The sequence below is a fragment of the Citrobacter sp. A316 genome (assembly GCF_002042945.1).
In the GTDB taxonomy this organism is placed as follows: domain Bacteria; phylum Pseudomonadota; class Gammaproteobacteria; order Enterobacterales; family Enterobacteriaceae; genus Citrobacter; species Citrobacter portucalensis.
In genome coordinates this window covers 1-57671 of sequence record NZ_MVFZ01000005.1, presented here as the reverse complement: position 1 = coordinate 57671, position 57671 = coordinate 1, and the positions used below count along the sequence as shown (strand labels likewise).

Here is a 57671-nt window from a genome sequence, read left to right as displayed (position 1 = left end):
GGGTCGTTGGTTCGAGTCCAATTGAACGCACCATCTTGCGTCCGTAGCTCAGTTGGTTAGAGCACCACCTTGACATGGTGGGGGTCGGTGGTTCGAGTCCACTCGGACGCACCAAATCATCTCTTTGATTTGGTGCTATTTCCCTTCGAAATTCTCTTTTTATCTCCAGTTTGTATCCTTGTTTTATCATTTCCCATGATGATTCAATAGCAATGCGTTAAATCATTCTAAATTCCATGCTCAACGCGTATTATTCATCTTCTTCGTATAATGTCTTTCGTCAGAGCCCGGATACCATGCCCTCTTCCATCCTCCTGTTCGCCGCGGGCAGTTTACGCCCGGCATTTACCCCGCTGATAAGCCAGTTCGCGCACCAGAGCGGAATAGACGTCAAGGTTGAATATGGCCCGGCCGGTTTATTGCGTGAGCGTATTGAAGCGGGAGAACCGTGCGCGCTTTTCGCCTCGGCCAACCGGGAACATCCACAAAACCTGTTAGCACGCAATAAAGCCATCTCTACGCACACCTTTTGCTGGAACAAACTGAGCCTGGTCAGCAACCGAACTGGTGTCTGGCTGGATTTACTCCGCGACCCAACGCTGCGACCTGGTACATCAACGCCCGGCTGCGACCCTTCCGGAGACTATACCTGGGCATTTTTCGACAATATGGATGTACTGGAACCAGGACTCGGGCAACAACTCCGGACGCGCGCTATTCCGTTAGTTGGCGGTCGTGATACGGTAAAAATCCCGCAAGGAGAACTGGCGAGCGCCTGGATCCTGCGCCAGGGGCTGGCCGATCTGTTTATCGGTTACGCGCATTACGCACACGCGCTGCGCGCGATGCCCGACATACATTACGTGGCTATTCCTGATGAGCACAATATTCGCTGCGAATATCAACTGGCGGTGCTTGAGGCATCCAAAGAAGTCATGGCGCTGGTTGAATTCATTCTCTCCCGCGGCGGGCAGGCGTTCCTGACCTCCGCAGGATTCTTACCGCTTAACGACGAATAGAAAACAGCGGTGCGATAAACGGCGTCTGGTAGTTCTCCACGCTGAGTCTTCTCAGCGTTAAGCCATAAGCCAGGAATAAATTCTCCTCCGTCACAATGCTGTCCGTTACCCCAGCCCGCCATTTTCCTTCAGGGAGTAGCAGCAAAGTATGGGAAGCAACCTGTAACGCATGAAGCGGATCGTGGGTCGAAAAGAGAATGCTGCATCCCTGTTGATGGGCCAGATCGCTGATGAGCTGGAGCACCACCTGCTGATTGGCGAGATCCAGCGCGGAGCACGGTTCATCAAGTAACAACGTTTGACACTCCGTCACCAGAGCCCGGGCAATCATCACCAACTGTTGCTGGCCGCCAGAAAGTGAGCCAAATGAGCTTGAGGCGAGATGCGCGATATTCAACTGCTCTAACGCCTGCATTGCTCTTTTTTGATCCTGCGGACTGGGTTGCGCAAAAAGCTTCACGTGCTGTGCTCGCCCCATCAGCACCACGTCGCTGACCGTGTACGGAAACGGCGGATGGCTATGCTGCGCCACAATCCCTATCCCACCGTTATTTTCAATACTCCCGCCTAAAGCAGGCAGCGTGCCGGTTAACGTATCGAGCAGTGTACTTTTACCCAGGCCGTTGCGTCCCAGCACAACCCAGATCTCACCTTTCTGGCAACAGAACGTTAGCGGTTCAAATAGCGGTGCGCGATACCCATAAGTAAGCTGATTTACACGCAGTGCGGCAGGTATCATGATTTCTCCCGACGGCTGGTACGAATGAGTAAGAAAGCAAACAACGGCGCGCCGAATAATGCGGTAATGATCCCCAGCGGTATCTCCGCGTGCATCAGGGTGCGGGCAATATCATCCACCACAATCATAAATCCGCCCCCTAACCAGAAGGCGCACGGCAGTAAACGACGATGATCAACCCCCACCAGCAAACGCGCCAGATGCGGAATCACTAATCCAACCCAGGCAATACTGCCGCTGACCGCCACCTGAGCAGCGACCAAAAATGCGCAGCACACCAAAATGCTACGTCGCAGAGGAACCACCGCCACACCCAGTGCTCTGGCATCTTTGTCATTGAGCGATAACAGGTTTATCCGCCAGCGTAGCTGGTACAAAACTGTCGCGGCAATACCGACCGGAACCGCCAACAGCAGTACTTTATGCCAGTTGGCCGTCGCGAAACTGCCCAGCAACCAGAACACGATATTAGGTAACGTCTCTTCGGTATCAGCCTGATACTGGATCAGGCTCACCAGCGCGGCAAAAAAGCCGCTCAAAATGATACCCGACAGGATCAACACCAGCGTATTCTCAAGCCCCTGTAACGCAGCAATGGCATACACCAGGATTAACGCCGTCAGACCAAAGAAAAACGTTGACCCCATCATCAGCCAGGGCGAAAGACCGAGCAGGATGGCCAGCGTTCCACCAAAGGCCGCCCCCGACGTCACACCGATAATATGCGGGTCGACCAGAGGATTATGAAATACCCCTTGCAACGTCGCGCCGCATAACCCCAGCGCACCCCCCGCCAGCAGCGCCATCAGAATACGCGGTAGCCTGACCGTCCAGATCACCTGGCTGGCTATTCCCTCAGCGTCGTTATAGTGCGTCAGGTGGTAAAACACCTCGCTTAGCGACAGCGGATATTGTCCGAGGCATAGCGAACTGACACCCAGCAACAGGACCACAACAATTAAGAGCGGTTGCTGGGGCAAAATACAATTACTTAGCTGCATCAGACTGCCAGTTCACACGATAAAAACGCTGATAGTAATCTTGCGCCTGCGCATCAACGTCCACGTCTTTATAGGCATCCGGATACAGTTTTTTAGCCATCCACAGTTCACCAATCGCCAACGCTTCCGGCATCGGATAGCCCCAGGCTTTGGCGTATTCAGGCATCAACCAGACGCGATGATTTTTCACCGCATCAATCCCCTGCCAGTTCGGATCGTTTAGGATCTGAGTTACCACCTGCGGATAGCGATCCTGGACAAAAATCACCTGCGGGTTCCACGCTAATACCTGCTCCAGCGCAACCTGACGGGCACCTTTCACACTGGCAGCCGCCACGTTTAATCCCCCCGCGTGCTGCATCATCAGTCCTGTGTACTTCCCGGAGCCGTAAGTCATCAGGTCGGGGTTAGCCATATAAATACGGACTTTTTGCGCATCCGGGATGTTTGCCACCGGCGCATTGAATTTTGCCCGCGCGGCAAAAACGTAGTCGATTAACGTTTCAGCCTGCGGTTTGCGCCCCACGACATCCGCAATCAGGCGAATACCCTGCTTCAACCCTTCGTTGTAGACCTGCTCTTCATTGACCATGGTCGCGTTCATTTTATTCTGTTGCCCGTCGGCATCTTTGCGCAATGAGATAGCCACGACCGGAATACCGGCGTTCTGAATCTGCTGGATCATCTCCGCGGGCGCATAGTTGGCAACAAAAACCACCTGTGGATGAATCGCCAACAGGCTTTCGATGTTCACGCTGGTGAGATCGCCCGGAGTCGGCAATGTAGCAATTGTCGGCATAAAGCGCGCAAATTCAGGCCCGAGCTGCTTTTTCCAGCTCGACATCACACCAACAATGTCCTGCTGGGCATTGAGCTGGACCAGAATATTCAACGTCTGGTGTTGCAGCACGACCACTTTGTCCACATGGTCAGGAATCGTGACCTGTCGACCAAGCTGATCGGTGATCGTACGGTCGGCCTGAGCAGAAAACGCAAACAACATGCTGGCGCATACCAGCACAAAAGAGCGGAAAGTTAACATGGGATACCATCTGAATAGAGGAGTAAAAACGATATGCATTAAATTATATAACGTGATGACTGGCAACCCATTATCATCATGCAACGCACCAAACCCCACATTTAAGAGCGGTAAAAATGGCGTGCGATCCTTATCACGCCTGTCTTTACACACAAGTGTTACTCCTGTGGAGGTAACGCATTTAAAATTCGCATCGCCTGCGCTGGAGTGAGCGAATAATCGAAGAACTGGCGATAAAAATCGCGCGTCACGCCGACCATATCCAGACCGTTAAACAGCGCAGGATGCAGTTTTGATGCGGCCCATTGCAGCTGTAGCGCGCTTTCAGTGCCGTAACGGTCCCAGGGGAACACGCCCGCCGGATTGCGCCAGACGTTACCCTGCTTAACCGCGTTAAGTTCTTTGAACAATGCCGCATATGGCGAACTGGCGATATCACCGCACCCCGCACCGAGAATAATGACCTGCGGTTGCCAGTAAAGTACCCTTTCAGGCGACACCTCCTTCATGTTGCCATCCACTTCACCTGCCGCATTCCGTCCCCCCGTCAGCGTAATCCAGGTATCGATCAACGTGTTCCTGCCATCGACTTTAAGCGGATTCAGCGATTGAATATGAAGTACCCGAGGGCGCTGATTTTCCGTCAGCCCCGTCGTTTTAGCCTGCACATCCGCGAGTACACGGTTGAGATACTGATTGTAAGCCGTCGCCCTGACGCGAGCCTGCTCGGTACCCAGTACTTCTGCCGTTGTAGTGACCGATTTTTCCATCGAAGCATAGTCAGTAAATGCCATTTCAAGGGCCGGGATACCCGCCTGGCTGTAGCTTTGAGCATCCCCTTTTCCTTTTGCCACAAACACCACATCGACGTGCCGAGCCAACAAATCCTCAGTATTAAATGATGTTCCTCGTATCTGTAAGGCTTGCCTCAGGGAAGGGTTGATTTTGAACATCCATGGCTGGTTTTCCTCATGGTTGACCGTCGCAACAATGTTACGACCTGCGCCCAGCGTCATCAGCACCGAATGATGGGCAAACCAGCCATCCGCAATACGTTCAACATGTGTGGGAACGGTAACTGTGTGACCAGCATCATCCACAACCTGGCGCGTTGCCAGGGCAGGAAACGCCAGCCACACACAAAGCAGCCATGTGTGGCACGTTTTCATGAGCAACCCCTAAAAATCAACCTGAACAGAAACCTGAGCCTGACGCGGTGCACCAAGTTGAGCGCTGGCAGCCCCTGCGCCCGTGTAACCGGTCAATGCGCCCGGAACAATATTGGTCCAATAGTGACGGTCGGTGAGATTGGTGATATCAAACCGGAAAGTGGTTGGCGTGTTCCACAGTCTGGTGGCATAACGCGCGCCGACGTCCACCGTGGTGTAACTCCCGACCCAGCTGTCATTGGCATTATCGGTAGCCCGACGTCCGACGTAATGCACGTTCGTGTCGACATCCAGTCCCGGAACCCGTTCGATAGTGTAGATTGCGAGAATATTCGAGGTGAAGCGCGGCAAACCAACAACTTGCTTACCATCCGCATTGCTGGCCGCGGTATTATGTAGCGTTGGGTCAAGCCAGGCTCCACCGCCTAACACGCGCAAATTTTGAGTAATATGCCCATCAGCCATCAGCTCCAGCCCACGGTTTTTCTGCGTACCGTCTTGAGCAAAATCGCCGTTGTCGTTGGTATAGGCAAAGGGACGTTTGGCTTCAAACAGCGCAGCGGTAAGCAACAGATCTTTTACAGGCGCATATTTTGCGCCCACTTCGATCTGACGACTGCGGTAGGGATCTAACACCTGCCCGGCATTGCGCGCCCCGGCGGGTGCGGTATCGCCCTGCTGCAAACTGTCCGCCCAGGTGGTATACAGCGTGACGTTCTCCACCGGTTTATACATCAGGCTGCTGGAACCGCTCATGCCATTGTCTTTCTGGCGGCTGCTTTCATGCCCAGCTTTGTTGTAGTTACTGACGGCAAACAGGTTCTCGCTGCCGGAAAGCAGCAAGCTCCACTGCGGGGAAAAATGCAGCGTATCGCTTAGCAAAAATGCATGCTGAGTGGTGGTCGCCGAATGATAGCGATCATTAAAATCTGGATACGGTGGTCGTGGATAGTCGGGATGTTGATTGAGAGAAGAATGCCCCAGAGTGAAAGTGCCACCGTTTCGTGGATTATAGTTTTTCCACACAAATCCACGCATTCCGGTAGCAATGTCCTGCGTCAGCCAGCCGGTGTCAACGCTACCGGTCAGGTTCGCTAAATAGCTGTTGATGGTAAAGCGACTGGCCGCCGAATTGGCGGTTGTAGTGGTGTAATCTCCCTGATTATTCGTCAGAGTATTGGTCACTGCCGTCGATTCTCGGTCTGCAACCTGGTGCAGCGCCCCCAGATCCAGCATCCAGTTACCGTCAAAATCATGCTTGATATGCATATCGACGGTGGTTGTTTCGTCATCATGACCCGCATAAGACTGACCATATTTACTGTCCGTAGGATCAAATGCCGCGGGGAAGTGAACGCCTTTCGCCAGAGCAAAACTCCCCGGCATACCTTTTTCGTAATAATGGTAATAGCTGAAATTACTCTCCAGCACCGTTTGATCTGTCAGTTGAAAGTCCAGCCCCAAGCCAGCGTACTGTCGACGGACATGGCTATCGGTGGTGTAGCTATGGCCCTCATCATTCAGCAAGTTGAGACGATATTTCACCCGGTCTTCCGCATCGATTGGGCCGCTGAAATCCATCGACGTCAGCGTACCCGACCCTGTACCTTGCCCCACGGTGACGCGGTGTAACGGCGTATCGACAGGTCGTTTAGACACCAGATTAAACATCCCTGCTGGATTGGCGGGGCCATACAGCGACCCAGCGATGCCGCTCAACACTTCAATGTTCTGGAACTGTTCGGTCGAATATTCAGTCGTGGAGACAGCGTTCAGGCCATCAATCATATGGTTTTGCACCACACTCCCCTGCATACCCCGGGTTTGTGGGCGGACGCCGTCCCCCTGAACGGACGGTAGGTAGCGATAGGCGTCTTTCACATCTTTGATTTGTTGTTGATCCAGCACTTTTTTCGACAGCGTCTGCACCGACCAGGGAACGTCTATCAGCTCTCGCTCGCCGAGGCTACCTAACGTTGCTTTTTTTTCGCTCGCAGGAGGTTCATGTTCCGATAACGAGGATTGTGACGTGGCGGGCGCCGAAACGATAACGGTATCTTCAGCATGAGCCGTTACGGCGGTGGAAAGACAGGCAAAGGTCAACAACCCAGAGGCCACTGGGGTAATTTTGTTATTTAACATTCGTTAATTCAATTCGTTAGATAGAAAGACTGGAGGCTGCTAACGCAAGCGCCTTCTCTTGAAGAGTACAGTTATTATATTTGTATGATGAATAGGATAGATCTAATCGATATATATGTAAATATATAACGAGGTGTGATTGATAAATTTACTGCAACAAAAAAGCCGACGGTAATGACAACCGTCGGCTTTAGGCAAATGATAACTAACGAATTATTTGGTTGCTGCTTTGATGATATCAAGCGCTTTGGTGAACTGATCCTGCGGAATTGTCAGCGGGTAAAGGAAACGAATAACGTTGCCATACTGACCGCAGGTCAGCAGCAGCAATCCTTGCTCAAGGGCTTTCTTCTGTACGCGTTGCGCGGCGGCGGCGTTGGGTTCTCCTGTCGCTGCATCACAGAATTCAGCGGCGATCATAGAGCCTAATCCACGCACTTCGGCCAGTTCAGGACACCCTGCTTGTGCATCTGTCAGAGTGGCGCGCAGCTGTTCGCCGAGAGCCGCCGCACGCTGGCATAGCTGCTCATCACGAATGATATCCAGCACCGCATGGGCTGCCGCGATCGACAGCGGGTTTCCGGCGTAGGTCCCACCCAGACCACCTGGCGCAGGCGCATCCATTATTTCGGCTTTGCCCACGACGCCTGACAGCGGCATGCCGCCTGCAAGGCTTTTCGCCATCGTCATCAGGTCCGCTTTATCGGCGTAGTGATCCATCGCAAACAGCTGGCCCGTACGGGCAAACCCGCTTTGTACTTCATCGGCGATCATCACGATGCCATGCTCGTCGCAAATACGGCGGATGGCAGCCACAAACTCTGGCGGTGCCACCACGAAGCCCCCTTCGCCCTGGACAGGTTCGAAGATAATCGCCGCAACCTGGGTTGGATCGATATCGGCTTTAAACAGGCGCTCAATCGCTTTTAGAGAATCCGCCGTGGAAATGCCCTGCAATTCAGAAGGATACGGCGCATGGTAAACAGAGCCAGGGAACGGACCGAAACCTTTTTTATAGGGCGCCACCTTGCCGGTTAACGCCATCGTCATGTAAGTCCGCCCATGAAAACCACCGCCAAAGGCGATAACGCCAGGACGACCGGTATGCGCGCGCGCAATTTTCACCGCGTTTTCTACCGCTTCAGCCCCGGTAGTGAAGAATGTGGTTTTACGCTTGCCGTCAATTGGCGCAACGGCGTTGATTTTCTCAGCCAAAGACACATAGCTTTCGTACGGGACAATCTGATAAGCCGTATGGGTAAAAGCCTGAAGCTGCGCTTCGACTGCCTGCACCAGGCGAGGATGGCGGTGTCCGGTGTTCAGCACGGCAATCCCGGCGGCAAAATCGATGTACTGATTGCCTTCGATGTCGGTAATCGTGCTGTTTTCTGCCGACTGGGCATAAAAATCACACATCACACCCACGCCACGCGGGGTGGCATCCAGACGACGTTGTTGCAGGTTTTTATTGTTCATTCTTACACCTTGTCCATTAATACATTTCGGTTGAATTACCCTTTAAATTTAGACGCCGTCTGGTACTTTAATCGAGAGCCAAATCGTTTTATTTTAAGGATCCAAATGCGTTCACTTGCCGGAGATGTGATCAAGCATGCATTTAATCAGCAGACTGACGAGAAACTGCATCGCCGCCTGTATGCCGCCATTTGTAGTTGCATCCTCGAAGGTAGCCTGAAACCAACTACCCGAATGCCTCCGTCGCGTGACCTGGCAGGAGAGCTGACGCTATCGCGTAATACCATCCTGCGGGTTTACGAACAGTTGCAAGCTGAAGGGTATATTTCCGCGCGCACCAGCAGCGGCACATTTGTCACCGACAGCGTGCTGGACAATTTCGACCTGCGTCCTGACAAAGAGCCTGTTGCTGCCGCTCAGGAAGATCACACCCGTTTATCCGCCCGCTGCCTTGAGCTGTTAGGTAATGCCAGCGCCAGTCCCCGTCAGTGGGGCGCGTTTATTCCAGGCGTGCCTGATGTAGAGCATTTCCCGCACCGGGTGCTCAAGAAAATTCAGGACCGGCTGGCAAGACGACTGCGCCCGGAGTTTCTCACTTACGATGCCACAGGCGGCGTGAACGAGCTAAAAGAAGCCCTGGCAGACTATCTGCGCACCGCCCGCGGCGTACGGTGCTCACCGGAGCAAATTCTGATTACTGAAGGTATTCACCAGGCGCTGGATCTGGTGACCCGGACTTTATGCAACCCGGGCGATCATGCCTGGATTGAGGAGCCGGGCTACTGGGGAATCAAAAATATACTGCGCATCAATGCGGTAAATTTTTCGGCTATCCCGGTTGATGAACAAGGCATGGTCCCGCCGGATGCAGGCGAAACACCGCCAAAACTTATTTTTGTGACACCGTCACATCAATACCCACTCGGTTCGGTAATGAGTCTGAGCCGCCGCCGGCAACTTCTCTTTCGCGCACGCGAAACGCGAAGTTGGATAGTGGAAGATGATTACGACAGTGAGTTCCGCTTTTCCGGCCAGCCGATTCCCTCTTTGCAGGGCCTGGAAGAAGAGACACCGGTTATCTACATCGGGACATTCAGTAAGACACTCTATCCCGCACTGCGACTCGGGTATGTCGTGCTACCTAAATCGTTAGCCGCTCCGCTGAAAAAGGTTCATAACGACCTTTATCGTGGTGGGCATTTGCTGATTCAGGCCGCGCTGGCAGAGTTTATTCGCGAGGGTTATTACGCGGCACACATTCGGAAAATGCGCCAGTTATACAGTCGTCGACGCCAGATGTTGGTGGAGCTTATCAGCCGCCAACTTGGTGAACATTATCTTGGTTCTTTCAGCAGCAACGCCGGGCTGCATATGATCTTACAGTTACCCGCGGGGAGCGATGACGCGGTCATTGCCCAACAGGCGAATGCGCAAGGGTTGTTGGTGCGCCCGCTGTCACGCTACTACGTGAAAGAAGAGAAACGCAGCGGTCTGCTGCTGGGGTTTGCCAGCATTGAAGAGCATGAAATGACGGCGGCGTTTACCCGACTCGCGGATATTATCAGGGCAAACGCCGTGTAAGCACTGCCGGATGACGGTGCAAGCATCTTATCCGGCATACTGTTTAATGTGACGCTTTTTTAACCCCAGCCAGATCCTCCTGGCTTACTTCGCCATTCCCTTCCCCCCAACTTTTACGCACGTAATTAATCACGTCGCGCATTTCGTTGTCGCTTAAGATGCCACCGTAGGCAGGCATCTTGAAGGAGACGTTGCCACGCGTTGTCGGCGTTTCTGCGCCGTGGGCAATGACTCTGAACAGCGGCGTCGGGTCATCAACCATCACCAGTGGATTGTTGACCAGTGAAGGCGCGTTATCATCCGTACCTTTCCCTTCCAGACCGTGACAGGTTGAGCAATAGCGGTTATAGGTCACTTTGCCCGCCTCAGGTGAATTCGACCAGGACGCTGTAGTCACTGCAGCACGTTCCGTTTCAGGCTTCGCGCTTTTCAGACTCAACAGGTATTGGGCGATCGCCGTGGCATCTTCGTCGGTCAGATACTGTGTACTCTGCGTGACGACTTCAGCCATCGAACCTGAAACCGCGGCATGCTTGCTTTTACCGGTCAGCAACAGCGATTTTAACTCCTGCTCAGACATACCGGTGCCCCGCAGCGAAGGGGCATACCAGCCGTCGATCATCGCGCCACTCAGGTATTCGGCATCAGCATTGGTATACGCTTTTTCGTTCATCGCCATGCCTCTCGGGGTATGGCACGAGCCGCAATGTCCTGGACCTTCCACCAGATAAGCGCCCCGTTTTACCAGGGCTGCATTGTCATCCGTTTTCGCAGTTTCTACTGTCGCCGCTGGCGCATCGGTATACAGCCAGTTCCAGATATGCAGCGGCCAGCGGGCGGAGAGTAACCACGGAATGGCATTCTCTTTATTGGGTTGCGCAGACGGCGTGACATCATGCATAAAATAGCGATACAGCGCCTGAACATCCTCGTCAGAAAGTTTTGCGTAAGAGGGATAAGGCATGGCCGGATAGAGAGGATGACCATCTTTGGCAATCCCCTGCCGTACGGCCTTTTCAAAATCCTCGTAAGAATAGTTACCAATACCCTGCGTCTTGTCTGGGGTAATGTTGGTCGAATAAATATCCCCCACCGGAGTAGGAAACTTTTTGCCCCCCGCCATCGCCGCACCACCTTCAGCGGTATGACAGGCGACACAGTCTGAAATTCGCGCGATGTATTCACCGTTAGATTCAGCAGCGGAAACCGAAGCGGTAAATAAACAGGCGGCGAGAATGGTTACGTTACGCATAGATCACCCCATATCCTTGAGTTCATTAACCGCACGCCATGCCTGATCGATTGCCGTATGGGCATAAGCACTCCAGTCAGAATCGGAGTTAGCGATGGCAATGCGACCGACTGGCTGACGCGCCCGCTCGATGATCTCTGGCATTTTATCCATATCATCAAACAGCGAGTTGGCGTAGTACGCATAGCCATGCGCCCAGCGGTTAACGGTAATGGCGGAGATATCGCGTTGATTATCAAATCCTGTTGAGCCAAACATCTCCTGCAACTGGGAGCGAATCATCTCCTCATGCGCCGCAAAGGTGGTCCCCAGCAGATAGGCTCGTCCCAGACGGAACTGCTCTCTGGCCGACAGGTTACTGCCCGGATAGGTCGGTACATAGACCATATGAATGACCATCGGATCGTCCGGGGAGGCCGGATGTTGATACCCACCAATACTGACCGGATAGTCGAGCTTGACCCTGCTATAAGGTGCCGCCGGAGAGTAAAACTCATGTACGCCAAGCTGTTTGAAGGCCTGCCAGTTTTTGACCACCACGTTGGTGTACACCAGCGGTGCTTTCACGTTCAGTTTAAGATCCGCCTGCTGCTGTTCCGGCATCTCAGGCATCAGATACGGGATCATCATGTTATAACCCGCCATGATGGTGTTCTTCCCGCGCACTCGGTGCATTTTACCGTCACGCAGATAGGTCACCGCCACGCCATCCTGTTCGTTGGCCGCATTAATCACCGTGCTGTTCAGGCGCAGACGCGTGGTGTTTTCCGACAGATCCAGCTTTTCGTAATGCAGTCTGGCGAGGACAGAGTCTTCCATAGTGTTGCCCGGTAGCGCATCCGGCAGCATATACCTGACTAACAGTCGCGCTAACCCGGCGTTACCGTCCGGGAAGTGGTAAACATACGGCTCCTCGAGGTCAGCCAGCGACTCACCGTCCAACGGCGGTAACCCCATCCCTTCCATGCCGGGTAAGGCGCACGCCCTGGCATCGCTGCAGGAGATGCCTTCAATACCGATGGCAAAGAAGTCGTTGGAACGCTGCTGGAAATAGAGCAGCGCCATTTTGCTCAAACCCACTTTTGTTGCTAAAAATTCACTGTAGCTATGGGTATCCAGCCATTCCATTTTCTCATCGACCGTCATCCCCGGAAGGTAATCGCCAGGGCGCACGTGCAGGTCGATCAGCGCTTTTCTGTCGTTCTCACTTAACGGGAAATCATTGATAAAGTCTTCAATTTTACGCCCATTGAGCCTGTCCGGCGGAATATCATCAGATACCGCGCGGCCCGGATCGCCGCTGACGATTTTTGTTTCGCCAAAATTCTTCTTGTCGAAGAAAACGCCGCGACTGAGCTGCCAGTCGGGGTAGAAGTTTACGTCAAAACTCTCTTTTAACCGCGTGACGCTGACGCCCACGGTTTCCATCAGCTTTTGTACTTCAGGGCTGAAATTATGCGCAGGTGACTGGAATGCTTCGCTGCCACCATAACCGAGTAATTTCTTACCCGAACTGGTAAATTCATTACGTTTGGCGTGTCCACCAAAGTCGTCATGGTTATCGAGGATCAGGATCCGGCTATTTTGCCCGGCAACTTGACGCCAAAAACAACCGGCAGCTAACCCGCTAATCCCGCCGCCCACAATCACCAGATCGTATTCTTCCTCAACGGGCAGAGCGTTTAAATCAAAATGCTTATGCTCGCGGCCTAGCGCATGCGCCATTTCAAACGATCCAGGATGATTGCCCCGCAGCCCCGTCAGTGCAGGAGGATAATAATTTCCATCTATAAATGCGTTTCCCTTTCCTGCCGCCCTGACCCACTCCAGCGGGGTAAGTCCCGCCGCAATAGTCACCGCGACGCCGTTGAGAAAATCACGTCTGGTAATTGCCATTAACTTTTTTCCTTATTGCTACACACTGCCTTTAATACGACACAAATAAGAGAGATACCCCTTCTTATTTATAAAGGGGTACAGCCAACTACTTCACTGGCTTTAACTCTTCATCCAGTTTTTTAGAATCATAATAATCACCCTGCCAGGTGATTTTTCCTGCTTTAACATGAATATAGCTGACGCCTTCAAATTTGATCGGATTATTTGTCGGCGGACTCCCTGCCCATTCACCACTATTTTTGCCTGAAAATTCCCAACGAAAGGCCACGGTATCTTCGTCGTAGACGGGTTTTCCAACCATTTTCCAGCTAAGATCTGGAACCGCCTTAATAAAAGCACCGATAACCTCTTTTTCTGCTTTTTCCCTGCCGTTTATCGGTTCTCCCGCGGCGGCATCATAATAGACCGCATCATCAGCAAGAAATTGAGCGGCTCGCGAAGCATCATGCGCATTCCACGCCGCCATATACGCTTTCACAGTATTCAGCGATGTGGTTTCTGCCAGGCTATAGCCCGAGAGCATCACTAATGAAAGCACCGCAATTTTTACTGTTTTCATCGTAATCCTCTCTATTCAGAAATGTCACACATGATATGTTTCACCCGAGTATATTCCTCGAGTGAATAGGATGAGAGATCCTTGCCATAACCCGATTTTTTGAACCCGCCGTGCGGCATTTCGGCGCACAGAGGAATGTGATTGTTAATCCACACTGTGCCAAAATCGAGGTCAATGCTGAAGCGCTGTGCGCGACCATGGTTACTGGTCCAGACGCTGGCGGCAAGACCATACTCCACATCATTCGCTTTGTGTAGTGCCTCTTCGTCAGTAGAAAACGACTGAATCGTCATTACCGGGCCAAATACTTCATGCTGAATAGCTTCATCATTTTGATGCAATCCGGAGACGATCGTCGGCTCAAAATAGAATCCAGGCCCCGGCCCGGCGCGCCCGCCGGTTTCAATTTTTGCATGTGCCGGTAAACGTGCCATAAAGCCTTTCACCTGCTCCAGCTGGTTTCTGCTATTCAATGCGCCATACAGGGCACTCTGGTCCTCTGGCGGCCCAAATTTGATGCTTTTTGTTTTCTGGATCAGTTTTTCCAGAAACTCTGCGTAGATAGATTGTTCTACCAGGATCCGCGTAGCCGCTGTGCAATCCTGCCCGGCATTGAAAAATCCTGCCGTGGTAATCGTCGCGATCGCCTTGTCCATATCCGCATCGGCGAACACGACTGCGGGCGCTTTCCCGCCCAATTCCAGATGTGCTTTAGTCAGATTCGCCGCTGCTGAAGCCGCAACCTGCAGACCCGCGCGGACCGAGCCGGTAATCGAAACCAGTGAGGCCTTCGGGTTTGAAACCACCAGCGAACCGGTGCTGGCTTTGCCCAACACAACGTTAAACGCCCCTCTTGGGAACAACGGTGCGGCCAGTTCAGCCAACAGCAGCGTACTGACTGGCGTGGTGTCGCTTGGCTTTAACACCACCGTGTTGCCTGCCGCCAGCGCTGGTGCAATCTTCCACACCGCCATCATGAACGGGTAGTTCCACGGCGTGACTTGTCCAACGATACCCAGCGGTTCACGACGGATGGTCGAAGTAAACCCGGCGGAATATTCTCCGGCCGCCTTCCCTTCAAGACAGCGCGCCGCACCGGCAAAAAAGCGGATAGCATCACAAGATGCCGCGATCTCCTCTTTCTCAATAAAATGACGAAGCTGACCGGTTTCCTGACTCTGTGCGACTACCAACCGCTCGACGTTGCGTTCAATCTCATCAGCCAGCAGCAATAACGCCTTTTGCCGCTGTGCCGGCGTCGATTTTCTCCAGATGCTAAACGCCGCCTCCGCTGCTGAGTAAGCTTGCTCCACCTCCGCCTCGTTAGCGTTGGGAGATATTGCGTACGTTTCACCGTCAACCGGACTCACCAGTTCGAAGCTATCTTCGCTGCTGCCTGCTACATATTGCCCGTTAATAAAATGCTTCAGGGTTTTCATGCTTGTCTCCTGCCAAATAATACATAAAGAATCTTATGTAATATATATATTGTAAAAATTTTTCAAATGCGCAACATTGACACTATGATAAGCCTCGCATTTTTAACTTAATTTTCACATTTGCAGGATAAGGCTTTTATTGCCAGCTGACGCGTTATGCCCAGCTCATCATAAGGTTATCGGGACACACATCCGCTTGTGCCGTTACGTTACGCCCAGGCATGTAAAATAACTCGGCCATTCTTACCTTCCTTGCCCGACGGGCATGTGTTAAAAATGGTCGTTGTTTCAGGGAATTGAGTACAGAAAAGATTATGATTACTCACGCGGTCATATTTGCGCCTATCGGGCAGGTCAGTCGTTCAGACCAGATAGTCCAACGCCTTTCAAATGCCATTATCACGGGGTTGCTGGAGCCAAAAGAACAGCTCCCCAACGAAACTGATTTGGCAAAGATGATGGGTGTCTCACATATCACTATCAGGGAAGCGCTAAACACGCTTCGGGCTAATAATCTTATCCATACGGTTCGTGGCCGTAATGGCGGGAGCTTCGTTTGCGAAAATATCGATAGCAAAAATAGCGCCCTGCATCCGTTCAAGGCGATCAGTACGGATTATCTGTCCGATCTGGGTGAAATGCATTGCGCCATTATTAGCCATAGCGCGAGGCTGGCTTCCCGGCGAATGACCGGTGCGGATATCGCCAAATTTCGCGAGTTTGTCGAGGTGCTCAGAAAGGCAAACTCACCTGAGCTAATGACCCAGGCCGATATGCGTTGCCTGCTGGCGATAGCTGCCAGTTCGCATTCCGCGCGGCTGGCCAATCAGGAACTGCAGGTGCAGGCGGAATGGGCATCGCTGGTGGCGATACTTTATCGCGCAGACAGTATTCATGCGGAAATTATCGCGCTTTATTCGGCGCTGGCCGATGCGCTGGCGGCTCACAACGAGGCGGAAGCTGTGCAGCTTGCCACGCGGATCATCGACACGTTTACCTATTATCTTATTGAAAAAAAGCTGAAATATAACGCGAACTAACAATCAGTGAAGGCAGGACAGACAATGAGCTCTTCGACATCCTTAAGCGCATTAATCCGTAAAATTGATGACATTACTGTTTCTACCGTAGATTCTACCGTTGCGCTGGCGAGGAGCATCCATGAGGCGATTTCAGGGGTACAAAAAGCCTCAGCCGAGGTCGTTCTCGACCCCTCAGTAAGATCTACCGTTCAACAGCACATTAAGCGCACGCTCAATAACAACCATTACTGCTCAGGGGCGGGATTCGCCAGCCATATTGAGAGCACCGCAACTACAAAAGAGTACTGGTTGCTGGAGTGGTGGTATAAGAAAGATAATGGTTTGAGCCAGGCGCATCTGGATTTGGATCAGGCCACGCAACAACGACTGGATTTCAGAACCTTTGAGTGGTTTAAACATTCTCCTCCGGCTGGCAAAGCCTATATCCACGGTCCCTACGTCGACTATATTTGCAATATCTCCTATACCCTAACGTCAGCCGTCCCGGTCTATTACAACGATCAGTTTCTCGGCGTTGCCGCGGTCGATCTGCTGGTTAGTCAAATAGAAGCCGAACTGCTTTCCTGTGCCCACCCTGACTATGTGATTCTGACCAATCTGGAAAACAGGATCATTTTCTCCAGTTGGCCACGCTTTCGCGTGGGTGAATTGCTGTCACCTGCAAACAGCACCGTGGTGTATCAAAGCGACTACTTTATCCTTTATCACTATCAAAACTAAGGGCCCGAAGGCCCTGAGTTTTTAGTTATCCTGCCCCATATTGAGCTTATTGGCGTACGCAATGGCGTCGTTTTCCGGCGCCGCTGAACGACCAAACGGACGGGTCAGGAACATATAGATAAGCCCCGAGCCAACAACAATCGCCAGTCCAAACAGGACCGTCCAACGGTCAATGAAGTCGCTGCTGTCTGCCGGTTGCGCCAGTAGCCAGATCCCGCACAATCCGTAAGCTAACGCCAGCACATTCACGATCACGCCCCAACCGCCAATGGTCCACTCCCCCGCCGGTTTCCAGCCTTTCAGGCGCTGACGCAGCGCGGCAAGCACAACCATCTGGAACGAGATGTAAATCCCGATAACAGCAAACGCGGTGATACGCGACAGGTTATCTGGCTGAAAATAAACCCAAATGCAGATGATCACTGGCAGCAGGCAACTGACGACCATGGCATTATCCGGAACACCATTTTTAGAAATTTTGGCCATCCATTCACTTCCCGGCAGCATTCTGTCGCGGGAGAAAGAAAAGATAAGACGGCTTAACGCAGCCTGCAGAGACAAAATGCACGACAACATGGCGATAATCGCGACGACGATAAAGACAGTCGCACCAGTTTCACCCAGAGCTTCATTAAGGATTGCCGGGATCGGATCGGACGTTTTGCCGTTCACGATACTGACCAGATTCGGTGAAGCCAGCAGATAACCCATAACAGAAATAATGGCGGAAATCGCGCCGAATACGATGCTCAAAATCATCGCCACCGGGATCTTTTTGCTCGCATTCTGCACCTCTTCCGCAACGTTACCGCAGGCTTCAAAGCCAAAGAACATAAACAGTCCCATCAGCGCGGCGGACATAAATGCGGTGGAATAGCTGCCGTCATGCGCCAGCACCCCCATCGAGTCAAAAATCACAGAGAACGGCTGCGAACGATGGAAAATCAGCAGATAAATCCCCAGCGCAATCACGCTGACAATTTCACACCAGAAACCAATTTTCGCCACCCGGGCCAGATTTTTAGTCCCGGACATATTAACGGCCATCATCAACAGCAGCAGCAGGACAGAAGTCACCAACATCGTGGCCGGCGTCTGACCATAGTGGAAGAGTGATTCAACAAACGTTGATGTATATTCCGCAATCGACGTAATGGTGACCACCAGCGCCCACAGATAGATCCAGGCGGCGATCCACGCATACTTCTTGCCCCACAACCTTCTGGCCCAGGGGTAAAGCCCGCCGGTTATCGGATACTGGGAAGCGACCTCACCAAACACCAACGCCACCAAAAGTTGCCCGCATGCGACGATTAAAATCCACCATACTGCGGGCGGCCCCGCCAGCGTTACGGCCAGCGCAAACAGCGAATAGACGGCGGTAAGCGGCGACAGGTAGGTAAAACCCAACGCAAAGTTGGAAATAAGACCGATCGAGCGATTGAACTGTTCTTTGCCATCTTTTTGAAAATTATCGTTTTTCTTATCAGGTGTCTGTTCCATATAGCTTTCTCTTTTGTGGAATAGTCGCAGGGTTGAACAATTAATGTATAAAAGATATTAAGTTATATGTATAGTGATTTTGTCGCAGATTTGTTAAAAATGATCGCGCATCACATTGCTACAAAATCGGGTGGTTACGAGATAACAGAAACAAATAATTAACAATTTGATTTGATGTGAGTGGCGGTGAAGACACAGAAATGATGCTTTAAGGCATAGTACAGTTGCGCCGGATCAAGATGTTCGATCCGGCGCATAGCATACGGTTAAAACGCTTTGCTCATACCTCTATTCGTCTTGCTCAGGCCGACAAATTGAACTGTGAAATGAAACTATCGATGTGGTTTACATCATCATTCGTTAATGACCAACCTGGCTTTCGGCAATAATCATCAGCGATAATCCCACGACGTTGTAATATTGTCTTTTCAACCTGGATAATATACTCACAGTGCTGCATCCAGCGCTGAATGTATGGTAATAACGCCTCATGTAATTGCACCGCCTGTTGATGTTCCCCTCGATAAATTCGCACATAAATTTCGCTAAACGAGCAGCCAGGCATTACACCTTTGCCCCCTACCTCCAGCATCTGAAGCATATACAAACCGGCATAACCGTTGAGCACATGAGCCTCTGGCGCGTACTGTAGAAACTCACGGGTGTACTCCACTGGCGGATTGCATTCAATCTTAAACACTGCATGTGGATAGCGTTTAGCCATCTCAGCAAGTTGAGCGGCGGTGACCGGAAATCCGGTTTCTCCCGGCGCGTACTGCACCATTACAGGTATGGTCACAGCCTCCAGCACCGCCGCGATATGCGCCTGTACGCTGGCAAGCGACGGTTGAAGGAAGAATGGCGGAAGCAGCATTAGTGCGTCGGCCCCCATACTCTGATACCGCCGCGCACGGCGAACAGCCAGATCGGTGCTGTGATCGGTGACCGACAGCGCACGAAATACACTTTTATTCGCTAATTCAGCAATAAAAATTTCTGCCAACTGCAGCCTTTCGCTGTCGTCGAGCTTTGGAAACTCACTGGCAATACCAAACAGCGTCAGTCCGTTGACACCCACGTTCGAAAGGTGGGCCAGCAGACGGCGAAAACTCATAAAATCGACTTCACCCTGTGGCGTAAACGGCATCGCTACAATGGGATTAACGCCCTGAATCTTTGTAACCGTTGTCATGACAAATCCTCTCTGTCTGCCAGTACCGCACCTTGCGCCGCCGGTAGCGCCCAACGACGATAAAGTCGCAAGAATCCACGAGGTACCTCTTTATGCACCAGATGACAGCCTTTTTGACGCTCATCCAACACAGTGTCCGCCACATTCAACGTTAATGTGCGCTGCGGAATATCAATACTGATTGAGTCCCCCGTTTCCACCAATGCCAGTACCCCGCCGTCGCTGGCTTCTGGAGAGATATGTCCCACGAACAACCCGCGGTTCGAACCGGAAAAACGCCCATCGGTGATCAACGCACAGGAGTCAGAGAGATTCATTCCTTCAAGGAATTTCATCGGTTTGTACATCTCCGGCATACCCGGTCCGCCCTTTGGTCCCTCATAGCGCAGAACCAATACGCTACCCGGCTGAATATCACCAGAGAGAATTGACTCAACGGCCTCATCTTCGCTGTTAAACACCACCGCAGGCCCGGTAAAGACCATTAAATGATCCGGAACTGCAGCGGGTTTCACTACACAGCCCATCGGTGACAGGTTGCCGTGTAGCACAGCCACCCCCGACTCATTACGTACCGGAATGGCCAGAGTATGGATAACTTCTGGGCGTCGGGTGGAGGGAACATCCATTAGCCATTCCCCTTTTTTCTGTCCATTAACCGTCAGGCAATTGAGATCCAGTAAATTGGCGATCTCTTTTTCAACTGCCGCAACGCCCCCGGCTTCCCAAAAATCGATCATATCGTATTCCGATGCCGGATAGAGCGAAGCAACCAGGGGCACCTGATGACTCAGCGCATCAAATTCAGCCAGCGGCAGGTGACCCAGCTCGGCTTCATAATAAATGGCCTGCAAATGTAGAATGGCGTTGGTGGATCCGCCCGTTGCCAACAGATAGGTCATCGCATTGCGGATGGATTCGCGTGTAATAATTTGTCGTGCATTCACCCCGCGCCTTACCAGATCCACCGCGGTCATTCCTGTCGCAAAGGCGCAATCGCGGCGTTCGCGTGAAATCGCGGGCAGCATACTACTCCCTGGCAGGCTCATGCCCAGTACTTCCGCAATACAGCACATCGTATTAGCAGTACCGTACATGGTGCAGGAGCCGTGCCCCGGTTCGGCAATATCTTCAATATGACGGAACTCGGCCTCATCAATTTCACCGCGACGTTTCCAGCCAATCGCCTCGGTGACGATATTGCCATCCCAGTGTTTACCTTTGTATTCAGCAGGATACATTGGCCCGCCGTTCACCAGAATCGCCGGGAGATCAAGGCGCGCAGCAGCCATCAGCATAGCGGGGACAATTTTGTCGCACGATCCCAGCAACACCATGCCATCGAAGCGGTGGGCCCGCATCATTACTTCGATCGAACTGGCGATGATTTCGCGGGCCGCCAGAATATAGCGCATTCCCAGGTGTCCTTCGGCAATGCCGTCGCAAGGGGCAATGGTGCCAAACACCATCCCCACCCCGCCTGCTTCATCAATACCTTTTAAGACATGCGCGGTCAGTTCATTCAAATTGGCGTGCCCTGCCGTCGCATTGGTATAACTATTCACTACAGCAATCACGGGACGGCGCAATTGCTCGTCCGTATGACCCATCGATTTATACAAGGCGCGCTTTAAAGCACCGTCATCACCACTGAGGATCGGGTTAAAGTGTTCGCCACCGCAACCTGCGCACCCGCTGCCACAACTGCTCATATATGACCTCTTTTCGTTAATACGTTGTTTTCTGCCGGTTTCGTGGCTTGACGATCGCGAGGATTAATCAATCGTGCCGGAATGAGGAAAATAAGCGGTGCGCAAAGCACCAGAAATCCCGCCAGAATATACAGTCCGCTGCTGGTGCTGCCGGTAGTGTCTTTCAGCCAGCCAAGAACGGTTGGGCCAAAGAAACCAGCCAGATTGCCAATAGAGTTCACTAACGCGATACCTGCCGCCGCTGCCGTACCGGAAAGCAATGTACCAGGCAGGCTTATATAGGTGGGAATCAGCGATAACGTGCCGGACATTGCTACGCAAATCCATGCCATCATCCAGAACGTGGAGCCTTCATTTAGCGCGCTGAACGTCAGACCAATGGCCCCGACTATCGCCGGAATTGCAATGTGCCAGCGGCGTTCTTGTTTCAGATCGGAGTGACGGCTATTCCACAACATGCAGGCCGCACCGAAGATATAGGGCACCGCTGCCAGCAGACCGATAGCAAAATCATCCTGTACGCCAGAGCTTTTGATAATCGACGGAAGCCAGAAATTAATACCGTAGTAGCCAATGTTGAAACTGAAGAAAATCAGCGCCAGCAGCCAGACGAAGCGATTACGGAACATGGCGGACAAACTATGCTGCGGCATTCCTGCGTTAGCGGCGACTTTATCAAGCTGATCTTTTTGTAGATCTTGCTCAATTAACGCTTTTTCATCATCAGATAACCACTTCGCCGATTTCACGTCGTTATCGAGATAACGCAGCACCACGAAGGCCAACAGGAATGAAGGGATTGCCTCTACCAGGAATAACCACTGCCAGTTATGCAGATGGCCGACACCTTCAAACATTTTCAGGATCAGTCCTGAGAGCGGACTACCGATAATAGTGGATAACGGCGTCACCAGAATAAACAGCCCGAGTGTGCGTGCCGAACGCCATGAGGGAAACCACAGGGTTAAATAGTAAACAATACCTGGGAAGAAACCGGCCTCTGCTACACCAAGCAAAAAACGCACTACGTAAAACTGTGTTGGCGTGGTAACGAACATCGTCAGTGCCGACAACACGGCCCAACTGGCCATGATGCGCGCAATCCAGAAACGAGGACCAAAACGCTGCATCAACAAGTTGCTCGGTACTTCAAAAATAAAATAACCGATAAAAAAGATACCTGCGCCAATTCCATACACTGTATCGCTAAGATTAAGCGCATCCTGCATGTGGAGTTTGGCGAAGCCCACGTTTACACGATCGAGATATGCGAAAAAATAACACAGGATTAAAAACGGGATCAGCCGTCGGGTCACTTTACGATAAACCGCATTTTTATTTTCAATATCGAGGGTACGCGTATTCATCTTTCAGCCTCTTAAGTTGTTATTGGCGCTGCGCTCTGCGATTAACCTGTTGCCATGCCTGAGCATAGGCCAACGCGTTATGCCGAACCTGTTCGCACTCTGTGCCCGCGCGGTATAAACCGCCGCCACAGCCAAAACCTTTCGCTCCCGCCTCGCACCATCTTTGTAGTTGTTGCGCCTCGGCAGAAACACCACCGACCGGCATGCAAACTACGTGAGGCGGTAATACCACGCACATAGCCCGCAGTATGTCCGGGGAGATCATTTCCGCAGGATAAAATTTCAGACCGCTGGCCCCAGCGTCCAGGGCAGTAAACGCTTCGCTCGGCGTGGCGACGCCCGGTAAACTGATAGCCCCTCGATCTCTGCTGCGGCGGATCACCGAGGGATTCATATTTGGCGAGATAATTACCTGCCCGCCCGCATCGACGACGCTATCAACCTGCTCTGTCGTCAGTACCGTACCCGCTCCGACGATAGCACGCATGCCGACGCGTTCACGTAGCAGCGAAATAGAATCCAACGCGCGCGGTGAATTTAGCGGTACTTCCAGCCAGGTAAAGCCCGCCTCCAGCAATACATCACCAATTTCTGCAGCTTCCCCTGGCCTCAGACCGCGTAAAATCGCGATCATCGGAAGCGGCGTTTTATGCCACATCGTGGCAAAGTCAAAACTATCCATAGCGTTTCTCTGTTAGACGTTGTTGAAGAGACTGCATTCCGGCGATAAAACAGCGATCGCCATCGACGCAGCGCGTCTGAATACCAAATGCGTTGGCAGCCATCTGATAGCGGCGAGTTAATGCCGCACTACCCACCAGCCAGACAGGACTGATGTTGTCAGTAGAAAACTCCAATCCGATCAGTAAACCGGAAAGATAGTCACTAACTGATTCAGCAGATAATTCACCCGATAGACGCAATGTTCGGGTAGAAAAAAGGAGTTGGCTTAGCGCCGCGTGGCGTCGGGATACTTCCACCCCGAGTAAAAATGCGCTGTCATCAGCCGCCGCATCAGGAAGACCACGACCAAGCAGCGAGTGCGAAATCAGCACCTGAAAAAGCTCACCGGTCATATAAGTCGAAAAATCAACGATCTGTCTCTGCTGCATCCGGGCGTGTTTACTGTGTGTGCCGGGTAGAATCGCCTGGAAATTATCGATGTCTTCGAGTAAAGACAGTCCCAGTAGCTGAACCTCTTCACCGCGCATTACATCAGGCATGTCACCACGGGGGAATTTACGCAATCCAGGAAAAATCCATGCTTTGCTGCCCCAGGAAGTCGTGAAACTTTTACTGTGCGCAAGCAAGCTATCGGCACTGGCGGGTAACGAACAATAGTCAACTTCATACCAACCCTGCTGCGAACCCACCATCCCGGCCATTGCAACCATTGGCGTTCCTTCAGCAATCCACTCACCAAGTAACATTTTTAACGTCGCATCAAACTGCCCAGGCTCGACATGGAGAAGGCCGTAGCTGGCATTGCGTTTGTCCAGCACATCATCCCCTGCCATTAGCCATGCGCGGAAATTCGACGTTCCCCAGTCGATTGCGATCCACTCCCTTTTCATCTTGTAACCTCAATCATCAGATCTTGTATGACAAGAATGTAATTAATTTTGCCAGAGCGATCTGTGAGCGCGATCGTGAAGTGAAATAAAACGTTTTTTTCACTATCTGAAAGGACAAGAATTGTTGTTTTGTATTCGTAACGCTTTGTTTTGTGCGTACAATGAGGAATTCTCAAATTTTCAAGGCAGACTATGACGACCTCCCTGGCCACCATCTCTGAAACGATCACCCGCGATCTGGCGATGAAAATCATCCGCGGAACCCTGAGCGATGGGGAGATGCTCCCCGGCGAAAATGAGCTTGCCGTGCAATATTCGGCATCTCGGACCTCGGTACGAAACGCGCTGCATGTCCTGTCAGCAAAAGGTTTGCTGTCCATCCAGGCTAAGCGGCGCAGTACGGTCAATCCGCGCGAACTCTGGAGTTTTTTGGATACGGACGTGCTGGGCTGGATGGAGGAAGTGGGTATTTCACCTGATGTCGCCGAGCAACTGGTGGTCACGCGCCTGATGTTTGAGCCTAACGCCGCCTTTCTGGCCGCCGCCAACGCGACAGCCCGCGATTTGGCTGCCATTGAAGAAGCCTGGACCCTGATGTTACGCGGACAGCAGCAGGATCAGATTGCGCTATTCGAGGAAGGCGATCTCGCCTTTCACACCGCACTACTCAAGTCCTGTCATAACCCATTTTTGATGTCGATTGGCAACGCACTTTCAGCTGCGATGATGCTGTCGTTTAAACAGACGCAGGAGTCATCAGTGCGGGAAACAGAACACGCCGTTGAGCAGCATCGCCTGTTACTGGAAGCAATACGCCTACGCCAGGGCGTTACGGCGCGTGAATGCATGCGCGATATTATACTTAGCGCGGCAAACCGCCATTTGTGGGTCACGCTGCCGGAAAAATATACGCAACTAATTTAAGGACGATGCTAAGTAGCAAGAATCGCTGCTGTTAAGCAACATTTTTGCAATATAATAACGTGATGTTAAACGCTGAACCTGAGTAGGTGTATGATGGAAATTGATCTCGATAATCTGGTCTTTGATGGACTGGAAGAAGCGCAAGAGCGTAACGCTGAACGTCTGGAAGATGCAGACAAGAAAGCGCAGGAAGTTATTGCTGATAATGACTGCGGCGACGCCTGCAAAATCTGATTTCCAAACCGGCGCAATGCCGGTTTTTTATTGCCTGTTTAACCCCCCCGCTTCAGCCCGTATACCGTAAGGCCTCAATCAGTTGGGCAAAGGCGGCGGTATGCTGTTTGCGACTGGGATAGTACATATAATAGCCAGGAAACGGTTCACACCAGTCCTCCAGCACTTTTTCCAGCGCGCCGTCTGCTACAGCCTGTTCGACGGTGTCTTCCGGCACAAATGCCAACCCCATTCCGGCCATCGCTGCGCTAATTCGCGGGGGGAGGTTGTTAAAAATAAGCTGCCCTTCAACCCGCACGCGCAAATCCTGTCCGTCTTTAGCAAACTCCCAGGCGTATAATCCGCCCAACGTTGGCATACGCATGTTAATACAGCTGTGATTTTGCAGGTCGTGTGGGGTATGCGGTTTACCATGGCGAGCAAAATAAGCCGGTGAACCTACCACTACCATGCGCCAGTCTGGGCCAATTCTGACGGCGACCATGTCTTTTGCCACCTGCTCGCCGAGCCGAATACCCGCGTCATAGCGGCCAGTCACAATATCCGTCAGGCTATTGTCGATGGTCATTTCCACATTCACATCAGGGTAAGCCTGCAAAAACGGCTCCAGCGCGGGCCAGACGGTAGATTGCAATGCGTGTTCGCCCAGCGTCAGGCGGATGTTACCGGCCACGCGCTGACGGACATCGGTTAATGCCAGCAGCTCAGTTTCAATGTCATCAAAACGCGGGCTGATACTGTTGATAAGCCGTTCTCCGGCTTCGGTCGGCGCAACGCTGCGCGTGGTGCGGGTCAGAAGCCGTACATCCAGCCGCTCTTCAAGCCCGCGAATCGCATGGCTTAGCGCGGATTGAGAAACCCCAAGCTTTGCCGCTGCCCGGGTAAAACTACGCTCGCGGGCAACGATAATGAGATAATAGAGATCGTTAAAATTATCACGCAGCATGCTTATCCCCAATCCAAACCTGTTGTGACATATGGTACAGGTCTGGAGGGGATTCCTGTAGCCTTTCTGGACATTAGCCCAGCTCGGTCTTATTCAAGCGAGCCCTCACACAAAAACAAAATGCAAATTGCTGTCAGGCTTATGCACTATTTTACCTTTCACTCATGCATTATTTTCACCCGCGATTAACACATCCTTCACTAATAACATTTTGTATATAGATAAGAATTTTTTCTTATTTTGTCCCAACCGTAAGTTATGGGAGCGTAAAAAGCACAAACCAAAAACTACAGGGATTTCATACAATGATGGCAACGAAAACGTACCGCGCTAAAAAAACACTGCTGGCATTCGGCGTGCTGCTGACCTCAGGACTTACCGTCTCGCAGGCTCAGGCTGACCAACTGGCCGATATCAAAGCCGCAGGCGTCGTAAAAGTCGCGACATTTGACGCGAATCCTCCGTTTGGCTCCGTCGATGCCCAAACCCATAAGATTGTCGGCTACGACGTTGATTTTGCCGAAGCGCTGGCCAAATCCCTTGGTGTAAAACTGGAACTTGTCGCGACCAATCCGGCAAACCGCATTCCGTTATTACAATCCGGTAAAGCCGATTTAATCGTCGCGGATATCACGATTACACCCGAACGGGCGCAGGTAATAGATTTCTCCGTCCCCTATTTTGTTACCGGCCAGCAGTTCCTTGTGCCGGCAAAATCTCCGGACAAGCTTGATGAATACAGCAAGGCACGCATCGGCGCGGTAAAAGGCACTACTGGTGAACAGGCACTGCATCAGCGCTTCCCGCAGTCGCGCGTGTTGGCCTACGACGACATCCCGCTGGCGTTAACCGCGCTACGCAACGGCAATGTTCAGGCCATTACCCAGGACAGTACGATTCTGGCCGGTTTATTAGGTGCTGCGCCGGATAAAGCAGATTTCAAAATTCTGCCGGATCTGCTGAGCAAAGAAGAGATCGGCGTGGGGGTGAAAAAAGGTGAGCCAGCGTTGTTAAAAGCCGTCAACGATGAGCTTTTGAAGCTGGAATCTACCGGGCAGGCGGCCAAAATTTATGATGTCTGGTTTGGCCCTGAAACCAAAAATCCGCAAGTCCGCGCCTTTAAAATAGAAGCCAAGTAATATGCTCTCAGCCCTTTTTCATCGTTCCGCAGCTTCGGCTGCGGATTTTACCCATTTGCGCCAGGCGAGCGTCGAACTGCGCAATGTGATTAAACAGTATGACGCTCATTCCGTCCTTAACGGCGTTAGTCTGGCGGTTGAAGCCGGTGAAGTGGTGACCATTCTGGGGCCTTCCGGCTCAGGAAAGTCCACTCTTATACGTCTTATCAACCAGCTTGAGTCGCTCAGCGGTGGCGAAATCTTCATCGATGGTAAACCGATTAGCCAGTTGCGCGGGGCGGCGTTACGCCAGCTACGTAGCCGTATCGGTTTCGTATTTCAGCAATTCAATCTCTATTCGCACCTGACTGCGCAGCAGAACATCGCACTGGCGCTGGAATATGTTCACGGCTGGAACAAGACGGAAGCGGATCGTCAGGCACTCGAGTTGCTGGAAAAAGTAGGACTGGCGGAAAAAGCCAACGCCTATGCCGCGCAGTTGTCCGGTGGGCAGCAGCAGCGCGTGGCCATCGCCCGCGCACTGGCTTCATCACCGCAAATTATTCTGTTTGATGAACCCACCTCCGCGCTGGATCCGGAAATGATCGGCGAGGTATTGCAGGTAATGAAAAATTTGGCCCACAGCGGTATCACCATGATCGTCGTGACCCACGAAATGCATTTCGCCCGCGAGATTGCCGATCGGGTGGTTTTTATCGATGGTGGCGATATTCGTGAAGTCGCCCCGCCGGAGGATTTTTTCGTCCGACCACAGCACCCAAGAACCCAGCGTTTCCTGAAAAAAGTGCTCGACCCGTTACACCAGGAGTCATCATCATAATGCATGCAATGGACTGGCAGGGAGTGCTGAGCGGGCACCCCCTGCAATGGATAATTTCTGGTTTTCTTACCACGCTCTGGGTAACGCTGGCAGGTATCGTGCTCGCCACGCTCATTGCCATCTCACTGCTCGGCCTGCGCCTGACGGGCAATCGTCTCGCTAAAGCGTTGGTCGGGGTGTGGGTCTCGATGTTTCGCAACACACCTTTATTGGTACAACTGATGTTCTGGTATTTTGCCGCCTGGAACTGGCTCCCCCGTGACGTCATTAGCTTTATCAATGCCGATCATCCATGGTCAATTCTGCCGGGTGATGTCTGGTGGTTAACACCGGAGTTTATCTGTTCGGCATGGGGACTGGGCGTATTTACCTCAGCATTTTTGGTTGAGGAGATCGCCTCTGGTTTACAGGCGGTTTCTGCCGGACAACGCGAGGCTGCCGTGGCGCAGGGGTTTTCATCCTGGGCAATATTTCGTCACATTCTGCTGCCTCAGGGACTGGCAAACGCCTGGCAACCCATTGTTGGGCAATATCTCAACCTGATGAAGCTTTCTTCGCTTGCCAGCGGTATTGGATTTGCTGAGCTCACCTACCAGGTACGGCAAATTGAGAGCTACAACGCGCACGCGCTGGAAGCCTTTGCCGTTGGCACCGTGCTCTATCTGTTTACCGGTATCGTTCTGGGTATGCTGCTTACGCGTCTTGGCCCGCAGCCTGCGTCGGGTAAATCGTCAAAGATAAGAATGCGCATCTTCAGCGTCAGGAGCATACTGCATGATCGCTAATATTTCGGTCATTACCGACAATCTTGACTATCTCCTGTGGGGACGTGTAGCTGAGGGGCAACCCGGCGGCGTCCTGCTCACTTTGCTGATGGCTATCGGTGCGGCTTTGCTGGCGCTGCCTGGCGGGATCGTTCTTGCCTGCTGCGCCTGGCGATTTCCAGGCGCGGTTCGCAACGGGTTGTTTATCTGGGCGGAATTTATTCGCGGCATTCCGCTCATCTTTGTGATTTTTTGGATGTGGTATTTGCTACCCATGCTGACCGGAAGCGATCTGCCCGGTGCCGTTACCGTGACGCTGGCGCTGGCATGGTTCACCGCCGCTTCGGTGATGCACTCGGTGTATGCTGGAATTAGCGCACTGCCTGGTGGGCAATATGAAGCGGCAGTCGTTCAGGGTTTTCGCCCGGATCAGGCCCTGTGGCTTATCTTGCTGCCTCAAGTGCTGCGTAACGTACTGCCGTCGCTGACGGGGATTTTTATTGGGCTGCTGAAGGACACGTCACTGGCGTTTATCGTTAACGTGCCGGAACTCACAACAGTTGCCGGTCAGGTTAACAGCCGGGTGCAAATTTACCCTGCAGCCATTTTTATCTTTACCGGGCTGGTCTATTACCTGCTGTGCTTTAGCCTTGAAAAAATCACCCAACGCCGATTCGCACTAAAATGACTTTTCGGCTCAACATTCCACGAACTGATGGTCTTCGTTGAGCCGATATTTCACGCCCGCCCGAATGTTATTTTCTCCTTCAACAGCAAGCGCAAAACGCATTCTTTCGCCATCGTGATAAGCCAGTGCCGCACATCCGCCGGGACCGAGCGTTATCGAATCGACAGCACCGGTACTGGCAACAACGGCGTTCTCTCCGCTGGCAATAATGTGGATATTGTCCGCGCAGTTAGCGATTTTCGCCTCTGCACCAAAACAGGCTACCTGGGTTAAATCACCGCTGCTGGCAATCCGGTTTCGGTCGCCGAGCGAACTGATACGTACGCGCATGCCGGTACTGGCGATACGCGTTCCGTCGCCCACACTGCTGATTCGCGCCGAGTTTCCCGCAATCGCTATTCGCCCGCGATCGCCTGAACTGCCGATATGCGTGTTATAGCCTACGCTGCCAATCCGTACGCTGTAACCGGCACTGGCGATCTGTGCTGCATACCCGGCGCTGGCAATTTTAACGTTGTCACCCGCACTGCTAAATCGGGCATAATCTTCCGCACTCGCCAGCGGATGACTGGTTTCCCCCGCGGCTTGCTCAACGGAAATATTCCCCATTGCGTCAATATCCTGCTGAGCAAAACTCGCCTCTTCCCGCCATTTTGACCAGCCGTATTCCACCAGGCTATTTGCCCAATCGGTATACCCTTCCCGCTGGAGCGCGCGATGAACATCGGCATAGCTTCCTCCTGCGGGAAATGCGCGTAGAAACCAGCGATACATGACGGGCCCAACACGCCAGACCCGTAAGTCACTTCGTGTAATCATCATCGCTTAATGCCGGTGGTAGCCATCCACCATACACTTGAAGGTTTCGCCCGGTGTGCGACCCGTAGTGCAGAGATAAAGATGCCCAAAAATGAAAAACAGACTGACAATTGCCAGCGCAAAGTGCGCCTGAAGCAGCCAGTAACGCACACCGGGGAACAGATCGCCAACGACCGTCGGGTAAAGCGATAACAATCCGGAGATCAGCAGCAGTGGCAACAAACCATACATCACGCCAACATAGGCCGCCTGCTGTAGCGGATTAAATTTAGAGCGAGGTGAGGCCGGGAATGGGTGTGACTCGCCCTGCATAATGCCAAACAGGTAAAAACGTGTTTGTCTTTGCGCACGAGCGATCCAGCCCTGACGTTGAATAATATAGTGATGTCCGTTGCCGCCAATCAGGTTGATCAGCACAAAACCAATCCAGCAGGCAAGTAGCAAAAAGCCGCAGACCTCATGCACGGTAAGCAGGCTTTTCATTACCGGTGCGCTGACGGCAGAGAAGTGATTGACCAGGCCACTGACCAGAAGTAGTAAAAATAGCAGCGCATTCGACCAGTGCCACAAACGAACAGCCTTCGAATATAAATAGACCTTCTCACCGTGCCCTGCCGACGTTTTATGCGCCGCACGAAAGCGTAGCATGGCGTGAAGCGCCAGCACCAGCCACATTCCCACCAGCATTAACCCGGCAACGACTAACCACACAGGCCAGTAGTCCGGTGAAAACAGAGGAACATACTGCGCAAGCTGGGCGTGAAACTGTTCGGCATTCTGCGACGCGTTCATACATTTTCCTTTTTAATCAAATGTTGACCGAACCGACGATACAGATGGGGTTTCCCGGCGCCTGCAAGTTGATATTCGTAATACTTGTTTTCTCGCAACCAGGTCTGAATTTCCGGGCTATCTTCACGACCGAAAATCAGCGCATGTTCCGGGCAAGCGTTAACACAGATCGGTGGAAAACCTTTCGCCAGGCGTGATTCGGCGCAAAAGTCGCATTTATCCGCCACTTTGGTCTGCGGGTTGAGATAGCGAACCTGATAAGGGCACGCACCAATACAGTAACTGCAGCCGATACAGGAAGACGTATCTACTCGCACAATACCGTTCTCATCTCGCCAGGAGGCACCGGTCGGACACACTTCAATACAAGGCGCATCATCACAATGCTGGCAGGACTGACGGAAGTAGTGATACAGCGTTTCGTTGTCGTTGTCCGAGACTGGAATATGCGCTATCGACAAACGGCTACCCTGGGCAGGAACATGGTTGGTTTTCCTGCACGCCCGGGAGCAGATATTGCATCCGTTACACAATGATTCGTCGTGAATCATGACGTAACGAACGGCTTTAGGGCTCCTGGTACTCGCTAACAGATTTTGACCTGGGCCGGTGAAAAAAATCACCGTCCCCATGCCAATGACAAATTTTCGTCGGGTGAAGGACATCGGGTTATCCTCTAATACTGTGACAGTGGTCGTCCACACGTTCCATGACATCAACCTGAATAATTCAGGGGTTCTGATACTGCTCAACCTCAAGCCATTCACACAGGCCGTACGCTTTGCCATAACTCATAAAACGTTCGCTAAACAGATAAGGCTCCGCATTTGACGATTCCACAGTGCGTATATCTGCGTAATCTGGATGCGTTTCCATGGCCGTAAGTGCCGCTGTAATCTGTTGAGATTCAAAGCTGTACGGCGGCTGCGTCAACATGGCGACCTTATAGGGGCGAGGATACGTGCGAGCGTCGAAGCGTACCGTCTCGGCAATCGCACGGCAGATGTCGTTTTCCACCACCTGCACGCACATGTCGGCGTAGTTTGCCGTCATGGTTTGCGTTGAGTAGAAATGGACATCTTCCGCCCCCTGCACACGGGTGATATCCGCGTTATTCGCGTCCTGACACAGCGTATCCAGCAGCGTGGAGAGATCGGCTTCAGGGACAGAATAAGGTGGCTGCAGAAACACGCTGCGCGCCACCAGTTGCCCCGCTACTGAATGCTGGCGGATAAAATCTGCCACAATCGACTCCGGGCTGGCGGGTTCCTGAACCTGCGGCGCAGCCACCCGCTCTACCTGCGGATGAAACGTCTGTAACCAGTGTCTCTTTTGGCTATCAACCTCGTCAGGAAGCCCCTCAACGGGTGCCAGAACGTTGCTCACGTTAGTCATCTCACGTTCCTTACGCCGGCAACAGATCCTGCGCAGCCAAATCAGCTGCCACGTCTTCAAGCCCGAGTCGGTTCAGGGTTTCACGCGTTGGGCAACCCAACTCGGGATCCCAGCCCATTTCCTGATAGAACATCGTCAGCGACTGGCGCATATCCTCCCTGTCCATCTTGTCGGTGCCTTCGGTGAAGACCGGTATTTTCGGATCTTTATCGAATACCCAGGAGCAGATGAGATCGTGCTCATTACGCATGTCTTTGGTTTGCATCAGTTTGACCGTATAGGCACGATGCAAGGTAAAGATGCGTTCAGCGGCCAGGTCCAGACTCGCCTGCGTGGTTTCATCACCGGTGACTGCCTGGAAGAACTTCGCTTCCAGATCCAAATCTCCGCGATAGTTACGGCTCTTGAGTGGTGAAACCGTCATCGGCCAAACCCAGTTACACAACGTAACCGCGTTATGCAGACAGACTTTCAGCAGCGTCCATTTGGCATATTTGATCTTGGCAGCATTGATCGGCGTGTAGTTTTTGGTTTCGTCGTAAGCGTCCTGCGATCCAAATAGCTCGCCCGCCACTTCGCGCTGTAATTTCAGTGGTAAACCGGAACCGATGAAGTTGATATGGGTGTGCGTCATGCAGTCACGGTTAAACATGCAGTTGGTGATCGCCCCCACCTGCGCCGAGGCTTCGTTTGCATGATGGACAGGAAAACCAAACGGCGACCACAGTTTATTTTTGGCATAACCCCAGTACTCTTCGCCCAAATCCCAGCGTTCAGCAATGGCATACGAGCCGTCCGCAAGATGACTGAGTTCCCCCACGCGATGCGCCAGTCGATAGTAAAAATCTTTGATAAAGTTAGGATCGCCCGCCTCCAGTTGATCCCAACGGATCTCCGCATACTCTTCGGCTGGCAGCACGCGTTTAAAGACACCTTTCGAATAGCAGTAAGTAAAGTCACGGTGCAACTGACCGTAGTTACACCAGATACCGTAATCGTCAAACAGGTTCAGACCGAGCAGGTTCCCTACGACTCGTCCATCGTCTTTATCATCAAAATCTTTCGGACCATTGGGGAAAATGGTGGTGTGAACAAAGTTCGCCACGCAGGTGTTGCCGCCGGTACTCGGCACGCCAAAATCCTTCACCCGTGGGACATTGAGCTGCGACATACAACGAATAGGGCATGAATGGCAGCCGCTCATTTTGACCGTGTATTTTTCTGCGGCAGGCCCCAGATCAAACACTGATTTATAGGTACGGAAACCCACCGTATTTTGGTTACCCGGCGGGATTTCACCGGTTTCGATTGGCCCCCCTTCTGCCGCTCCCCAGAAAAGTCCCTTACGGGCTGTCCAGCGCGAGTTTGGCGAAGAGTATTCTGCCCAGGCCTGCGGGGTGCTTGGCACAACGTGGTTGTTGTTGGCGCCGATAAGCTCGGTCATCATGTAGTCATTGAGCCGCTTCATCTCTTTACGATCGGCAATGTTGACCCCTTTGGTCCCTTCTACCGCAATGGCCTTCAGGTTTTTGGAACCCATCACCGCACCAGTACCGGCGCCGCCGCTGTGGTTGCGGCTGTTGATCATGCAGGACAGTGGCACCAGATTCTCACCCGCCTGCCCAATAGCAGCGACGCAGGTTTCCGGGCTGGTAATCCGGCAAATCTCTTCAGTTGTGGCGCGAGTCCCCTTGCCCCACAAGAAATCGGCTTTTTCGATGCTGACTTTATCGTCTTTGATGTTGATCCAGACCGGTGATGCGGACTTGCCTTCAATAATAATGGCGTCGTAACCGGCGAATTTCATTTGTGCAGCAAAGAAACCGCCCATATGGGCATCTACGACTAAGTTACCTTTGGTAAACGTCGATAAGGAGGTGATATTGACGCGGGAGCTACAGGGAGCGCCAGACCCCGTTAATGGTCCGGTGGCAAAAACCAGCTTATTCCCTTCATCAAAAGGCATGGTGCCTGGCGGGACTTCGTCGTACATAATTTTATAACCAAAGCCCATCCCACCGACAAATTTTTTAAATTTACTGGAATCTTCAAGGGTGATATTACCCGTGGTGAGATTGACCCGTAAAATATTACCTGTCCAACCATTAGCCATCATGTTTTCCTTTGCAAGAAGGTTTAATAGATATACCCGCCATTCTTCAGGCAGCTTTTTTATTCAAAACTGCGGTATTTTTGGCAATTAATGGCGCGAATCAGGTATGCCTGCTATCTATCAAACAGTAATATCTTTCCACTCGATAATTTTTAATGCCCCAGTCGGACAAGCATTGGCGCATTCCCCGCATAACACGCATTTTGAGGATTTTTTCGTTTCGGTATTTACGGTCGCCATCATCCACGGGCAGGCTGTGGTACACGCGCTACAGCCAATACAGCGTTTGTGGTCCACCGCAATACAACCGTCTTCCTGTTTCCAGGTAATTGCACCTATTGGGCAGACCTTCATGCACTGCGGATCTTTACATTGTCGGCAGGTATCAGCGGTATAGTTTAAATCACCGTACAGCCCACCACCGGACCCGACGCCATCATCGCCAAAGAAGAAATTGCGATGGATTTTTATCCGGGAAAAGAAGGTCCCTACGGCACCATCGTTATAATTGGTACAGGAAATTTCACAGCGGTGACAGCCCGTACAACGGGCTCGCTGGGTCACCAGAACCCCTTTCGGCGTATTGATAAGCCCCACGGTCCCACTATCGACATCTTCCTGCTTACAACCAAAAAGGGATAACAGCGCGGGGGCAATCGTTAATCCCGCCAGTCCTTTCCCTGATATCCGCAGGAATTCTAGTCGCGTTAAACCACAATCTAAAAATGGACGATCAACCTGGTTCATTTATTTCGCATCCTCTTCGCAAATGCTGTGGTAGCAACACATCCAGGCTAATTTAAACCAGCGCAGCTCAAGCCATATCGGGCGGTTAATGTTGCCAACAACACGTAAATTTTTGCCCTAACCTGATCGCGTAAATGACGGTGGTTAAACTGAATAAATCTAATCCTTTAGGGTTAGGCGTAGAAATAATGTGGTTATTCAGCATGCATAGTTTTGATCGTCATCAATTAAAAAACGGAAGGGATATAATTAATGCGGAGTGAGATTCATTATCATTAAGAAATGGAGTGAGATAGCAGCCTATTTAGATTAAAAATACTTGTGACCCCTCTCCCAAATATAATGCTGCACGGCCATCGATATATAAATAAATACATATCGATATTTATAGTTTTCTACAGCCAATTATTAGCGGAGATAAATTATATAGATTGATAGATTAACCTATCGAGAATAAGAGGACGGCTAAAAAATTCTGCAGTCCTCTTTTTATGAATTAACCGGCCAATGCTTTAATAACGGTCTCAATAGCCTGTTTTTCTAACTCACTGCGCTTGACACGCTGGTTAGCAAGGGTGGTTCTCAGTACTCCCGCAATGACGATATGCTTAGGCTCTTGTCCCAGATCGCGCATTTCCAGCACTACTTTACCGACTACTCTGCACATTTCACGGTACAACTCGTCGTCTTTCGTCTGATTTCCCATTTTTGCCCGCTCGTCATTAACTCAAACCAACAGCATATATCACTCTGACGATTTAGACAAAATTCAATGAAAATCAAAGAAATGTCATCATTCTACTGAATTCTCTGAAGTCGATTAACAAGCTCAGCAAGACTTCCTGCCTGCATTTTTTCCATCACCCGCGCCCGGTGCACTTCAACCGTACGCACGGCAATATTCATGGCATCAGCAATTTCCCGATTCATTAATCCTTTTGCTACCAGATGCGCCAATTCCCGTTCTTTTGGCGTAAGTTGTTGATAGCAGCAGATGATCTCTTGTCGCGAGAACGCCGTTGCGGAGACCTGCAAGGCATGTTCTAATGCTGCCTGAAGCGGCACGGCTGACACCGGTTTTTGCAAAAAATCGACCGCGCCACGTTTCATTTGCTCAACCGCCATCGGCACATCGCCATGCCCGGTGAGAAAGACCACCGCCAGCGTGCTTGCTTTCTGACGCATGATTTCATGCACAGCGTGCCCATCCAGAACCGGCATACGCATATCCAGCAGTAGTACGCCCACCTGGTACAGATTTGCTTCGGTGAGGAACTTCCCGCCTTGCTCCCAGCAAGACACTTCATATCCCAGACTTTCCAATAAAAAAGCACAGGCCTGGGTGACGGCAGTGTCGTCATCCAGCAGATGAATTATCGCCACAACGGCCTCCTTCCCGATTTGGTTTAAAATACAATGTCACTCTCGCCCCCGCTTTTCCGTCCGGGGCCTGCTGATTTTGGATCCCAATATCTCCGTTTGCGTAGCGCACCAGTCGCTGACAAATGGCCAGTCCTAGTCCCATACCTTCTTTGCGGGTGGTCATAAACGGCTGAAACGCCTGATATAACTGATCCTCGTCAATGCCTCCGGCATTATCCTGCACCTGAATACGCACACCATCATCCTTATTCAGGGCACTAAACCATACTGTCGTAGCGCCTGCCTGGGCGGCATTGAGTACCAGATTAGCCAGCACCTGCTCAAGAAGAACGCTTGGCAGCATCAACGCTAACGCCTTACTAACCTGCGTGTGCAGCGTTACCGACGGGAATTGCTGGGGCATGCGCAATAATTGCCAGACGTAATGGATAGCATCGTGAACGTTGATGGCTTGCCAGTCATCGGTGAGTACCGGATTGCCCTGTGCCTGGCTGACCCACTGCCGGAGATTGCGCAGCGTATCGGCTCCCCTTTGTGCCTGGGCGTCGATGTGCTCAAGCGCGGGCAGCAACGGATGCTGCTCATCCTGACCGCGCAGGCGGATCAAACAGCCTTGGGCGTAATGGCGGATAGCAGACAACGGCTGATTGAGCTCGTGGGCAAAACCGGAGGTCATCTCCCCCAGCACGCTCATTTGGCGGGCAGTCTCCAGCGCCTGTTCCTGTTTGTGCAACAACACGTTGTTCCGCTCTAGCTGCCTGCCGCGTCGGCGAACCAACAGCATTACCCAGATGTAATTGAGCGTCAGCAACAGCAATACGACGACCACGGCCCCCATCGCCAACCGATGTTGAATAAACCAGCTTTTGACATCCAGCCACAGCTGGCGCTGCTGCGGATGTTGGCGGACGTCCCGCAGCAACGCTTCTACTTCGCGGGTCGAGGCGGGCGCGCCCCAGCGAAACGTCGCATTTTGCGGTGCATTGAACAGCACCCGCGTGACGCGATCGGCCAGTTCATCGCTCACTGCTGGCAGTGCGGCAAATGACCAGTCAGGATAGAGCGGCGTACTGGTTAAACAGGGAATTGAAGTCGGATGGTTCAACACGGTCATAAAATCGGTTTTACGAATGAGGCCTTCTTCATCCATTTTTTCCAGCAGGCACACCGGCACGATCACCGCCTGCACGGCTTTTTCACGTAATAAATAGAGTAAGGCATCGGCGGGAAATCCGGTAAACGTCAGACGTAAATCGCGTTCGGGGCGCAAACCGGCATCACTGAGCGCTTTAAATCCCAGCAAATAGCCGCCAAACGCCTGAGCATCAATGGCGCCAACCGTTTTACCGATCAGATCATGTGCGGAGGTGATCCCACTGTCGCGTCTGACGAGGATCGCGCTGCCAATCACGTTACTGGTGGCTTTCCCACCACGGGTGGAGCGTAACGACGCCAGCCAGCGTAGCGCTGAGCGGCTGTTTAGCTGGACAAACTGCGCCGGGTTGGTGACCACAAAGTGTACCGTTCCACGATTCACCGCCTCCTGCATCTGGTGCAGGTCCAGTGGTTGAATATGAAACTGCTCACCGGGGATTTGCTGATTCAAAAATGTTTCCAGCGGCTGCCAGTGATTACGTGTGGAGACCTCCCCGCGCATCGCCAAAACGCCAATGTTCCATGTCTGCGCCCTGACCATGCCGCTTAGCATCCACAGCGACACCAGCACCGCCAGACATCTTACTACGTTGCGTCCCACTCAATTATCCCTGTCAATTATGTTGTTTTAGATCAACAACAAGCCGGGTATGTGGTTAACCACAATAGAGTATACCCCGTCACGATTTTTACACTGTAAATCATTGAGATTCTTTATTCATCACACGCAAATCAACGGCGTGACCAATGTTTCGTTGTTGCATCGTGACGGGAGAAAATATGGACAGCAGTAAACGGCAGTTTCTCCAGCAACTGGGCGTCCTGACCGCTGGCGCATCACTGGTTCCGCTGGCTCAGGCGCAATTTCCCTTTTCGCCTGAACGCCGGGAAGGCTCACAACAGCATCGCTACGCCATGCTGGTTGACCTGCGGCGCTGTATCGGCTGCCAGGCCTGTACCGTCAGTTGCGCTATTGAAAACCAGACGCCACAGGGCGAATTTCGTACCCTCGTCAACCAGTATCAAGTGCAGATTGAAGGCCAGCAAAGCGTCACCAACGTCCTGCTGCCGCGACTGTGCAACCATTGTGATAATCCCCCTTGCGTACCCGTTTGCCCGGTACAGGCCACTTTCCAACGCGAAGACGGCATTGTGGTGGTCGACAACACGCGCTGCGTGGGCTGTGCCTATTGCGTGCAGGCCTGCCCTTATGATGCGCGATTCATCAACCATGAAACGCAAACCGCCGATAAATGTACCTTTTGCGTTCACCGCCTCGAAGCGGGTCTGCTCCCGGCCTGTGTGGAATCCTGCGTCGGCGGCGCACGAATCATTGGCGATATTAAAGATCCGCACAGCCGCATTTCACAAATGCTGCATGAACACCATGACGCCATCAAAGTCCTGAAGCCGGAAAGCGGTACGTCTCCTCACGTGTTCTATCTGGGGTTGGATGAGGCGTTTGTCACCCCATTGATGGGACGTGCTCAACCAGCACTCTGGCAGGAGGTTTAAATGACCCATTCACTGATTATCGACGAGGTTCTGGCCCATCCCCAGGACGTAAGCTGGTTACCCTGGGCCGTACAATATTTCTTTTTCATCGGCATTGCCGCCTGCGCCGCGCTGTTCGCCTGCGTTCTCCACTGGCGCAAAAAAGAAACGGCAGACCTGGAGAATCTGACGCTGTTAATCGCCCTGACCTGCGCGATTACCGCACCACTGGCGCTGACCGCCGATCTACACCAAACCGCCCGTGTCTGGCATTTCTATGCGTATCCGACGCCATGGTCCTGGATGCCGTGGGGCGCGTTATTTTTACCGCTGTTTACCGGTTTTTTAGGTTTGTGGTTTCTGGCGCAGCACGTTAAACGGTTAACGCTAAAAAGTTACAGCGTCACAAAATGGTTAGCACTTGGCAGCGCCCTGTCCGCCATCGGATTGCTGGTCTACACCGGCCGTGAAGTGTCGGTGGTACAGGCGCGTCCCATCTGGTTCAGTTACGCCTTTCCGGTTGCAATGTTCCTCAGCGCGCTGCAAACGTTTCTTGCCCTGCTTGTTGCCACGACAAATAGCCAGGACGTACTGCCGCGTAAGCTAGCGTGGGGGCAAATGGTCACGTTGATCGCGCTGGCTATCGTGGTGGTGATCTGGGCGAGCGGTAATACGCTTTCCGGTTCGGCTATCCGTCAGTGGCTGGATGTTGCTTCTTCAGCACAACACTACGCTATCGGTTGGGTTGCGTTATGGCTTGTTTCGCTTGCTCTTTGCGGGTTGGTTGTACGTTACCCCTTGTCGCTACCGCTGCGCATATTACTCGCTTTTAGCGCCATGGCGCTGTGCTGGTTAATGCGCTGGACGTTACTCATCCAGGTGCAGACTGTACCGAAATTTAACGCGCAGTTTAATCCCTACACCCTGCCCGGCGGTACCGATGGCTGGCTGGCTATTGTGGGTACCTTCGGCCTGTGGATAGCACTGATTATTATTGTTCGTGAAGCCCTGAACGCGATCGCAAGGAGAATGCAACATGGCTAATTTAACCCGTCGTCAGTGGCTTAAAGTGGGCCTTGCCGTAGGTGGCATGGTGACTTTTGGCCTGAGTTATCGGGATGTGGCAAAGCGCGCGATAGACGGTTTGCTGGACGGAACCTCGGGAAAAATCACCCGTGATCGCATTTTTGCCAACGCGCTCATCCCCGAAGCCAACGCCCGGCCTCACTGGCAGCAAAACCCGCAGCAGGTGATCTCCATGACGCAGTGCTTTGGTTGCTGGACGCAGTGTGGTGTGCGGGTTCGCGTTGACACTGAACAAGGCAAAGTGCTGCGCATTGCGGGCAACCCTTATCATCCGTTGTCGCACGAACACCATATAGACGCCTCTGTCCCCTTTGCCACGGCAATGGAACAGCTGGCCGGGGAGTCAGGTCTTGACGCACGTTCCACCGCCTGCGCCCGCGGCGCAACCTTACTCGAAGGTCTGTACAGCCCGCTACGTATTCTGGAGCCCATGAAGCGCGTCGGTAAACGCGGTGAGGGAAAATGGCAGCGCATCAGCTTCGAACAGCTGATCAAAGAGGTGGTGGAAGGTGGCGATTTGTTTGGTGAAGGCCACGTTGATGGTCTGAGAGCCATCCACGATCCCACTACACCGCTTGATGCGAAACATCCCGGCTTTGGCCCGAAATCCAATCAACTGCTGGTCACCAATACCAGCGATGAAGGACGTGATACCTTTTTACGTCGCTTCGCACTGAACAGTTTCGGCAGTAAAAACTTCGGTGCTCATGGCGCTTACTGCGGTCTGGCCTATCGGGCCGGCTCCGGTGCGTTAATGGGCGATCTGGATAAAAATACCCACGTGAAACCCGACTGGGATAACGTCGAATTCGCGCTGTTTATGGGCACCTCTCCGGCGCAATCCGGCAACCCGTTTAAGCGCCAGGCCCGCCAGTTGGCCAGCGCCCGTTTGCGTGACGACTTCCGTTATGTTGTGGTAGCACCTGCTCTGCCATTAACCACGGTGCTGGCTGACGATCGCGGCCACTGGCAGCCCGTACGACCGGGAAGTGATTCCGCGCTGGCAATGGGGATGATAAGCTGGATTATCAATAAGCAACGCTATAACGCTGATTATCTCGCCATTCCCGGCGTGCAGGCCATGCAGCAGGCGGGAGAAAAAAGCTGGACTAACGCCACACATCTGGTGATTACCGATGAAATTCCAACGCTTGCCGGACAGCACCTGACCCTCGCCCATCTGAGTGCAAACGACGCCCAGGAGCCGGTTGTCGTCAACGAGGCCGGTGAGATTGTCGCCGCCAGCAGTTGCCCGCGCGCGCAGCTGTTTGTTACCCGCGAAGTGACGCTGGCTGACGGGCAGACGGTAACGGTAAAAAGTAGCTTCCAGTGTCTGCGTGAGTCCGCAGAGAAACTGTCGCTAACGCAGTACAGCCAGCAGTGCGGGGTGTCAGAAGCAGACATTGGTGCTCTGGCCGACGCATTCACCCGCCACGGGCGTAAAGCGGCAGTGATCACGCACGGCGGAATGATGGCAGGCAATGGATTTTATAACGCCTGGTCGGTGATGATGCTCAATGCGCTGATTGGCAACCTCAGCCTTGAAGGCGGCGTGTTCGTCGGCGGCGGCAAATTCAATGGTGCCACCGACGGTCCGCGCTACAACATGGACAGTTTCGCCGGGAAGGTGAAACCAAAAGGGTTAAGCATCGCGCGCAGTAAAACCGCTTATGAGTCTTCCGAAGAGTACCGCAATAAGGTGGCAGCCGGGCAATCACCCTTCCCGGCCAAAGCCCCGTGGTATCCGTTTGTCGCCGGTCAGCTTACCGAACTCCTCGTCTCGGCGCTTGAAGGTTACCCTTATCCGCTGAAAGCCTGGATCTCAAACATGACCAACCCGTTTTACGGCATTGCGGGGTTGCGCAGCGTGGCGGAAGAAAAGCTCAAGGATCCCTCTCGTCTGCCGCTGTTTATTGCAATTGACGCCTTTATGAACGAAACCACGGCGCTGGCAGATTACATCGTGCCGGATACCCACAACTTCGAAAGCTGGGGATTCAGCGCCCCGTGGGCGGGCGTGGCCAGCAAAGCCACTACCGCGCGTTGGCCGGTCGTCAGACCCGCGACCAGTAGCACCGCTGACGGTCAACCGGCCTCTATGGAGTCTTTCTGTATTGCGGTTGCAAAACGCATCGGGCTACCCGGATTCGGCGACAATGCGATTACCGATCCGCAAGGCAACCACTATCCGTTGAACCGTGCGGAAGATTACTACCTGCGCCTCGCCGCCAATATTGCGTTTATGGGCAAAGCGCCGGTCCCCGAGGCACAGCCGGAAGACATTGCATTGACCGGGGTACAGCGGATCATGCCCGTGATGACGAAAACGCTGAAAACCGATGAAATCAGCCGAGTGGCGTTTATCTACTCCCGCGGTGGGCGCTTTGCGCCGGACAACAGCGGGCGAGTGGATAACCGCGTCGGCAATGCCTGGGAAAAACCGCTCCAAATCTGGAATGCGAACGTCGCCGCGCACCGCCATGCGATTACCGGCGAGCGCTACAGCGGCTGCCCGGCCTGGTATCCTTCGCGCCTGTCAGATGGGCGTGCGGTAGAGGAGTTGTTCCCGGAACAAGAATGGCCATTGAAACTGATTTCTTTTAAATCCAATACCATGTCCAGCGCCACGGCGGTGATCCCGCGCCTGCATCATCTGAAGCCGGTTAATCTGGTGGCGCTCAATCCACAGGATGGTCAGCGGTATGGTTTAGCACATGGCGATATCGTTCGTATCACCACCCCAGGCGGTCAGGCACAGGCACAGATAAGCCTGCTGCATGGCGTCATGCCGGGTGTCATCGCCATTGAACATGGTTACGGGCATAAAGAAATGGGCGCGGCACGGCATACCCTCGACGGCGAGCCGATGGCGTTTGATGAGCAGATTAAGTCGGGGATTAATCTCAACGAGTTGGGTTTTGCGGACCCAACCCGACAGGTAGCCAATACCTGGCTTGACTGGGTGTCGGGTGCGGCGGTGCGTCAGGGGTTGCCAGCGAGAATTGAGTGCGTGTAGCTCTGGCACAGCATGGCAACGCTAACGCGTTTTACCCGGCCTACAGGATGTCGTAGGCCGGGTAAGGCACTGCCGCACCCGGCAAAAAGCGAATTAGTTGTTTACCGGGATCACCGCACCTTTATATTTAGTACGGATCCAGTCCTGAATCTCTTTTGAGTGCAGGACATCAACCAGCGCCACGATATCTTTTTTCTTCTCGTCGCCACGATGTACGGTAATGATGTTGGCATATGGATTGTTTTCACCACTTTCAACAGCAATAGGATCTTTCACTGGATCCAGCCCAGCGTCGATGGCGTAGTTGGCGTTAATCACCACCGCATCGCCTTCATCGTTGTTATACATCTGCGGTAACAGCGCGGCTTCCACGTTAGGCAGGAACTTCAGCTTTTTCGGGTTTTCGACGATATCGCTAATGCGCGCGGTTACTTTATCCACGCCCGGCTTCAGCTTGATCACACCCTCTTTTTCGAAAATCGACAGAATACGGCCTTCCTCAGATACCGCATCACGCATGATGACTTTGCCGCCTTCCGGCAGATCCTTAAGCGATTTCACTTTTTTCGAATAGATACCAATCGGCTCAATGTGAATCGCTCCAGCGCTGACGAAGTCATACGTTTTATCGCCCGCATGATCTTTAATCACGCTGTTCAGGTACGGAATATGTTGGAAGTAGTTGGCGTCAATCTCACGGCCAGCCAGCGCTGTGTTCGGCAGAATGTAATCCTGGAACGGTTTAATCTCTAAATCGATCCCCTGCTTTGCCAGAATCGGTTTGGCTTGTTCAAGGATCTCAGCGTGCGGCACGTTTGACGCGCCAACGGTCAGAGTATCAGCCCAGGAGGCAAAGCTCAGGGCGCTTAAGGTTGCTGCGGCGAGTAACGTCAGTGATTTTTTCATGATAATGGTTTCCGTATTTTATTAGCGTTTATCTAACAGAGAGGTGATCACATCGCCGCAAAGCTGGATGATGAAGACAATGAGCAAAATCGTCACTGTCGCCACCAGCGTGACGTCGCTGTGGTTGCGCTGGAATCCTTCCAGATAGGCCAAATTCCCTAAACCACCGGCACCAATTACCCCTGCCATCGCGCTGTAGCTAACCAGCGCAATTAGCGTCACGGTGATCCCGGACACCAGAGCAGGAGAGGATTCCGGCAGTAAAACTCGAAAAATAAGCGTGCTCAGCCGTGCGCCCATCGAACGCGTCGCTTCAATAACGCCTTTATCCACTTCACGCAGAGCAATTTCGACCAGACGTGCATAAAACGGCGCAGCACCGACGATCAGCGCAGGCAACGCCGCATTGGCGCCGAGAATGGTGCCAACCATCGCTTTGGTGAACGGGATCAGCAGCACGATCAAAATGATGAATGGGATGGAACGGAAGATATTCACCACCAGCGAAATAACGCTATATACCGCACGGTTAGGAAACAACCCGCCGCGCGCAGTCAGGAACAAAGCCAGACCAAGCGCGATGCCCAGGATAAAGGTCGCCGCCCCCGAAAGGGCTGTCATATACAGCGTTTCCTGGGTTGCCGCTAACAGTTGCTCCCACTTCAGATGGGGAAACAGTTCTTCAGCCATGTTGAATCACCTCGCCTTCAATGTCGCTCTGGCGCAGGTCGGCCAAAATATTATTCAATTGTTCTTCAGAGGCCACCACGTGCACCCAGAGCTGACCAAACGCGCCGTGTGCGGTTTGCGTCATCTTGCCATGCAAGATGTTGAACGGCAGGCCATAGCGTAGGGTCAATTCCCCAACCACAGGCCGGTGCGTGCGTTGCCCGGTAAACGTAAGTTTGATAACTACGCCGCCAAGTTCGCTTGCCAACTGCGGATTAAACTCGTCTTCCTCGGTGTACTGGCTCACCTGACGAACAAACTGTCGGGTGATCGGCTGCTGTGGATGGGTAAAGACGTTGAGTACATCGCCTTCCTCAACGACCTTGCCGTTTTCCATTACCGCGACGCGATCGCAGATTTTGCGTACCACGTGCATTTCATGAGTGATCAGCACAATGGTCAATTTGAAACGACGGTTAATATCGAGGAGTAAATCGAGGATCTGATCGGTAGTTTGCGGATCCAGCGCCGAGGTGGCTTCGTCACACAGCAGGACATCCGGATTGTTCGCCAGCGCGCGGGCAATTCCTACACGCTGTTTTTGCCCACCACTGAGCTGGGAAGGATACGCATTTTCACGGCCGTTCAGCCCAACCAGCGTAATCAGTTCGGCAACCCGCGCTTTGATGGACGCTTTGGACGCGCCGGCGATTTGCATAGAGAAAGCAATATTTTCGCTAACGGTCCGCGACCACAACAAATTGAAGTGCTGAAACACCATGCTGATTTTCAGTCGCGCCTGGCGTAACGATTCCCCACTGGCGGCGGAGATATCGTGGCCGTTAATCGTCACGCTGCCGGAGGTCGGTTTTTCGAGACCATTGAGCAAACGAATTAATGTGCTTTTACCTGCCCCGCTGTAACCAATAATGCCGTAAATCTGTCCCTGTTCAACCGTCAGGTTGACGTTATCGACAGCGGTGATGGCAAGCCTGCCTGGCGTAAACACTTTCGAAATATTTTTCAGGACAATCATGTCGTTTGGGTATCCGCTGCTGCTTATTGTTCTTCTGCTAGCGCTTTTAGCTGTTTAGCAGTATGGATGTCCAAACGAGTGTAATCAGTGAGATTGGCTTTTAAAATGAATTAAAACGCATTTGATATAACTTATAGGAATATAGTACGACATCAACGCCAACGGCTTAAAACGCAGTCATCATGATGTTAAATGCAGTTTGTTGCGCAACAAACCGCAACGCCCGATAACCTCTTTATCCATACCGATGAACAAATTCATGAATATTTTTTGTAAAACTGCACAGAAGTGTTTTGAAACGCTGTTTCCATTTTCCTTTTTGATAATTTTCAGCGTATAATGCGCGCCAATTGTCTCTTGAATGGTTTCAGCACATTGACCTGTAAAACTCAACGACTACAAAACTCACCATCCCGTTGGGCTGAAACACAAGCACACATTCCTCTGCACGCTTTTTCGATGTCACCTATCCTTAGAGCGAGGCATCACAACTTTCGTAACTCAGGTTTAGCTTCCCGTCCGTGCGCGGCGGGAGCCAGATTTCCATATCCTTCTCAACTTAAAGACTAAGACTGTCATGAAAAAGACGAAAATTGTTTGCACCATCGGTCCGAAAACCGAATCCGAAGAGATGTTATCCAAAATGCTGGACGCGGGCATGAACGTCATGCGTCTGAACTTCTCCCACGGTGATTACGCAGAACACGGTCAGCGCATCAAGAATTTGCGCAACGTCATGAGCAAAACCGGCAAGAAAGCCGCAATCCTGCTCGACACCAAAGGTCCGGAAATCCGTACCATCAAACTGGAAGGCGGTAACGACGTTTCCCTGAAAGCGGGCCAGACCTTCACCTTCACCACCGACAAATCTGTCGTAGGCAACAACGAAATCGTTGCTGTTACTTATGAAGGCTTCACTAAAGATCTGTCCGTCGGCAACACCGTTCTGGTTGACGATGGTCTGATCGGCATGGAAGTTACCGCCATCGAAGGTAACAAAGTTATCTGTAAAGTGCTGAACAACGGCGACCTGGGCGAAAACAAAGGCGTTAACCTGCCGGGCGTTTCCATCGCACTGCCAGCACTGGCTGAAAAAGACAAACAAGACCTGATCTTCGGTTGCGAGCAAGGCGTTGACTTCGTTGCAGCGTCCTTTATCCGTAAGCGCTCTGACGTCGTTGAAATCCGTGAGCACCTGAAAGCGCACGGCGGCGAAAACATCCAGATCATCTCCAAAATCGAAAACCAGGAAGGCCTGAACAACTTCGACGAAATCCTCGAAGCGTCTGACGGCATCATGGTTGCGCGTGGCGATATGGGCGTTGAGATCCCGGTTGAAGAAGTTATCTTCGCGCAGAAGATGATCATCGAAAAATGTATCCGTGCACGTAAAGTCGTTATCACTGCGACCCAGATGCTGGACTCCATGATCAAAAACCCGCGTCCGACCCGCGCTGAAGCCGGTGACGTAGCGAACGCCATCCTCGACGGTACCGACGCAGTAATGCTGTCTGGCGAATCTGCAAAAGGTAAATACCCGCTGGAAGCCGTTACCATCATGGCGACCATCTGTGAGCGTACTGACCGTGTGATGACCAGCCGTCTGGACTTCAACAACGACAGCCGCAAACTGCGCATCACCGAAGCCGTTTGCCGTGGCGCGGTTGAAACTGCTGAAAAACTGGACGCGCCGCTGATTGTCGTCGCAACCCAGGGTGGTAAATCTGCTCGCGCAGTACGTAAATACTTCCCGGATGCCACCATCCTGGCGCTGACCACCAACGAAACTACCGCGCGTCAGCTGGTGCTGAGCAAAGGCGTTGTTGCACAGGTGGTTAAAGAAATCAGCTCTACCGATGATTTCTATCGCCTGGGTAAAGAAGTCGCTCTGGAAAGCGGTCTGGCTCAGAAAGGTGACGTCGTGGTTATGGTTTCTGGTGCACTGGTTCCGAGCGGCACCACCAACACCGCATCCGTTCACGTACTGTAATAATTCCATCGCGAATTAATTTGCTTAAAAAAGCGCCCTGGTGGCGCTTTTTTTATTTTATCGATAGCCACAATTAATAAAAAATCAAATCGGATTTCACTATCTAATCCGTGATTATCTAAGATGAATCCGATGGAAGCTTTCTGTTTTCACTCGGGTTTTTAGCCGTTTTTGCACAATTCGATGCTTCTTTGAGCGAACGATCAAAAATAAGTGCATTCCCATCAAAAAAATATTCTCAACATAAAAAACTTTGTGTAATACTTGTAACGCTACATGGAGATTAACTCAATCTAGAGGGTATTAATAATGAATCGTACTAAACTGGTACTGGGCGCGGTAATCCTGGGTTCTACTCTGCTGGCAGGTTGCTCCAGCAATGCTAAAATCGATCAGCTGTCTTCTGACGTTCAGACTCTGAACGCTAAAGTTGACCAGCTGAGCAACGACGTGAACGCAATGCGTTCCGACGTTCAGGCTGCTAAAGATGACGCAGCACGCGCTAACCAGCGTCTGGACAACGCAGCTACTAAATACCGTAAGTAATAGTATCTGTGTAATAGAAATGGCGCACATTGTGCGCCATTTTTTTTTGCTCTGAATTTCCCTTCCCTGTTATTGCGTAGCGCGTACCTCAGCATCCTCTCCCGGCATGCCATTTTGCGCAGACTTCACTTCTGGCCCATTGCTTGCGACCGATGCTTGCCCGACTGTGACGGTGACCGGATAACCTGCGCGACGATACAACGCCCTTTCCACCAGACTGTTGTCCACCGCTTTGTTGTCTTTAAACTGGGTAAAACCGGCTGGCAGCACATACGGCATGGTCTGGACGTTTTGTTCCTCTTCCGGCGACAGCGGTCGATGCACTTCGACATACCTCATGCCGTTCGGCTCAATCGAATATTTTATCGGCTCATTAATCACCCTGACCGGCGTGCCAGTGCGGACCTGAGCAAACAGTGCTTTAATGTCCGGCGCGTTCATGCGAATACAACCAGAACTCACACGCAGTCCCACGCTGTCCGGCGCGCTGGTACCATGGATCAGATATTCACCGTTTCCATGCGCCAGACGCAGTGCAAAGCGTCCTAACGGATTATTTGGCCCGGCAGGTACAACTGGCGGTAATGTGATGCCGCGCTCCAGAGAGCGTTTACGGATGCCTGGTGTAGGGGTCCAGGTTGGATTCGGGATTTTCTGCCCAACCCGGGTTTCCATCATCGGCGTTTCCAGCCCCTGCAAACCGATACCAATCGGGAATACCTGAACAATATTCTCTCCCGGCGGGTAGTAATACAGACGCAGTTCCGCCAGATTCACAATAATGCCTTCGCGTGGTGCATCCGGCAGCAGTAATTGCGAGGGAATAGTAATCAGGGTTCCGGGTTTAGGTACGGGGGCAATAGTATTGTTGGCTTCAAGGATCAGCATGGCAGCGGTATCAAACTTACGGGCTATCGCCTGTAGGTTTTTATCGCCTTCCTGCACGGTGTAAGTTTGGTTTTGCCCAACAAGACGGCTGTTCGCCTGGGGCAAAGGATAATCGACCGCCCATGCGGCCTGAATAGCGCTGTAAGCGCCGATTAGCATTAACGTAATAACAGACGCGCGTTTCATACTCACTCACCCCCCTGGCGTTCTTGCCGGACGGCGGCGAGCGCCCAATCCGGCCTACGAGTCACTGCGTTGCCTTACACGAACGCTTTCAAGTCGGTCTGAAAGTTGACGTGTTTTATCAGTTTAGCTAAGAGTTGCGGCTTTGGCGCGAATAGCCCGAATCATCGCCTCCAGCCCTTGTGAACGAGACGGCGTGAGATGTTGTGCAAGTGCCATTTTTTCAAACCACGGACGCACATCAAAATTCACAATATCCTGTGCCGTCATGCGATCATACAAAATGAATACCACGGCAATAAGTCCTTTCACAATTGCCGCATCACTGTCGCCCTGCAATTCAATAATCCCTTCGCCATTCTGGTTCATAACAATCCATACCTGGCTTTGACATCCCTGGATGCTATTTTCCGGGCAGCGTAAGTCGTCGTTTAATTCCGGCAAACGCTGACCCAGTTCAATAATGTACAGGTATTTCTCTTCCCAGTTAGCGCAACGCAGAAAATTACGCAGCAACTTTTCTTTATCCGGTAGCGCAGCCATAACGCCTCCCTGTTAGCCCAGTAAATGATGAATACGCTTGAGGCCCGTTACCAGGCGATCCACTTCTTCATGGGTGTTGTACATTGCAATCGACGCCCGGCACATAGCAGGAACATTATAGTAGGCCATCAGCGGCATAGCGCAGTGATGCCCCGTCCGCACGGCTATTCCATAGTTATCAAGAAAACTGCCGACGTCATAGGCGTGATGTTTGCCGAGATTAAATGCAATCACACCCAGGCGGTTATCCGGTCCGTAGAGCGTCAAATCCGGCACATCCGCCAGCTGCTCCAGCGCATAGCGCATCATGAATTGTTCATATTCGCTGATTTCAGTAAGCCCCAGCGCCGAAACATACTCAATAGCCGCGCCGAGTCCGATAATACCTCCGGTGTTTGGCGTTCCGGCTTCAAAACGCCAGGGGGCTTTAGCCCACGTCGTTCCTTGGCTCAAACTTACCGTCGCAATCATTGAGCCACCGCCTTCCCAGGGCGGCATCTCCTGCAACAGCGACTCTCTGGCATACAGAACGCCAATACCGGTTGGACCGTAAAGTTTATGCCCGGAGAAAACATAAAAATCGCAATCCAGTGCCTGTACGTCCACCTGATGATGCATCACCGCCTGCGCGCCATCCACCAGCACTTTCGCGCCGAATTGATGTGCCAGGGCAATCATTTCCGATAACGGGTTCTCGGTACCCAACACGTTAGAAACGTGGGTAATCGCCAGCAGTTGCGTGCGATCGTCAAACAGCGTCGGCAGCGTCTCCAACTGCAACGTACCATCGGCATTGAGCGGGATAACGCGCAGCTCTGCCCCTACGCGGGTACACAGCATCTGCCAGGGCACAATATTGGCGTGGTGCTCCATTTCGCTGATGATAATGTTATCGCCCGCCCGCACGTTGCTGCTACCCCAGCTGTTCGCCACTAGGTTGATACCTTCCGTCGTGCCACGAACAAACACCAGCTCTTCCGCAGAGCGGGCGTTAATAAACAACGAGGCAAGTTTGCGCACATTCTCCATTTTTTCCGTAGCCTGAGCGCTCAGCGTATGAATACCGCGGTGGACTGCCGCATAGCCGTGACGATAAAACTCGGCCTCGGTATCAATCACCTGATTGGGTTTTTGCGCGCTGGCAGCGCTGTCCAGATACGCCAACGGTAAACCGTTCACTTCACGCGTCAGGACCGGAAAATCAGCCCGTACTTTTTCAATGGGGAATGTCATGCTGCGCCTCCCGGCAACCGTTGGGCGATCCGCGCCAGTACCTGTTGTTTCAGCGTTTCATCGCCCAGGGCTTCCGTCAGCTCAGCGGCAAACGCATAGAGAATCATGTGTTGAGCATCCTGCTGACCGATTCCGCGTGAGCGCAGATAGAACATCTGCTCGTCGTCGATCCGTCCTACCGTCGCCCCGTGGCTGCATTTCACGTCGTCGGCGTAGATTTCGAGCTGTGGCTTGGTATCCACCTCCGCCAGTTTTCCGAGCAACAGATTATTGTTGGTCATCTGACCGTCGGTTTTGATGGCGTGCTGTGCGACGTTGATCAGACCATTGAATACCGCCCGCCCCTTATCGCTGACAATTGTTTTATGCAACTGGCGACTGTTGCAATAGCCTTTGTTGTGCTCAAGCCAGGTCCGTGTATCACAGACTTCATTTTTCACCGGCATTGCCAGACTGTTCAACCGAAGCGTGGTGTTTTCACCGTTAAGCTGCGTACTGGTGTTATGGCGCAATACCGCATCACCAAGCAAGAAACTGTGGCTGACGGCAGTCGCATCCGCACCCAATTGAATATCATTATGGGCGAAGTGGTGGCTGAGCGGATTTTCAAACGCCAGTTTGATATGGCGCAAATGGGCGTTTGCCGCGACGTTCATCGTTAAGCGTGCGCCGGTGAAATGGCGACGCTCGCTGAGGCTGGCATAGTGTTCAATGACGGTGGCTTCTGCGCCTTCCGCCAGCTCCAGATGGTGGCGATAGTGCGCCGTATTCACCTCATCGCCCGCCACCCCCTGGGTAATATGCAACAGCAGCAGCGGTTTTGCGGGGCGCTGGTTACGCTTCACCTGAATGTGCGTTACGCTACGGGACAGGCTTTCGGTCAGGTGCAAAAACACTTCCGGTTGGATAGCCGCTGGCAGCGCCTGGCGCGCATCGTCAATGGTAATGTCAAAACCGCTACCGTCCGCGCTGTCGCTGAGCGTCGGAGAGAATTGTCCGTCAACAAATACCAGTCGAATAGCGTCAATAGCCGGCGATAACGCTGCACATTGGGCAGGCGTTATCTCAGCGACATGACTGACAAACTGACTGTTGGTTAATCCTTCCAGCGGTGTGTATTTCCAGTCCTCATGTTTACGCGTTGGCAGTCCCAGACGCAGCATCTGTTGCAAGTGCTGCTGCGCATGGTGTGAGCGTGTCTCCCCTTGCGTCTCAAACAGATGGTGCCACTGTTGCAGCACGTTACTGCTGTTCGCTAAGCCAGCCATAACCTTGCTCCTCCAGTTGTTTGACCAGCGTGAAATCGCCGGACTTCACAATTCGCCCCTGGTAGAGAACGTGAACAAAATCGGGTTTGATATAGTCCAGGATACGCTGATAGTGAGTGACGATAATGAATGAGCGTTTCCCGTCACGTAGTGAGTTCACGCCATCGGCAACGATTTTCAGCGCATCAATATCCAGCCCGGAGTCTGACTCATCAAGAATGCACAGCTGAGGCTCCAGCACGGCCATTTGCAGAATGTCATTACGTTTTTTCTCACCACCGGAGAAACCGACGTTAACCGAACGCGTGAGCAAATCTTCCGGCATCTTCAGCAGCGCAATTTTCTCTTCCATCAGGTCCTGGAAGTCGAATCGATCCAGCGACTCTTCGCCACGGTAACTGCGCACCGCATTCAGTGCCGTTTGCAGGAAAAACTGGTTACTAACGCCAGGGATTTCCACCGGATACTGGAATGCCATAAAGATCCCTTCACCGGCCCGGTCCTCCGGCGACAGTTCCAGTAAATCCTTGCCGTTGAACTCTACCGTCCCGCCAGTGACGTCGTAGTCTTCCCGTCCAGCGAGAGTTGCGGAAAGCGTACTTTTCCCCGAACCGTTTGGTCCCATAATGGCGTGAACTTCTCCGGGTCGAACCTCAAGGCTCAACCCACGCAGGATCGCCTTATCTTCCACACTGACCTGTAAATCTTTGATGCTTAACATGTGCTTTCCTTAAAATTTAACCGACGCTGTGCTCAAGACTTATGGCGAGAAGTTTTTGCGCTTCCACGGCAAACTCCAGCGGCAGTTCAGAGAACACGTCTTTACAGAAACCATTCACGATCATCGAAATGGCATCCTCTTCGCTGATGCCGCGCTGCAAACAGTAAAACAACTGGTCTTCACCAATACGCGACGTGGTGGCTTCATGTTCAAGCTGGGCGCTGTTGTTACGACACTCCACATACGGGAAGGTATGTGCCCCACAATCCGCACCAATCAACATCGAGTCGCATTGGGTATAGTTGCGGGCGTTGGTGGCGGTCGGCATGATCTTCACTAAACCGCGATAACTATTCTGGCTGTGACCGGCGGAGATCCCTTTCGAGATAATGGTCGATTTGGTGTTCTTGCCGATGTGGATCATCTTGGTGCCGGTATCGGCCTGCTGGTGACCACTGGTCAGCGCGACGGAGTAGAATTCGCCGATCGAGTTGTCGCCACGCAAAATGCAGCTTGGGTATTTCCAGGTAATGGCCGAGCCGGTTTCCGACTGCGTCCACGACATTTTGCTGTTTTCGCCTTCGCAGAGCGCGCGCTTGGTGACGAAATTCAAAATACCGCCCGTATTGCCATCGCCGGGAAACCAGTTTTGCACCGTGGAGTATTTCACTTCGGCATTTTTGTGGATGATGACCTCCACCACCGCCGCATGCAGCTGGTAGCTGTCACGCACCGGGGCTGAACAGCCTTCGATATAGCTGACGTAGCTGCCCTCATCCGCAACCAGAATGGTGCGTTCAAACTGCCCGGTTTTTTCCGCGTTGATACGGAAATAGGTCGACAGCTCCATTGGGCAACGCACACCTTTCGGTACATAGATAAACGTACCGTCGGATGCCACCGCCGCATTTAGCGCGGCAAAGAAATTGTCATTGCCCGGGACAACCGTGCCCAGGTACTGTTTTACCAGCTCTGGATGATCGTGAATGGCCTCACCAAACGAACAGAAAATAATGCCCTGTTCCGCCAGTTTGTCGCGATAGGTGGTCGCCACCGACACCGAGTCAAAAATGGCATCAACCGCCACCTCTCTGCCTTCACGGACCGGCACGCCAAGCTGTTCGAATGCGTCCTCAACCTCTTTGCTTAAAAACGCATTCGCCCCCGTTTGCTGTACCGCTCCCGGCTCAGATGCGCAGGTTTCATCACAATTGCCGCAGGACGGCGCGGAGTAATAGCTATACTCCTGGTAATTTAGTTTGTCGTAATGCGCTTTCAGCCAGTGTGGTTCTTCCATCGTCAGCCATGCTTTAAAGGCATTCAGGCGAAATTCCAGCATCCAGTCAGGTTCATTTCGTTTTGCCGAAATCGCACGCACGACATCTTCATTGATCCCTTTCGCCAGCTCATCGGTTTGCAGTTGGGTGAAGAAGCCCTCTTTGTAATTAAGGTGCCCGCCAGCCCAGGTGTTGACATCGTCAGTTGCTTCAGTATTACGAGACATAGTACCGCCTATACCCCAAAACTTTCGCCACAGCCGCATTCGTTCTGGGCTTTCGGGTTATGAAATTTAAAAAGCTGATTTAATCCTTCGCGAACAAAATCGACCTCTGTGCCGTCGATGAACGGCATTGCTTGTAACGGCACATAAAGTCTGGCGCCATCCGTTTCAAACAGCAGATCGTCTTTTTCGGGTTGGCGGACGGTATCCAGCACGTAGCCGAATCCCGCGCACCCTGTTTGCTTCACACCTAGCCGTACGCCCAACATATCGGGTTGCTTCGCCACCAGCTCAAGGATATGCGCCGCAGCAGCTGGTGTTAACGTGAGTCCACGCCATGCAAAATCGTCCGGATTAAATGTTCCTGAATGCAATTCCATAGGGTTACCTCGAGTCACTAGCGTTAAAGCTATAACATCATGTTAGTGATAATGATTATCACTTCAACCCCTCAACAGCAGGGGCATTCGGGTTAATCGCCCTTTTTGACTACTTTTACTAAGCATAGACCCTGCTGCGTGGGTTCACAGAGATGGAATTTTTTGTTCAATACATTGATTAATAATGGATTATAAAAATCCAATCGTTCAGGCAGGTCAAATGTCAAAAGATGTATAGATAATGTCTATTTAAGGGATAGGTTTTAAAAGTTAAAGAAAATCATGCGATTATTGTATAATCAGCAACTTAGTATTTTCTCGTGATAGACAAATGCGGACTATTTAACGCCCAAAATTGAGCCCTCAGCGCGATTTTTCTTCACGAGCTGCACATTTTTCATGCTTCCTGTGGACGTGATTTATAAAAAACACCACAGCGCCTTCCTGACATAACCCACGTTACTGTTTGTGCTGCTACTTTCAGGTTCTTACTTGATAGCGTTATAAAGTCCTTCTCAACATCAAAATTAAGCGATATGCTCCCCCCCCAAAAATATCAATAATTTTTATATGTTTATTATTACCACTCATATTAAATTCAAGTTTTCCATTCCCTCCATAAATATCAATAAAATATATTGAAAATGTATGGCATTTATTGCCTTGTGTTCTCATGCAATATGTCGTTTATTAAAGCCTCCTTACTTATATGAAATGGAATTTTAGAAATGGCTATACCTGCATATTTGTGGTTAAAAGATGATGGAGGAGCAAATATCAATGGTTCCGTAGATGTTCGCGACCGTGAGGGGAGCATTGAGATCCTGGGCTTTGGTCATGGCCTGCACCTCCCTACCGACAACAACACAGGGAAAATAACAGGAACACGAGTGCATAGCGCACTTGTATTCGAAAAGGAGTTCGATAGCTCCAGCCCATATCTTTACAAAGCGGTAGCCACTGGGCAAACCCTTAAGGAGGCTGAATTCAAATGGTACAAAATCAATGATGCCGGTCAGGAAGTTGAATATTTCAACATGCTACTCGAAACAGTGAGGGTGGTTTCAATTTGTCCCCTAATGCACGACGTAAAAAACGCAGCAACTGAAAAACATAATCACCTTGAAAGTATTGCCCTTAGATATGAGCGAATAACCTGGAAACACTGCGACGGGAATTTGATATTTTCTGATTCATGGAGTGAGCGGTGATTCGTTGTACATTTCATTTAAACGGTGGACAACTATCGAATCTTAGCTGCCCTGGTGTTGGCTTCTTCCCAGCATATTCCGGTAACAGTGGGGAGCATAGAAATAACCCTGACTCGGTAACAATTAAGGACATAGGACCACTCCCCCCTGGTAAATACTATATTGTTTCACGTCCGAAAGGCGGGGTTTTCAGCGCGATTAAAGACTATACTGCGTCAGAGATTAGCGGTTCAGACCGCGATATCTGGTTCGGATTATTCAGAGAGGATGAAAAATTAGATGACGTTACGTTCTATAGTAAGGTCAGTCGGGGATATTTCAGATTACACCCAGCGGGTTATAAGGGTGTCAGTAATGGTTGCATAACGCTCCCCAGCAGAGCTCATTATAACATACTCAGACAAGCTCTCTTAAACACTCCACGAATACTGGTTACCTCCAGCATTCGTGCATACGGCACTATTCAGGTGTATTAATGAAGCATATCCAAAAAATCATCACTTGGTATTTATTTGCAATGTCTTGGGTTTGTTTTTTTCTCCTTTTTTTTAGATACTTACCTGAAAATAAATTATTTGATTTAATCTACCCTAGCGTAAAAGAAATGGATCCAAATACGTGGGATAATACCCATATGACCGGTATTTTTATA

Annotated in this window: 54 protein-coding genes and 2 tRNA genes (1 of these 56 running past the window's edge); 20 read left to right on the top strand and 36 right to left on the bottom strand. The window is 52.0% G+C overall.

Annotated elements, in window-relative coordinates; all coding sequences use genetic code 11:
• The 3 genes from BZK41_RS07795 to BZK41_RS07785 form a co-directional block, all read left to right on the top strand.
• Positions 1 to 33 (top strand) — tRNA-Val (locus BZK41_RS07795); it begins 44 nt to the left of the window's first position.
• 4 nt (positions 34 to 37) lie between these two features.
• A tRNA-Val gene (locus tag BZK41_RS07790) sits at positions 38 to 114 on the top strand.
• Positions 115 to 296: 182 nt separating this feature from the next.
• The gene (locus BZK41_RS07785) at positions 297 to 1019 is read left to right on the top strand and encodes a substrate-binding domain-containing protein (RefSeq protein WP_079937773.1); all 723 of its coding nucleotides are present in this window, start codon (positions 297 to 299) and stop codon (positions 1017 to 1019) included.
• Here the strand turns inward: BZK41_RS07785 and BZK41_RS07780 are convergent.
• The 6 genes from BZK41_RS07780 to puuE all read right to left on the bottom strand — a co-directional run bounded on the left by BZK41_RS07780 (position 1006) and on the right by puuE (position 8588).
• The gene (locus tag BZK41_RS07780; protein ID WP_079937772.1) at positions 1006 to 1758 is read right to left on the bottom strand and encodes an ABC transporter ATP-binding protein; all 753 of its coding nucleotides are present in this window, start codon (positions 1756 to 1758) and stop codon (positions 1006 to 1008) included. The genes BZK41_RS07785 and BZK41_RS07780 overlap by 14 nt on opposite strands.
• Complete coding sequence (locus BZK41_RS07775; RefSeq protein WP_079937771.1) at positions 1755 to 2759, bottom strand: iron ABC transporter permease; 1005 nt, start codon at positions 2757 to 2759, stop codon at positions 1755 to 1757. The genes BZK41_RS07780 and BZK41_RS07775 overlap by 4 nt, the downstream gene beginning before the upstream one ends.
• Positions 2746 to 3801: an ABC transporter substrate-binding protein gene (locus BZK41_RS07770; RefSeq protein WP_079937770.1), complete on the bottom strand. Its 1056-nt coding sequence runs from the start codon at positions 3799 to 3801 to the stop codon at positions 2746 to 2748. The genes BZK41_RS07775 and BZK41_RS07770 overlap by 14 nt, the downstream gene beginning before the upstream one ends.
• Before the next feature lie 158 nt (positions 3802 to 3959).
• Complete coding sequence (locus tag BZK41_RS07765) at positions 3960 to 4970, bottom strand: ABC transporter substrate-binding protein (RefSeq protein WP_079937769.1); 1011 nt, start codon at positions 4968 to 4970, stop codon at positions 3960 to 3962.
• Positions 4971 to 4979: 9 nt separating this feature from the next.
• Positions 4980 to 7112 (bottom strand): TonB-dependent siderophore receptor, encoded by a 2133-nt coding sequence (locus BZK41_RS07760; protein WP_079937768.1) that lies wholly within the window; start codon positions 7110 to 7112, stop codon positions 4980 to 4982.
• Positions 7113 to 7325: 213 nt separating this feature from the next.
• Positions 7326 to 8588: a 4-aminobutyrate transaminase gene (gene puuE, locus BZK41_RS07755; RefSeq protein WP_079937767.1), complete on the bottom strand. Its 1263-nt coding sequence runs from the start codon at positions 8586 to 8588 to the stop codon at positions 7326 to 7328.
• 105 nt (positions 8589 to 8693) lie between these two features.
• Here puuE and BZK41_RS07750 point away from each other — a divergent pair, with 105 nt between their 5' ends.
• On the top strand, positions 8694 to 10169 hold the full coding sequence (locus BZK41_RS07750) for a PLP-dependent aminotransferase family protein (protein ID WP_079937766.1): 1476 nt from the start codon (positions 8694 to 8696) through the stop codon (positions 10167 to 10169).
• Between the two features lie 43 nt (positions 10170 to 10212).
• On the opposite strand, the gene BZK41_RS07745 is transcribed toward BZK41_RS07750, so the two are convergent.
• The 4 genes from BZK41_RS07745 to BZK41_RS07730 form a co-directional block, all read right to left on the bottom strand.
• The gene (locus BZK41_RS07745; RefSeq protein ID WP_079937765.1) at positions 10213 to 11421 is read right to left on the bottom strand and encodes a cytochrome c; all 1209 of its coding nucleotides are present in this window, start codon (positions 11419 to 11421) and stop codon (positions 10213 to 10215) included.
• A 3-nt stretch (positions 11422 to 11424) separates the two neighbouring features.
• On the bottom strand, positions 11425 to 13317 hold the full coding sequence (locus BZK41_RS07740) for an FAD/NAD(P)-binding protein (RefSeq protein WP_079937764.1): 1893 nt from the start codon (positions 13315 to 13317) through the stop codon (positions 11425 to 11427).
• An 88-nt stretch (positions 13318 to 13405) separates the two neighbouring features.
• Positions 13406 to 13879, bottom strand: a complete 474-nt coding sequence (locus BZK41_RS07735) for an ester cyclase (protein WP_079937763.1) — start codon at positions 13877 to 13879, stop codon at positions 13406 to 13408.
• Between the two features lie 11 nt (positions 13880 to 13890).
• Positions 13891 to 15318 carry a gamma-aminobutyraldehyde dehydrogenase gene (locus BZK41_RS07730; RefSeq protein ID WP_079937762.1) on the bottom strand — a complete coding sequence of 476 codons (1428 nt, stop codon included), beginning with the start codon at positions 15316 to 15318 and terminating at the stop codon, positions 13891 to 13893.
• 314 nt (positions 15319 to 15632) lie between these two features.
• Between BZK41_RS07730 and BZK41_RS07725 the strand changes: the two genes are divergently transcribed.
• Together BZK41_RS07725 and BZK41_RS07720 are read left to right on the top strand one after the other, a co-directional pair.
• Positions 15633 to 16358: a GntR family transcriptional regulator gene (locus tag BZK41_RS07725; RefSeq protein WP_079937761.1), complete on the top strand. Its 726-nt coding sequence runs from the start codon at positions 15633 to 15635 to the stop codon at positions 16356 to 16358.
• A gap of 24 nt (positions 16359 to 16382) precedes the next feature.
• Positions 16383 to 17081: a cache domain-containing protein gene (locus BZK41_RS07720; protein WP_003832700.1), complete on the top strand. Its 699-nt coding sequence runs from the start codon at positions 16383 to 16385 to the stop codon at positions 17079 to 17081.
• A gap of 21 nt (positions 17082 to 17102) precedes the next feature.
• Here BZK41_RS07720 and BZK41_RS07715 read toward each other — a convergent pair whose 3' ends face one another.
• The 6 genes from BZK41_RS07715 to BZK41_RS07690 all read right to left on the bottom strand — a co-directional run bounded on the left by BZK41_RS07715 (position 17103) and on the right by BZK41_RS07690 (position 24429).
• Complete coding sequence (locus BZK41_RS07715; RefSeq protein ID WP_079937760.1) at positions 17103 to 18584, bottom strand: APC family permease; 1482 nt, start codon at positions 18582 to 18584, stop codon at positions 17103 to 17105.
• A gap of 301 nt (positions 18585 to 18885) precedes the next feature.
• The gene (locus BZK41_RS07710; protein ID WP_079937759.1) at positions 18886 to 19776 is read right to left on the bottom strand and encodes a dihydrodipicolinate synthase family protein; all 891 of its coding nucleotides are present in this window, start codon (positions 19774 to 19776) and stop codon (positions 18886 to 18888) included.
• Complete coding sequence (gene ilvD / locus BZK41_RS07705; protein ID WP_079937758.1) at positions 19773 to 21488, bottom strand: dihydroxy-acid dehydratase; 1716 nt, start codon at positions 21486 to 21488, stop codon at positions 19773 to 19775. Before ilvD ends, BZK41_RS07710 begins: the two co-directional genes overlap by 4 nt.
• Positions 21485 to 22855: an MFS transporter gene (locus BZK41_RS07700; RefSeq protein ID WP_139762582.1), complete on the bottom strand. Its 1371-nt coding sequence runs from the start codon at positions 22853 to 22855 to the stop codon at positions 21485 to 21487. Before BZK41_RS07700 ends, ilvD begins: the two co-directional genes overlap by 4 nt.
• A gap of 19 nt (positions 22856 to 22874) precedes the next feature.
• Positions 22875 to 23537: a 2-dehydro-3-deoxy-6-phosphogalactonate aldolase gene (locus tag BZK41_RS07695; RefSeq protein WP_079937757.1), complete on the bottom strand. Its 663-nt coding sequence runs from the start codon at positions 23535 to 23537 to the stop codon at positions 22875 to 22877.
• A complete protein-coding gene (locus tag BZK41_RS07690) occupies positions 23530 to 24429 on the bottom strand; it encodes a 2-dehydro-3-deoxygalactonokinase (protein ID WP_079937756.1) in 900 nt (299 codons plus the stop codon). The genes BZK41_RS07695 and BZK41_RS07690 overlap by 8 nt, the downstream gene beginning before the upstream one ends.
• Positions 24430 to 24621: 192 nt before the next feature.
• Here BZK41_RS07690 and BZK41_RS07685 point away from each other — a divergent pair, with 192 nt between their 5' ends.
• Positions 24622 to 25353 (top strand): FCD domain-containing protein, encoded by a 732-nt coding sequence (locus BZK41_RS07685; RefSeq protein WP_079937755.1) that lies wholly within the window; start codon positions 24622 to 24624, stop codon positions 25351 to 25353.
• A 93-nt stretch (positions 25354 to 25446) separates the two neighbouring features.
• The gene (locus BZK41_RS26870) at positions 25447 to 25587 is read left to right on the top strand and encodes a hypothetical protein (protein WP_139762588.1); all 141 of its coding nucleotides are present in this window, start codon (positions 25447 to 25449) and stop codon (positions 25585 to 25587) included.
• A 52-nt stretch (positions 25588 to 25639) separates the two neighbouring features.
• On the opposite strand, the gene BZK41_RS07680 is transcribed toward BZK41_RS26870, so the two are convergent.
• Positions 25640 to 26533, bottom strand: a complete 894-nt coding sequence (locus tag BZK41_RS07680; protein WP_079937754.1) for a LysR family transcriptional regulator — start codon at positions 26531 to 26533, stop codon at positions 25640 to 25642.
• A 305-nt stretch (positions 26534 to 26838) separates the two neighbouring features.
• Here BZK41_RS07680 and BZK41_RS07675 point away from each other — a divergent pair, with 305 nt between their 5' ends.
• From BZK41_RS07675 to BZK41_RS07660, 4 genes are read left to right on the top strand one after another with little or no spacing between them, the layout of a single operon-like run.
• Positions 26839 to 27672: an ABC transporter substrate-binding protein gene (locus tag BZK41_RS07675; RefSeq protein ID WP_079937753.1), complete on the top strand. Its 834-nt coding sequence runs from the start codon at positions 26839 to 26841 to the stop codon at positions 27670 to 27672.
• A gap of 1 nt (position 27673) precedes the next feature.
• Positions 27674 to 28492 carry an amino acid ABC transporter ATP-binding protein gene (locus BZK41_RS07670; protein WP_079937752.1) on the top strand — a complete coding sequence of 273 codons (819 nt, stop codon included), beginning with the start codon at positions 27674 to 27676 and terminating at the stop codon, positions 28490 to 28492.
• A complete protein-coding gene (locus BZK41_RS07665; protein ID WP_079937751.1) occupies positions 28492 to 29277 on the top strand; it encodes an amino acid ABC transporter permease in 786 nt (261 codons plus the stop codon). Before BZK41_RS07670 ends, BZK41_RS07665 begins: the two co-directional genes overlap by 1 nt.
• A complete protein-coding gene (locus BZK41_RS07660; protein WP_003029326.1) occupies positions 29267 to 29944 on the top strand; it encodes an amino acid ABC transporter permease in 678 nt (225 codons plus the stop codon). The genes BZK41_RS07665 and BZK41_RS07660 overlap by 11 nt, the downstream gene beginning before the upstream one ends.
• A gap of 9 nt (positions 29945 to 29953) precedes the next feature.
• Here BZK41_RS07660 and ydhT read toward each other — a convergent pair whose 3' ends face one another.
• From ydhT to ttrS, 9 genes are all read right to left on the bottom strand, one after another.
• Complete coding sequence (ydhT, locus tag BZK41_RS07655) at positions 29954 to 30766, bottom strand: protein YdhT (RefSeq protein ID WP_079937750.1); 813 nt, start codon at positions 30764 to 30766, stop codon at positions 29954 to 29956.
• Between the two features lie 3 nt (positions 30767 to 30769).
• Complete coding sequence (phsC, locus tag BZK41_RS07650; RefSeq protein ID WP_079937749.1) at positions 30770 to 31555, bottom strand: thiosulfate reductase cytochrome B subunit; 786 nt, start codon at positions 31553 to 31555, stop codon at positions 30770 to 30772.
• Positions 31552 to 32220 carry a 4Fe-4S dicluster domain-containing protein gene (locus tag BZK41_RS07645; protein WP_079937748.1) on the bottom strand — a complete coding sequence of 223 codons (669 nt, stop codon included), beginning with the start codon at positions 32218 to 32220 and terminating at the stop codon, positions 31552 to 31554. Before BZK41_RS07645 ends, phsC begins: the two co-directional genes overlap by 4 nt.
• A 64-nt stretch (positions 32221 to 32284) precedes the next feature.
• Positions 32285 to 32950, bottom strand: a complete 666-nt coding sequence (locus BZK41_RS07640; protein WP_079937747.1) for a YdhW family putative oxidoreductase system protein — start codon at positions 32948 to 32950, stop codon at positions 32285 to 32287.
• 10 nt (positions 32951 to 32960) lie between these two features.
• Positions 32961 to 35063 (bottom strand): aldehyde ferredoxin oxidoreductase, encoded by a 2103-nt coding sequence (locus BZK41_RS07635; RefSeq protein WP_079937746.1) that lies wholly within the window; start codon positions 35061 to 35063, stop codon positions 32961 to 32963.
• Positions 35064 to 35183: 120 nt separating this feature from the next.
• Entirely contained in the window at positions 35184 to 35810 is a 627-nt protein-coding gene (locus BZK41_RS07630; protein ID WP_003029338.1) for a ferredoxin-like protein, read from the bottom strand.
• Between the two features lie 496 nt (positions 35811 to 36306).
• Positions 36307 to 36516: a fumarate hydratase FumD gene (gene fumD, locus BZK41_RS07625; RefSeq protein ID WP_003029345.1), complete on the bottom strand. Its 210-nt coding sequence runs from the start codon at positions 36514 to 36516 to the stop codon at positions 36307 to 36309.
• A 92-nt stretch (positions 36517 to 36608) separates the two neighbouring features.
• Positions 36609 to 37193 carry a tetrathionate respiration response regulator TtrR gene (gene ttrR / locus BZK41_RS07620; RefSeq protein WP_079937745.1) on the bottom strand — a complete coding sequence of 195 codons (585 nt, stop codon included), beginning with the start codon at positions 37191 to 37193 and terminating at the stop codon, positions 36609 to 36611.
• Positions 37168 to 38901 carry a tetrathionate respiration histidine kinase TtrS gene (gene ttrS, locus BZK41_RS07615; RefSeq protein WP_139762587.1) on the bottom strand — a complete coding sequence of 578 codons (1734 nt, stop codon included), beginning with the start codon at positions 38899 to 38901 and terminating at the stop codon, positions 37168 to 37170. Before ttrS ends, ttrR begins: the two co-directional genes overlap by 26 nt.
• Positions 38902 to 39128: 227 nt before the next feature.
• Here ttrS and ttrB point away from each other — a divergent pair, with 227 nt between their 5' ends.
• The 3 genes from ttrB to ttrA are packed head-to-tail and all read left to right on the top strand — an operon-like array spanning position 39129 to position 43944.
• Complete coding sequence (ttrB, locus tag BZK41_RS07610) at positions 39129 to 39863, top strand: tetrathionate reductase subunit TtrB (RefSeq protein WP_079937743.1); 735 nt, start codon at positions 39129 to 39131, stop codon at positions 39861 to 39863.
• Entirely contained in the window at positions 39864 to 40886 is a 1023-nt protein-coding gene (gene ttrC, locus BZK41_RS07605) for a tetrathionate reductase subunit TtrC (protein ID WP_079937742.1), read from the top strand.
• Positions 40879 to 43944, top strand: coding sequence for a tetrathionate reductase subunit TtrA (gene ttrA / locus BZK41_RS07600; RefSeq protein WP_079937741.1), 3066 nt, complete (start codon positions 40879 to 40881; stop codon positions 43942 to 43944). Before ttrC ends, ttrA begins: the two co-directional genes overlap by 8 nt.
• 93 nt (positions 43945 to 44037) lie before the next feature.
• Here ttrA and BZK41_RS07595 read toward each other — a convergent pair whose 3' ends face one another.
• The 3 genes from BZK41_RS07595 to BZK41_RS07585 are packed head-to-tail and all read right to left on the bottom strand — an operon-like array spanning position 44038 to position 46555.
• The gene (locus BZK41_RS07595) at positions 44038 to 44850 is read right to left on the bottom strand and encodes a MetQ/NlpA family ABC transporter substrate-binding protein (protein WP_003029358.1); all 813 of its coding nucleotides are present in this window, start codon (positions 44848 to 44850) and stop codon (positions 44038 to 44040) included.
• A gap of 21 nt (positions 44851 to 44871) precedes the next feature.
• Positions 44872 to 45540, bottom strand: a complete 669-nt coding sequence (locus BZK41_RS07590) for a methionine ABC transporter permease (protein ID WP_079937740.1) — start codon at positions 45538 to 45540, stop codon at positions 44872 to 44874.
• A complete protein-coding gene (locus BZK41_RS07585) occupies positions 45533 to 46555 on the bottom strand; it encodes an ATP-binding cassette domain-containing protein (RefSeq protein ID WP_079937739.1) in 1023 nt (340 codons plus the stop codon). The genes BZK41_RS07590 and BZK41_RS07585 overlap by 8 nt, the downstream gene beginning before the upstream one ends.
• Before the next feature lie 375 nt (positions 46556 to 46930).
• Here BZK41_RS07585 and BZK41_RS27490 point away from each other — a divergent pair, with 375 nt between their 5' ends.
• From BZK41_RS27490 to lpp, 3 genes are all read left to right on the top strand, one after another.
• The gene (locus BZK41_RS27490; protein ID WP_247753436.1) at positions 46931 to 47125 is read left to right on the top strand and encodes a hypothetical protein; all 195 of its coding nucleotides are present in this window, start codon (positions 46931 to 46933) and stop codon (positions 47123 to 47125) included.
• Positions 47126 to 47132: 7 nt separating this feature from the next.
• Positions 47133 to 48545, top strand: coding sequence for a pyruvate kinase PykF (pykF, locus tag BZK41_RS07575; RefSeq protein WP_079937737.1), 1413 nt, complete (start codon positions 47133 to 47135; stop codon positions 48543 to 48545).
• A gap of 309 nt (positions 48546 to 48854) precedes the next feature.
• Complete coding sequence (gene lpp / locus BZK41_RS07570; RefSeq protein WP_003029373.1) at positions 48855 to 49091, top strand: murein lipoprotein Lpp; 237 nt, start codon at positions 48855 to 48857, stop codon at positions 49089 to 49091.
• Between the two features lie 69 nt (positions 49092 to 49160).
• Here the strand turns inward: lpp and BZK41_RS07565 are convergent, their stop codons facing one another.
• The 7 genes from BZK41_RS07565 to sufA all read right to left on the bottom strand — a co-directional run bounded on the left by BZK41_RS07565 (position 49161) and on the right by sufA (position 55808).
• Positions 49161 to 50165, bottom strand: coding sequence for a L,D-transpeptidase family protein (locus BZK41_RS07565; RefSeq protein ID WP_079937736.1), 1005 nt, complete (start codon positions 50163 to 50165; stop codon positions 49161 to 49163).
• A gap of 123 nt (positions 50166 to 50288) precedes the next feature.
• Positions 50289 to 50705: a cysteine desulfuration protein SufE gene (sufE, locus tag BZK41_RS07560; protein ID WP_003832654.1), complete on the bottom strand. Its 417-nt coding sequence runs from the start codon at positions 50703 to 50705 to the stop codon at positions 50289 to 50291.
• Positions 50706 to 50717: 12 nt separating this feature from the next.
• Positions 50718 to 51938, bottom strand: a complete 1221-nt coding sequence (gene sufS, locus BZK41_RS07555; protein WP_079937735.1) for a cysteine desulfurase SufS — start codon at positions 51936 to 51938, stop codon at positions 50718 to 50720.
• Positions 51935 to 53206 (bottom strand): Fe-S cluster assembly protein SufD, encoded by a 1272-nt coding sequence (gene sufD, locus BZK41_RS07550; RefSeq protein ID WP_079937734.1) that lies wholly within the window; start codon positions 53204 to 53206, stop codon positions 51935 to 51937. The genes sufS and sufD overlap by 4 nt, the downstream gene beginning before the upstream one ends.
• Entirely contained in the window at positions 53181 to 53927 is a 747-nt protein-coding gene (gene sufC, locus BZK41_RS07545) for a Fe-S cluster assembly ATPase SufC (protein WP_003832649.1), read from the bottom strand. Before sufC ends, sufD begins: the two co-directional genes overlap by 26 nt.
• Positions 53928 to 53943: 16 nt before the next feature.
• Entirely contained in the window at positions 53944 to 55431 is a 1488-nt protein-coding gene (gene sufB, locus BZK41_RS07540; protein WP_079937733.1) for a Fe-S cluster assembly protein SufB, read from the bottom strand.
• 8 nt (positions 55432 to 55439) lie between these two features.
• Complete coding sequence (gene sufA / locus BZK41_RS07535; RefSeq protein ID WP_079937732.1) at positions 55440 to 55808, bottom strand: Fe-S cluster assembly scaffold SufA; 369 nt, start codon at positions 55806 to 55808, stop codon at positions 55440 to 55442.
• 728 nt (positions 55809 to 56536) lie between these two features.
• Between sufA and BZK41_RS07530 the strand changes: the two genes are divergently transcribed.
• Both BZK41_RS07530 and BZK41_RS07525 read left to right on the top strand, forming a co-directional pair.
• Positions 56537 to 57019 (top strand): Hcp family type VI secretion system effector, encoded by a 483-nt coding sequence (locus BZK41_RS07530; RefSeq protein WP_079937731.1) that lies wholly within the window; start codon positions 56537 to 56539, stop codon positions 57017 to 57019.
• Entirely contained in the window at positions 57016 to 57495 is a 480-nt protein-coding gene (locus BZK41_RS07525) for a DUF2778 domain-containing protein (protein ID WP_079937730.1), read from the top strand. The genes BZK41_RS07530 and BZK41_RS07525 overlap by 4 nt, the downstream gene beginning before the upstream one ends.
• Positions 57496 to 57671: the final 176 nt, after the last annotated feature.

Coding starts and splice junctions, on each gene's coding strand:
- BZK41_RS07785 (WP_079937773.1), top strand. CDS start 297: ATGCCCTCTTCCATCCTCCTGTTCGCCGCGGGCAGTTTACGCCCGGCA.
- BZK41_RS07780 (WP_079937772.1), bottom strand. CDS start 1,758: ATGATACCTGCCGCACTGCGTGTAAATCAGCTTACTTATGGGTATCGC.
- BZK41_RS07775 (WP_079937771.1), bottom strand. CDS start 2,759: ATGCAGCTAAGTAATTGTATTTTGCCCCAGCAACCGCTCTTAATTGTT.
- BZK41_RS07770 (WP_079937770.1), bottom strand. CDS start 3,801: ATGTTAACTTTCCGCTCTTTTGTGCTGGTATGCGCCAGCATGTTGTTT.
- BZK41_RS07765 (WP_079937769.1), bottom strand. CDS start 4,970: ATGAAAACGTGCCACACATGGCTGCTTTGTGTGTGGCTGGCGTTTCCT.
- BZK41_RS07760 (WP_079937768.1), bottom strand. CDS start 7,112: ATGTTAAATAACAAAATTACCCCAGTGGCCTCTGGGTTGTTGACCTTT.
- puuE (WP_079937767.1), bottom strand. CDS start 8,588: ATGAACAATAAAAACCTGCAACAACGTCGTCTGGATGCCACCCCGCGT.
- BZK41_RS07750 (WP_079937766.1), top strand. CDS start 8,694: ATGCGTTCACTTGCCGGAGATGTGATCAAGCATGCATTTAATCAGCAG.
- BZK41_RS07745 (WP_079937765.1), bottom strand. CDS start 11,421: ATGCGTAACGTAACCATTCTCGCCGCCTGTTTATTTACCGCTTCGGTT.
- BZK41_RS07740 (WP_079937764.1), bottom strand. CDS start 13,317: ATGGCAATTACCAGACGTGATTTTCTCAACGGCGTCGCGGTGACTATT.
- BZK41_RS07735 (WP_079937763.1), bottom strand. CDS start 13,879: ATGAAAACAGTAAAAATTGCGGTGCTTTCATTAGTGATGCTCTCGGGC.
- BZK41_RS07730 (WP_079937762.1), bottom strand. CDS start 15,318: ATGAAAACCCTGAAGCATTTTATTAACGGGCAATATGTAGCAGGCAGC.
- BZK41_RS07725 (WP_079937761.1), top strand. CDS start 15,633: ATGATTACTCACGCGGTCATATTTGCGCCTATCGGGCAGGTCAGTCGT.
- BZK41_RS07720 (WP_003832700.1), top strand. CDS start 16,383: ATGAGCTCTTCGACATCCTTAAGCGCATTAATCCGTAAAATTGATGAC.
- BZK41_RS07715 (WP_079937760.1), bottom strand. CDS start 18,584: ATGGAACAGACACCTGATAAGAAAAACGATAATTTTCAAAAAGATGGC.
- BZK41_RS07710 (WP_079937759.1), bottom strand. CDS start 19,776: ATGACAACGGTTACAAAGATTCAGGGCGTTAATCCCATTGTAGCGATG.
- ilvD (WP_079937758.1), bottom strand. CDS start 21,488: ATGAGCAGTTGTGGCAGCGGGTGCGCAGGTTGCGGTGGCGAACACTTT.
- BZK41_RS07700 (WP_139762582.1), bottom strand. CDS start 22,855: ATGAATACGCGTACCCTCGATATTGAAAATAAAAATGCGGTTTATCGT.
- BZK41_RS07695 (WP_079937757.1), bottom strand. CDS start 23,537: ATGGATAGTTTTGACTTTGCCACGATGTGGCATAAAACGCCGCTTCCG.
- BZK41_RS07690 (WP_079937756.1), bottom strand. CDS start 24,429: ATGAAAAGGGAGTGGATCGCAATCGACTGGGGAACGTCGAATTTCCGC.
- BZK41_RS07685 (WP_079937755.1), top strand. CDS start 24,622: ATGACGACCTCCCTGGCCACCATCTCTGAAACGATCACCCGCGATCTG.
- BZK41_RS26870 (WP_139762588.1), top strand. CDS start 25,447: ATGGAAATTGATCTCGATAATCTGGTCTTTGATGGACTGGAAGAAGCG.
- BZK41_RS07680 (WP_079937754.1), bottom strand. CDS start 26,533: ATGCTGCGTGATAATTTTAACGATCTCTATTATCTCATTATCGTTGCC.
- BZK41_RS07675 (WP_079937753.1), top strand. CDS start 26,839: ATGATGGCAACGAAAACGTACCGCGCTAAAAAAACACTGCTGGCATTC.
- BZK41_RS07670 (WP_079937752.1), top strand. CDS start 27,674: ATGCTCTCAGCCCTTTTTCATCGTTCCGCAGCTTCGGCTGCGGATTTT.
- BZK41_RS07665 (WP_079937751.1), top strand. CDS start 28,492: ATGCATGCAATGGACTGGCAGGGAGTGCTGAGCGGGCACCCCCTGCAA.
- BZK41_RS07660 (WP_003029326.1), top strand. CDS start 29,267: ATGATCGCTAATATTTCGGTCATTACCGACAATCTTGACTATCTCCTG.
- ydhT (WP_079937750.1), bottom strand. CDS start 30,766: ATGATGATTACACGAAGTGACTTACGGGTCTGGCGTGTTGGGCCCGTC.
- phsC (WP_079937749.1), bottom strand. CDS start 31,555: ATGAACGCGTCGCAGAATGCCGAACAGTTTCACGCCCAGCTTGCGCAG.
- BZK41_RS07645 (WP_079937748.1), bottom strand. CDS start 32,220: ATGTCCTTCACCCGACGAAAATTTGTCATTGGCATGGGGACGGTGATT.
- BZK41_RS07640 (WP_079937747.1), bottom strand. CDS start 32,950: ATGACTAACGTGAGCAACGTTCTGGCACCCGTTGAGGGGCTTCCTGAC.
- BZK41_RS07635 (WP_079937746.1), bottom strand. CDS start 35,063: ATGGCTAATGGTTGGACAGGTAATATTTTACGGGTCAATCTCACCACG.
- BZK41_RS07630 (WP_003029338.1), bottom strand. CDS start 35,810: ATGAACCAGGTTGATCGTCCATTTTTAGATTGTGGTTTAACGCGACTA.
- fumD (WP_003029345.1), bottom strand. CDS start 36,516: ATGGGAAATCAGACGAAAGACGACGAGTTGTACCGTGAAATGTGCAGA.
- ttrS (WP_139762587.1), bottom strand. CDS start 38,901: ATGCTAAGCGGCATGGTCAGGGCGCAGACATGGAACATTGGCGTTTTG.
- ttrB (WP_079937743.1), top strand. CDS start 39,129: ATGGACAGCAGTAAACGGCAGTTTCTCCAGCAACTGGGCGTCCTGACC.
- ttrC (WP_079937742.1), top strand. CDS start 39,864: ATGACCCATTCACTGATTATCGACGAGGTTCTGGCCCATCCCCAGGAC.
- ttrA (WP_079937741.1), top strand. CDS start 40,879: ATGGCTAATTTAACCCGTCGTCAGTGGCTTAAAGTGGGCCTTGCCGTA.
- BZK41_RS07595 (WP_003029358.1), bottom strand. CDS start 44,850: ATGAAAAAATCACTGACGTTACTCGCCGCAGCAACCTTAAGCGCCCTG.
- BZK41_RS07590 (WP_079937740.1), bottom strand. CDS start 45,540: ATGGCTGAAGAACTGTTTCCCCATCTGAAGTGGGAGCAACTGTTAGCG.
- BZK41_RS07585 (WP_079937739.1), bottom strand. CDS start 46,555: ATGATTGTCCTGAAAAATATTTCGAAAGTGTTTACGCCAGGCAGGCTT.
- pykF (WP_079937737.1), top strand. CDS start 47,133: ATGAAAAAGACGAAAATTGTTTGCACCATCGGTCCGAAAACCGAATCC.
- lpp (WP_003029373.1), top strand. CDS start 48,855: ATGAATCGTACTAAACTGGTACTGGGCGCGGTAATCCTGGGTTCTACT.
- BZK41_RS07565 (WP_079937736.1), bottom strand. CDS start 50,165: ATGAAACGCGCGTCTGTTATTACGTTAATGCTAATCGGCGCTTACAGC.
- sufE (WP_003832654.1), bottom strand. CDS start 50,705: ATGGCTGCGCTACCGGATAAAGAAAAGTTGCTGCGTAATTTTCTGCGT.
- sufS (WP_079937735.1), bottom strand. CDS start 51,938: ATGACATTCCCCATTGAAAAAGTACGGGCTGATTTTCCGGTCCTGACG.
- sufD (WP_079937734.1), bottom strand. CDS start 53,206: ATGGCTGGCTTAGCGAACAGCAGTAACGTGCTGCAACAGTGGCACCAT.
- sufC (WP_003832649.1), bottom strand. CDS start 53,927: ATGTTAAGCATCAAAGATTTACAGGTCAGTGTGGAAGATAAGGCGATC.
- sufB (WP_079937733.1), bottom strand. CDS start 55,431: ATGTCTCGTAATACTGAAGCAACTGACGATGTCAACACCTGGGCTGGC.
- sufA (WP_079937732.1), bottom strand. CDS start 55,808: ATGGAATTGCATTCAGGAACATTTAATCCGGACGATTTTGCATGGCGT.
- BZK41_RS07530 (WP_079937731.1), top strand. CDS start 56,537: ATGGCTATACCTGCATATTTGTGGTTAAAAGATGATGGAGGAGCAAAT.